Source organism: Burkholderia puraquae (assembly GCF_002099195.1).
In the GTDB taxonomy this organism is placed as follows: domain Bacteria; phylum Pseudomonadota; class Gammaproteobacteria; order Burkholderiales; family Burkholderiaceae; genus Burkholderia; species Burkholderia puraquae.
Map to the genome: position 1 here is coordinate 1 of NZ_NBYX01000001.1, position 57,671 is coordinate 57,671.

General features: G+C 66.2%; 45 protein-coding genes and 2 pseudogenes (1 of these 47 running past the window's edge). 32 read left to right on the forward strand and 15 right to left on the reverse strand.

What is annotated here, in order from left to right; genetic code table 11:
* Together B7G54_RS00005 and B7G54_RS00010 are read left to right on the forward strand one after the other, a co-directional pair.
* On the forward strand, positions 1-205 hold a 205-nt coding region (locus B7G54_RS00005), incomplete at its 5' end, for an integrase core domain-containing protein (RefSeq protein ID WP_244289223.1).
* Positions 206-277: 72 nt separating this feature from the next.
* On the forward strand, positions 278-1,363 hold the full coding sequence (locus tag B7G54_RS00010; protein ID WP_244289224.1) for a hypothetical protein: 1,086 nt from the start codon (positions 278-280) through the stop codon (positions 1,361-1,363).
* Here the strand turns inward: B7G54_RS00010 and B7G54_RS00015 are convergent.
* Positions 1,360-2,268 (reverse strand): UvrD-helicase domain-containing protein, encoded by a 909-nt coding sequence (locus B7G54_RS00015; RefSeq protein ID WP_085037183.1) that lies wholly within the window; start codon positions 2,266-2,268, stop codon positions 1,360-1,362. The two genes, B7G54_RS00010 and B7G54_RS00015, sit on opposite strands and share 4 nt — an antisense overlap.
* Before the next feature lie 204 nt (positions 2,269-2,472).
* On the opposite strand from B7G54_RS00015, the gene B7G54_RS00020 reads away from it, so the two are divergent.
* Positions 2,473-4,746 carry a LamG-like jellyroll fold domain-containing protein gene (locus tag B7G54_RS00020; protein WP_085037184.1) on the forward strand — a complete coding sequence of 758 codons (2,274 nt, stop codon included), beginning with the start codon at positions 2,473-2,475 and terminating at the stop codon, positions 4,744-4,746.
* Positions 4,703-7,141, forward strand: coding sequence for a beta propeller repeat protein (locus B7G54_RS00025; RefSeq protein WP_342356574.1), 2,439 nt, complete (start codon positions 4,703-4,705; stop codon positions 7,139-7,141). The genes B7G54_RS00020 and B7G54_RS00025 overlap by 44 nt, the downstream gene beginning before the upstream one ends.
* A 427-nt stretch (positions 7,142-7,568) precedes the next feature.
* Here B7G54_RS00025 and B7G54_RS39460 read toward each other — a convergent pair whose 3' ends face one another.
* A complete protein-coding gene (locus tag B7G54_RS39460) occupies positions 7,569-7,868 on the reverse strand; it encodes a phospholipase domain-containing protein (RefSeq protein WP_244289225.1) in 300 nt (99 codons plus the stop codon).
* A gap of 15 nt (positions 7,869-7,883) precedes the next feature.
* A pseudogene (locus B7G54_RS39465) lies at positions 7,884-7,970 on the reverse strand (hypothetical protein); the annotation flags it as partial.
* An 883-nt stretch (positions 7,971-8,853) separates the two neighbouring features.
* On the opposite strand from B7G54_RS39465, the gene B7G54_RS00035 reads away from it, so the two are divergent.
* The 10 genes from B7G54_RS00035 to B7G54_RS00080 all read left to right on the forward strand — a co-directional run bounded on the left by B7G54_RS00035 (position 8,854) and on the right by B7G54_RS00080 (position 20,819).
* Positions 8,854-9,945 carry a triacylglycerol lipase gene (locus B7G54_RS00035; RefSeq protein WP_085037907.1) on the forward strand — a complete coding sequence of 364 codons (1,092 nt, stop codon included), beginning with the start codon at positions 8,854-8,856 and terminating at the stop codon, positions 9,943-9,945.
* Between the two features lie 3 nt (positions 9,946-9,948).
* Positions 9,949-10,992 (forward strand): lipase secretion chaperone, encoded by a 1,044-nt coding sequence (locus B7G54_RS00040; protein WP_085037186.1) that lies wholly within the window; start codon positions 9,949-9,951, stop codon positions 10,990-10,992.
* Positions 10,993-11,581: 589 nt separating this feature from the next.
* Positions 11,582-13,084: an MFS transporter gene (locus B7G54_RS00045; RefSeq protein ID WP_085037187.1), complete on the forward strand. Its 1,503-nt coding sequence runs from the start codon at positions 11,582-11,584 to the stop codon at positions 13,082-13,084.
* A 9-nt stretch (positions 13,085-13,093) separates the two neighbouring features.
* Positions 13,094-13,681 carry a hydrolase gene (locus B7G54_RS00050; protein WP_085037188.1) on the forward strand — a complete coding sequence of 196 codons (588 nt, stop codon included), beginning with the start codon at positions 13,094-13,096 and terminating at the stop codon, positions 13,679-13,681.
* Positions 13,682-13,739: 58 nt separating this feature from the next.
* Positions 13,740-14,903, forward strand: a complete 1,164-nt coding sequence (locus tag B7G54_RS00055; protein ID WP_106408929.1) for a quinone oxidoreductase family protein — start codon at positions 13,740-13,742, stop codon at positions 14,901-14,903.
* Positions 14,904-15,005: 102 nt separating this feature from the next.
* Entirely contained in the window at positions 15,006-16,244 is a 1,239-nt protein-coding gene (locus tag B7G54_RS00060) for a CaiB/BaiF CoA transferase family protein (RefSeq protein ID WP_085037190.1), read from the forward strand.
* Positions 16,241-17,113, forward strand: a complete 873-nt coding sequence (locus B7G54_RS00065; protein ID WP_085037191.1) for an HpcH/HpaI aldolase/citrate lyase family protein — start codon at positions 16,241-16,243, stop codon at positions 17,111-17,113. The genes B7G54_RS00060 and B7G54_RS00065 overlap by 4 nt, the downstream gene beginning before the upstream one ends.
* Positions 17,110-18,591 (forward strand): MmgE/PrpD family protein, encoded by a 1,482-nt coding sequence (locus B7G54_RS00070; RefSeq protein WP_085037192.1) that lies wholly within the window; start codon positions 17,110-17,112, stop codon positions 18,589-18,591. Before B7G54_RS00065 ends, B7G54_RS00070 begins: the two co-directional genes overlap by 4 nt.
* Positions 18,588-19,607, forward strand: a complete 1,020-nt coding sequence (locus tag B7G54_RS00075; protein WP_085037193.1) for a cyclase family protein — start codon at positions 18,588-18,590, stop codon at positions 19,605-19,607. Before B7G54_RS00070 ends, B7G54_RS00075 begins: the two co-directional genes overlap by 4 nt.
* A gap of 282 nt (positions 19,608-19,889) precedes the next feature.
* Entirely contained in the window at positions 19,890-20,819 is a 930-nt protein-coding gene (locus B7G54_RS00080) for a LysR family transcriptional regulator (protein WP_085037908.1), read from the forward strand.
* Between the two features lie 8 nt (positions 20,820-20,827).
* On the opposite strand, the gene B7G54_RS00085 is transcribed toward B7G54_RS00080, so the two are convergent.
* The 3 genes from B7G54_RS00085 to B7G54_RS00095 all read right to left on the reverse strand — a co-directional run bounded on the left by B7G54_RS00085 (position 20,828) and on the right by B7G54_RS00095 (position 24,518).
* A complete protein-coding gene (locus tag B7G54_RS00085) occupies positions 20,828-22,285 on the reverse strand; it encodes an MmgE/PrpD family protein (RefSeq protein ID WP_085037194.1) in 1,458 nt (485 codons plus the stop codon).
* A 45-nt stretch (positions 22,286-22,330) separates the two neighbouring features.
* A complete protein-coding gene (locus B7G54_RS00090; protein WP_085037195.1) occupies positions 22,331-23,413 on the reverse strand; it encodes a porin in 1,083 nt (360 codons plus the stop codon).
* A gap of 202 nt (positions 23,414-23,615) precedes the next feature.
* Positions 23,616-24,518 carry an HpcH/HpaI aldolase/citrate lyase family protein gene (locus tag B7G54_RS00095; RefSeq protein ID WP_085037196.1) on the reverse strand — a complete coding sequence of 301 codons (903 nt, stop codon included), beginning with the start codon at positions 24,516-24,518 and terminating at the stop codon, positions 23,616-23,618.
* A gap of 231 nt (positions 24,519-24,749) precedes the next feature.
* On the opposite strand from B7G54_RS00095, the gene B7G54_RS00100 reads away from it, so the two are divergent.
* The 5 genes from B7G54_RS00100 (at position 24,750) to B7G54_RS00120 (ending at position 30,631) form a co-directional block, all read left to right on the forward strand.
* Positions 24,750-25,514: an IclR family transcriptional regulator gene (locus B7G54_RS00100; RefSeq protein ID WP_085037909.1), complete on the forward strand. Its 765-nt coding sequence runs from the start codon at positions 24,750-24,752 to the stop codon at positions 25,512-25,514.
* Between the two features lie 73 nt (positions 25,515-25,587).
* Positions 25,588-26,868, forward strand: a complete 1,281-nt coding sequence (locus B7G54_RS00105) for a CaiB/BaiF CoA transferase family protein (RefSeq protein ID WP_085037197.1) — start codon at positions 25,588-25,590, stop codon at positions 26,866-26,868.
* 86 nt (positions 26,869-26,954) lie between these two features.
* Positions 26,955-27,974, forward strand: a complete 1,020-nt coding sequence (locus B7G54_RS00110) for a cyclase family protein (protein ID WP_085037198.1) — start codon at positions 26,955-26,957, stop codon at positions 27,972-27,974.
* Between the two features lie 83 nt (positions 27,975-28,057).
* Positions 28,058-29,545, forward strand: coding sequence for an MFS transporter (locus B7G54_RS00115; RefSeq protein WP_085037199.1), 1,488 nt, complete (start codon positions 28,058-28,060; stop codon positions 29,543-29,545).
* Positions 29,546-29,950: 405 nt separating this feature from the next.
* Positions 29,951-30,631, forward strand: coding sequence for an HAD family hydrolase (locus B7G54_RS00120; RefSeq protein WP_085037910.1), 681 nt, complete (start codon positions 29,951-29,953; stop codon positions 30,629-30,631).
* Between the two features lie 267 nt (positions 30,632-30,898).
* On the opposite strand, the gene B7G54_RS00125 is transcribed toward B7G54_RS00120, so the two are convergent.
* On the reverse strand, positions 30,899-31,198 hold the full coding sequence (locus tag B7G54_RS00125) for a hypothetical protein (RefSeq protein ID WP_244289226.1): 300 nt from the start codon (positions 31,196-31,198) through the stop codon (positions 30,899-30,901).
* A gap of 330 nt (positions 31,199-31,528) precedes the next feature.
* Between B7G54_RS00125 and B7G54_RS00130 the strand changes: the two genes are divergently transcribed.
* Positions 31,529-32,698, forward strand: coding sequence for a hypothetical protein (locus B7G54_RS00130; RefSeq protein WP_085037200.1), 1,170 nt, complete (start codon positions 31,529-31,531; stop codon positions 32,696-32,698).
* 127 nt (positions 32,699-32,825) lie between these two features.
* Positions 32,826-33,791: pseudogene (locus B7G54_RS00135) on the forward strand (D-2-hydroxyacid dehydrogenase family protein); the annotation flags it as partial.
* 277 nt (positions 33,792-34,068) lie between these two features.
* On the opposite strand, the gene B7G54_RS00140 reads toward B7G54_RS00135, so the two are convergent.
* The 3 genes from B7G54_RS00140 to B7G54_RS00155 all read right to left on the reverse strand — a co-directional run bounded on the left by B7G54_RS00140 (position 34,069) and on the right by B7G54_RS00155 (position 36,916).
* Positions 34,069-35,208 (reverse strand): patatin-like phospholipase family protein, encoded by a 1,140-nt coding sequence (locus B7G54_RS00140; protein WP_085037202.1) that lies wholly within the window; start codon positions 35,206-35,208, stop codon positions 34,069-34,071.
* Between the two features lie 408 nt (positions 35,209-35,616).
* The gene (locus tag B7G54_RS00150) at positions 35,617-35,946 is read right to left on the reverse strand and encodes a cupredoxin domain-containing protein (protein ID WP_085037912.1); all 330 of its coding nucleotides are present in this window, start codon (positions 35,944-35,946) and stop codon (positions 35,617-35,619) included.
* A 25-nt stretch (positions 35,947-35,971) separates the two neighbouring features.
* Positions 35,972-36,916, reverse strand: a complete 945-nt coding sequence (locus B7G54_RS00155) for a metallophosphoesterase family protein (protein WP_085037203.1) — start codon at positions 36,914-36,916, stop codon at positions 35,972-35,974.
* Between the two features lie 256 nt (positions 36,917-37,172).
* Between B7G54_RS00155 and B7G54_RS00160 the strand changes: the two genes are divergently transcribed.
* The 5 genes from B7G54_RS00160 (at position 37,173) to B7G54_RS00180 (ending at position 43,654) form a co-directional block, all read left to right on the forward strand.
* A complete protein-coding gene (locus tag B7G54_RS00160) occupies positions 37,173-38,759 on the forward strand; it encodes an inorganic phosphate transporter (RefSeq protein ID WP_085037204.1) in 1,587 nt (528 codons plus the stop codon).
* A gap of 81 nt (positions 38,760-38,840) precedes the next feature.
* Positions 38,841-40,592, forward strand: a complete 1,752-nt coding sequence (locus B7G54_RS00165; RefSeq protein WP_085037205.1) for an ABC transporter permease — start codon at positions 38,841-38,843, stop codon at positions 40,590-40,592.
* A gap of 11 nt (positions 40,593-40,603) precedes the next feature.
* Positions 40,604-41,950: an ABC transporter ATP-binding protein gene (locus B7G54_RS00170; RefSeq protein ID WP_085037206.1), complete on the forward strand. Its 1,347-nt coding sequence runs from the start codon at positions 40,604-40,606 to the stop codon at positions 41,948-41,950.
* A 526-nt stretch (positions 41,951-42,476) separates the two neighbouring features.
* Positions 42,477-42,668, forward strand: coding sequence for a hypothetical protein (locus tag B7G54_RS00175; RefSeq protein WP_085037207.1), 192 nt, complete (start codon positions 42,477-42,479; stop codon positions 42,666-42,668).
* Between the two features lie 221 nt (positions 42,669-42,889).
* The gene (locus B7G54_RS00180; RefSeq protein ID WP_133059126.1) at positions 42,890-43,654 is read left to right on the forward strand and encodes a hypothetical protein; all 765 of its coding nucleotides are present in this window, start codon (positions 42,890-42,892) and stop codon (positions 43,652-43,654) included.
* Between the two features lie 67 nt (positions 43,655-43,721).
* Here B7G54_RS00180 and B7G54_RS00185 read toward each other — a convergent pair whose 3' ends face one another.
* Entirely contained in the window at positions 43,722-44,600 is an 879-nt protein-coding gene (locus B7G54_RS00185) for a MurR/RpiR family transcriptional regulator (RefSeq protein ID WP_085037209.1), read from the reverse strand.
* A gap of 364 nt (positions 44,601-44,964) precedes the next feature.
* On the opposite strand from B7G54_RS00185, the gene ggt reads away from it, so the two are divergent.
* Entirely contained in the window at positions 44,965-46,716 is a 1,752-nt protein-coding gene (ggt, locus tag B7G54_RS00190; protein WP_085037210.1) for a gamma-glutamyltransferase, read from the forward strand.
* Positions 46,717-46,944: 228 nt separating this feature from the next.
* Entirely contained in the window at positions 46,945-48,273 is a 1,329-nt protein-coding gene (locus tag B7G54_RS00195) for a dicarboxylate/amino acid:cation symporter (protein WP_050781619.1), read from the forward strand.
* 41 nt (positions 48,274-48,314) lie between these two features.
* On the opposite strand, the gene B7G54_RS00200 is transcribed toward B7G54_RS00195, so the two are convergent.
* Positions 48,315-48,713, reverse strand: a complete 399-nt coding sequence (locus tag B7G54_RS00200) for a DUF3331 domain-containing protein (protein WP_085037211.1) — start codon at positions 48,711-48,713, stop codon at positions 48,315-48,317.
* A gap of 55 nt (positions 48,714-48,768) precedes the next feature.
* The gene (locus B7G54_RS00205) at positions 48,769-50,061 is read right to left on the reverse strand and encodes an NAD(P)/FAD-dependent oxidoreductase (protein WP_085037212.1); all 1,293 of its coding nucleotides are present in this window, start codon (positions 50,059-50,061) and stop codon (positions 48,769-48,771) included.
* Positions 50,062-50,210: 149 nt separating this feature from the next.
* Here B7G54_RS00205 and B7G54_RS00210 point away from each other — a divergent pair, with 149 nt between their 5' ends.
* Positions 50,211-50,864, forward strand: coding sequence for a TetR/AcrR family transcriptional regulator (locus B7G54_RS00210; protein ID WP_085037213.1), 654 nt, complete (start codon positions 50,211-50,213; stop codon positions 50,862-50,864).
* Positions 50,865-50,958: 94 nt separating this feature from the next.
* Here B7G54_RS00210 and soxR read toward each other — a convergent pair whose 3' ends face one another.
* Complete coding sequence (soxR, locus tag B7G54_RS00215) at positions 50,959-51,438, reverse strand: redox-sensitive transcriptional activator SoxR (protein WP_085037214.1); 480 nt, start codon at positions 51,436-51,438, stop codon at positions 50,959-50,961.
* Positions 51,439-51,518: 80 nt separating this feature from the next.
* On the opposite strand from soxR, the gene B7G54_RS00220 reads away from it, so the two are divergent.
* From B7G54_RS00220 to B7G54_RS00230, 3 genes are read left to right on the forward strand one after another with little or no spacing between them, the layout of a single operon-like run.
* Entirely contained in the window at positions 51,519-52,745 is a 1,227-nt protein-coding gene (locus B7G54_RS00220; protein ID WP_085037215.1) for an efflux RND transporter periplasmic adaptor subunit, read from the forward strand.
* Positions 52,746-52,758: 13 nt separating this feature from the next.
* Positions 52,759-55,932 carry an efflux RND transporter permease subunit gene (locus tag B7G54_RS00225; RefSeq protein WP_085037216.1) on the forward strand — a complete coding sequence of 1,058 codons (3,174 nt, stop codon included), beginning with the start codon at positions 52,759-52,761 and terminating at the stop codon, positions 55,930-55,932.
* Positions 55,929-57,452: an efflux transporter outer membrane subunit gene (locus tag B7G54_RS00230; protein WP_085037217.1), complete on the forward strand. Its 1,524-nt coding sequence runs from the start codon at positions 55,929-55,931 to the stop codon at positions 57,450-57,452. The genes B7G54_RS00225 and B7G54_RS00230 overlap by 4 nt, the downstream gene beginning before the upstream one ends.
* A gap of 56 nt (positions 57,453-57,508) precedes the next feature.
* Here the strand turns inward: B7G54_RS00230 and aceE are convergent, their stop codons facing one another.
* Positions 57,509-57,671 carry the end of a pyruvate dehydrogenase (acetyl-transferring), homodimeric type gene (aceE, locus tag B7G54_RS00235; RefSeq protein ID WP_085037218.1) on the reverse strand. 2,519 nt of this gene lie beyond the right edge of the window, so only the last 163 of its 2,682 coding nucleotides appear in the window; the start codon falls outside the window, past its right edge; its stop codon occupies positions 57,509-57,511.

Genomic DNA, 57,671 nt, shown 5'->3' on the forward strand with positions numbered 1-57,671 from the left:
GCAGGAATGTCTGAACGCGCATTGGTTCTTGTCATTGGCCGACGCGCAGAGCAAAATCGACGACTGGCGCACGTACTATAACGAGGTTCGTCCCCACTCCGCATTGCAGTGGATGACGCCTGCCGAATTCGCCCGTCAGGCAAGGGAATCCGCCTCGCCCGACAACTCAACCAAGCCGGAAATCTCCACTTCCGATCGGGACTAAATCCGGTTCAGGGTCATTGCTGGCGCCAGCTCCACAGCGCGTAGCGCAGTTTGGGGGGCAGGGTTACCCCTTATGCCGATTGGTGGCTCGCAAATTCGTGCAGCTGGCGAAATGGGGCTGTGTTTTTATACAGTACAATTGCGCAACCTGATAGCAGCGGGGGATTGTTTGATGATGGACGTATCGTTGATCGAAATCCGCACGTTTACTAGCCCTGAAGAGATTCGGGAGCTTCCGAACTTTATCGAAGAGAACCCAATTACCCAAGCCAGCTATAAACGGCTGATTGGGGACTACAATTTCGGAGAGGAAGTATGCTGTTGTGTCCAGAAAGACAATGGAAACCTTTGTGGAGAAGGACATAAGCGAGGATGGGTCGCCGAACTGCTAGATGGGTCAGCGACGATTATCGGCAACCACTGCGCTCAAGAGAAATTCGGCGCCGACTCTCGCCTCATCAAGGATCAGAGTCAATATGTAAATGAAAAGCGTCGCCGCGAGCGACTGGCCGGCGTAATTGTCCAGGTAGAGAAGAAGGCGCAGCGTCTGGAGCACCTTGAACAGCTCCGCATCAGTCTGAAGACTCTCGAAAAGCGGATCCACGATTTCACCGACGAGTTGAGTTCATCAACTCAGCGACGATTGCTTGACATGGCGAGGACGGGGCAATCCCGAGTGACCTTCACTGCTGTGAAATTCCGGGAATACATCGACGACAAAGGCCAGAGCAAGCGTGAGCGAAGCACATTTGAACAATCATTAGGCTCACTTGATGGGCTGGACGTGATCCAGCCATGGTCGTATTTCACAATCTATGATGCAATAAAGGATGTTGGGCGTGCTCAAGAAGAAGCGGAGAGGCTAGGTTCCAAGCCAAGGAGTGCAGTCGTCGACACCTTGGCGGCCCGCCTGAACGAGTACGATCGCATATTGAGGGAAGGGAATCGTCTGCTCAATCTTGAGTCGGTTTTTTTCGCCAACAGTTTTTTGCCGCTTTGTTTTCTTGAGACTGACAAGACCGAGCGCTATAAGGCTGCGAGGATAGCCATGCGCCGGTCTGGAATCGTCGGTGGCAAGGATGAGGCCAAAGCATGGCTCGCTGCACAAGAAAAGGCTATCAAGCAACAACTTGGCATCGATGTAATCGAAATACACTAGGAGTGCCACTCGCGCTTCGCGTACACCGCCGCCAGCGCATCAGCGATGGCAACACACCCAGGCGATTTCTTAAGCGCGGCCATGGATTGAACCTGCCGCATCACCTGTACCGCATCGGCAGGCGGCGCGGCGGGTCTGGAAAGATTCCAGCGCTTGAGCAGCGCTCCCAGGTGCACGCCGTCCTTGGGATTGGCGAGCACCCTCAGTGCCAGCTGGAACTCGTCAACCAAGTCGGACTCGTTCTCGTGCGTGACGCTCAGACGCTTGAAGTAGGGTAGGCCTCGATCTTTGAGCTGACGCTCGATACCGATCAACGTATAGCGCGTGCGTCCAAGGATGGCAAAACTCGTGGGCGTCACGGGCCCTTCGATGTCGGGATGTCCAGTGGACATCAAGCGGGTCATCTCGTCCACCACGCGCGTCGCCTCGTTGGCCTCGTCATCGCCGACGATTTTCCGGGCATAGCCCTCAACGGCGAGCTGACCAGCGACGGTGTATGTCGAGTCGAGGGACTGCGCGACGCGAACCACCGCGCGGGACGACCGGTAGTTCTCCTCGAGGCGGATTTGGGCAGCATTGAAGTCGGCCTTGAAATCATCCGTGAGGTACTTTGGGCTAGACGTGTTGAAGCCGTAGATCGACTGATTGGGATCACCGACCATCATGATGTTGCGCAGCGAGTCGCCTGCCATTGCCCGGATGACGGCGTACTGAGCCTCGTTAAGGTCCTGTGCTTCGTCGACGCAAACATAGACGTAGACGCGTCGATATAGGTCTGCGACCTGAGGGAACTCATAGAACAGCTGGTAGGTATAAAGCAGCAGGTCGTCGAAATCGCAGGCGCCGCAGGCTTGCAGGCCGGCGTTGTACCCTTCGTAGACGCGCTCAATGACGGGATCGTCGATGCCGCTGCCTCAATCCCTGCATCACCGATGTGACAAGTGCGTGTCATTAGTGAATATGTTTTTTTTCGCTTGATTGAATCCCTATCGAACTGGATAGAATGCTACGCGTTCCTGACGAATACGGAACAGTTCGTACATTTTTGTCGCTTCGACTATAGCTAAAAAACTGGGGATCCAGACATGCGAGACAACGGAGCATCGACGATGCTATCCGAGGAAATCGTCCCACTCGGCGACATCGAGAATATTGCACGACGCCATTTCGTGATGGGCCTCGGTGCAACGCTTCTGGCCGGATGCGGCGGCGACGGAAGCAACGCGGTTACAGGCGGTGAGCATACATCGGCAAACGGCACCGGCCAGGCGTCCGGAGTTGCTCCAGCCTCGGGCGGTATCGACGCAGGGGCGACGTCGGCAGGCATTGCCCAGACCCGCGCCTTCACGCATCCCGGCTTGCTGCATACCGAGGCGGATTTCGAACGCATGCGCGCTAAAGTCGGCGCCCAGGCTTCCCCGTGGATCGACAGCTGGAACGTGCTCGTCGCCAACGGTCACACGCGCCTGACGAACAAGCCGAACCCGCAGGTCGGCATCTATCGCGGCAATGATCCCACGCATGGTCAGAACTACGGCGCCCTCTACAACGACATCGCCGCCGCCTACGGCGACGCGCTGCGCTGGAAGGTGTCGGACGACAAACGTTATGCCGACAAAGCCGTGGAGTATCTGGACCAATGGGCCTCGACGCTGACGACGCTTGGCGGCAGCGACGTGGCGCTCGCCGCCGGCATCTACGGCTACGAATTCGCCAACGCAGCCGAAATCATGCGCGGCTACAGCGGCTGGAGTCCGGCCGGGCTCGCCGCGTTTCAGGCAATGATGCGCAATGTCTTCTACCCGGTCAGTCATGCTTTCCTGACCCGTATCGACACCGCGATGGACACGCACTACTGGGCCAACTGGGGCCTGGCCAACATCGCGTGCGTCCTGGCCATCGGCGTGCTGTGCGACGATGCCGAACTCGTCAACGAGGCCATCACTCATTTCAAGACCGGCGGCAGCAACGGCTGTATCCGGCAAGCCGTGTACTACCTGCACCCCGGCAACCTCGGGCAATGGCAGGAAGCCGGCCGGGACCAGGGCCACAGCACGCTCGGCATAGCATTGACGGGCGCCATTTGCGAGATGGCGTGGAATCAGGGCATCGACCTGTACGGCTATGACAACAACCGGTTTCTGGCGGGCGCGGAATACGTGGCCAAGGCCAACCTGAAGCAGGCAGGCGGCGCGTTCTACACGGTGCCTTTCGTCACGTACCAGAACAGCGCCGGCGTCATCCAGACGCAGTTCGCCGCCGGCGGGCAAGGCGGCGCCCTGGGGCGGCCTTGCTGGGCGCTGGTGGCCAACCATTACATCAACCGCAAAGGTCTGGCGGCGCCTTACACCAAGCGCGCTGCCGAGCTTGTGGCACCGGAAGGCGGCGGCGGCAACTACGGCCCCAACAGTGGCGGCTTCGACCAGCTTGGCTACGGCACGCTCACCTGCACGCTCGACCCCGGCACCCCAGCAGCAACGCCGACCGGCCTGACCGGCTACGCCAGCGCGGGCAAGGTGGTGCTGTCGTGGTGGGGCAGCAGCAACGCCGTCAGCTACAACGTCAAGCGCGCCACCATTGCCGGCGGACCGTACAGCACCATCCAGAGCGGTATCACCGATCTGCTGACCTATACCGATATGCCCGCCGGTGCCGGCACGTATTTTTATGTCGTGACCGCGCAAACGATTGCGGGCGAATCGGCGCTCTCCAACGAAGTGAAAGTGATCACGGTGCAGCAGCTGCTCGCGCACCTCACGTTTGATGAAGGCAGCGGCGTCACGGCCGCCGATAGCTCGGGCAACGGGCGCAATGGCACGCTCAACGGCGCAACGTGGGCAGCGGGGCACAGCGGCAACGCGGTCTCGCTCAACGGCTCGGGCGCGTATGTGGCGTTGCCCGACGATCTGCTGGCCGATGTGTCGGACTTCACCATCGCCAGCTGGGTGTTCTGGAACGGCGCGCAAACGTGGGCACGCCTGTTCGACTTCGGCACGGGCTTCCACCGCTACATGATGTTCACGCCGCGCGCACAGTTGCGCAACGGCTGGGCCGGCATGCGCTTCGCGATGACGGCCAACGGCCCCGGTGACGGCCCTCCGGAACAGATCATCGACGCCCCCACCGAGCTGCCGAGCAAGCGATGGGTGCATGTGGCCGTCACGCTATCGGGTTCGACCGGCACGATATACGTGGACGGCACGCCCGTCAGTACCAACACGGCGATGTTCCAGGCGCCGTTCCGCTTGGGCAGTACCACGCAGAACTGGCTGGGCAAATCGCAATACAGTGCCGACGCCACGTTCCACGGCCTGATCGACGATTTCCGCATCTATCGCGGTGCGCTCAGCGCTGCGCAGATTGCATCGCTCATGGCGAATTGATTGCACGGGGCCCGGTGGCGGGCCCTGCGACGAACCTCTTCCTTTCAGGATTTCTCCGATGACCGTGTTTTCTCGACGATGGATTGCCGCTGCAGCGATGGCGTGTGCGTTATGGGGCTGTGGTGACGGATCCGATAGCGCGACAGGCGTGACCAATGCGGGGGCCAATCTAGCCGCCAATCGCGGCCAGATCGGCGGCAATGGCAGCGGCAGCAACCTGCCGGCGGCCAGCTGGACCAGCGTCAAGTGGGGCGGCGGCGGCTACGTCACCGGCCTGATCTACCATCCAGCCAACGCGAGCCTGCTGTACGCACGCACCGACGTCGGCGGCGCGTACCGCTGGAACGCGACCAACTCGACGTGGACGCCCATCACCGACGGCATCGGTTTCGGCTCAGGCGAGGGCGATTTCCACGGCGTCGAAAGCCTCGCGCTCGACCCGAACAACGATCAGCTCGTCTACATGATGGCCGGCATTACCGTGACGCAGGGTCACAACGGGCGCATCTACATCTCGAGCAACCGCGGCGACACCTGGACGCACTACGATCTGCCGTTCCCGGTGGGCGGCAACGACAACGGCCGCGCCACGGGCGAGCGCCTGCAGGTCGACCCCAACAATCCGTCGACGCTGTTCTACGGATCGCGCACGGCTGGCCTGTGGAAGAGTGCCGATTCGGGCCGCACCTGGACGCAGGTCACGGGCCTGTCCTCCACCACGATCAGCGGCGGCAGTTCCCCGATCGGCGTCGAACAGGTGATCTTCGATGCGTCGGGCAAGGGTAGTGGCCAGCCGACCTGGATCATGTGGGCCACCGTCGCCCCGGACTACGCCAACGCGGCGGGCCTGACGTCGACCCTGTACAAGTCCACCAACGGCGGCTTCTCGTGGACGCCGGTGCCCGTCCCGCCGACGGTGTCCGGCTACTACATCCCGCACGTCGTGCGCACGTCCGACGGCAACTTCTACGTGGTGTTCAACGCGGGCGTCGGCCAGGGCATCGGCGGACCGAGCTATCTCTACAAGTTCGGCGGAAGCAACAACGGCAACTGGACGCTGCTCAACAGCTCCAACAGCAACGGCTTTGGCGGCCTGTCCGTCTCCGGTCTGGGCGCGTCCGCCCGCATCGCACTGGGCATGACGGGCTGGAGCGACACCAGCAAGACCATCCAGCTATCCGACGACGGCGGCAGTACGTGGCGCGAAATCGAGGCCGGCATGCCGCATACCGGCACCGCCTCGGGTGGCTGCGCCGGCTGGGTCGAGGGCGTCACCATCGACCCGGCCAATCGCGACCACATCATGCACATCCATGGCGGCGGCATCTGTGAAACCATGAACGCCTCGTCGCCCACGCCAACCTGGAGCGCCAAGGTCGACAACCTCGAGGAAACCGTGACGCTGGCCCTCGTCACGGCGCCGCCCGGTGCGTCGTACAACTTCATCAACAGCGCCGGCGACATCGGCACGTGGGTCAATACGGACCTCTCGACGAGGCCGACGAAAGGCCCGTTGAACACGTGGAGCAGCGGCAATTCGGCCGACATGTCGTGGTCCGATCCGGCGTACATCGCCGCCGCAGGCGTCGACAACGCCAACGGCCATGCGACCAAGGGCTTCTGGTCCGGCGACAGCGGCAACAGCTGGTCGACGTTCGCGTCGCTGCCCAACGGCGCAGCGGCAAGCCAGAGCAACGTGGGCAACCTGGTCGTCCCGTCCCGCAACAACGTGACCTGGGCACCGCCGGACTCGGTGCCGTCGTACACGACCAACAATGGCGCCAGCTGGACGGCGACCAACCTGCCGGCGTTCCGTGCCACATGGAACGGCTTCCCGCGTGCCTACCGCCTGGCCGCGGACCGCAAGAACCCGAACAAGGTCTATGCCTACGACTCCGGCGGCGCATCGTGGAGCTGGCAGCGCGGCAAGATCTACGTCTCGAACGACGGCGGCCACACGTTCGCGCTGAGCCAGGGCTCCGTGAACGCGAACCTGGCCTGGAATTCGTGGCGGGATACGTCGATGGCGGTCAATCCGAACGCCGAGGGTGACCTCTGGCTGGCCGACGGCACGGCCGTGTACCACTCGGTGGACTCGGGGGCAACCTGGACGAAGCTCAGCGCCTTTGCGTCGACCAACGACACACCGGGCGCCACCGTGATCGCGTTGGGCAGGGCACCGACCGGTTCGCCGTACTCGGCCGCGGTCTACGTGGAAGGCACATCGAACGGCGTCTGGGGCATTTACCATTCCGACGACGGTGGTGCAACGTGGGCGCGCTTCAACGATGACGCGCACCAATTCGGCGACTCCGGCGTGATGGCCGGCGACTGGAACACGTATGGCAGGATTTACGTCAACGGCGCCGCTCGCGGTCTGATCTATAGCAATTGAGGTTGATCGACCGTAAGGGGTCCATTCTCGACGTCTACGTCACGGCGCTCTGACCGAGGAGCATAGGTGTCCACCGATTGGGGAGGTGGGCACCTATCGCTGACAAACACTCTGAGTTGATCTGTTACCACTACGGTACGATCGCCTGCTCAAACTCTGGCTTCGTAAAACGCGCGACTAAGGTTGTTCCGGCTCGGTGCCGCGCACGACGACAATTGCGCGATCCATCGTGCGCACGTGCACGTGCGCGCGGACCGGCACCTTGCCTGACGATCGTAGTCCCGCCGGGGCTGTGCATCATCGTGATACCCAGCCGAGAGTAGATGTTCCCTCCGCCTGCTAGTACGCGGGCGACGTCAGTCGATGTGATTCAGGCCGTCGACTGATCGGTGACGCCCGGGGCACCGGTTTCGACATGTCCGGCAAACTACCGCGGAAAGCGGGCATCGGTATCGCACGTGATGCTGATGTCGTACCACCGCTCGCTTGCCGCGAGGGCCCACGGACCCTGTATCGTCCGGCCGGTCTGCGCGGTCATGGATTGAGTCGCGAGACCGTAACGATTGTCCGTGATCGAGAATGTCACGGTGGCTTTTCCGCTGTTGGTCAGGGTGATCTCTAGATCACCCTGGGTGACCTCATGGCAAACGGTCGCTTCTTGCGTACTCGCATTCGAGCCGGATGAGCTGAAGCGTCGTACGAAGCCGCTCGGGGCAACCACCGTCATGTCGTATGCGGCAGCACCAGATCCCGCGGCGGAAAAGCGCCAGTTGTCGGATAGCCTGGTTTGGGCATCGACCGTATAGCGTCTGACGGACGTCGGTGGAATATCGGACTAGACGGAAACCCCGGCCGCAACGCTTCGGCTGTTCACGAACGTTAGCGTGAGGTTTCCGGATCCGGGGTTTTCGGCAGCATTGACAAACAGTTCGTATGGCAGGGCGCGCGCGTTTCGGCTTCCGCGCTCCTGCTGTAAGTGTTCGGAATTAACGCTAGCCGTATTCAGTAACGTTGCTGGCACGTTTCGCGTTTTCTTTAATACTGCTAGCGCATGGGTCGCGTGGATGAGTAGGAATCCATATGGCTTCGATCGAAGAGCGGGCCGCTCGAGCGGCGAAGGTTGCGTCCGTGCTTCGACCGCTGGGCAACGGTGTGCTTTCCCGCAAGCAGGCCGAACGAGCAGCACTGCTATTAGGCGTTCACTGCACAACCGGCGCGTGCCGGGACACGTCGCCCAATTATTTTGCGGGGCGGGTGCGCAGTCTGGCACCGGAGGATATCCGGCCCGTGACACGCTGAAATCGGAGCGCAGCATCTTGCGCCGAATGGACCGACGGACAACAAATCGTTGTCGAAGCGGGGCATCACCGCCCCCGTCCGTGCAGCGGTCAGCCTATTGCGTCATTGCCAGCCAACAGGCGCGATGGGACTAGTGGTTGACGCGCCCGTTGTCAACTGACTGGAGGGCCCTGTCTAACCGTCAGCACAGTTTTGTTGAATGTGATTCACTCCGCTTGCTGGTGCGAAAACGTTCGTTTTTGTTCGTTTTTCTTCGTTTTCGGGCGGCGGTGTGGGCCGCGCCAACCCGTCGAGGCGGGTATGGCCGACACCGCGCGCGGGCGACGCTTCAGTTCCGGAAGCGCCGCTGCATCAGCGTTTTTCGCATCCTCATCCTCAAGCAATTGATATGCACTTAAAAAATGGAGAGCAAGATGAGCAGATCGATACGAGCGAAGGCAGTGGCGACGGTGGTCGCATTGGCAATGAATGCGGCCCCCGCCGCGAGTGTTGGAACCGTTCTGTCGCTGGCCGGCGCGCAAGCCGCCTCCGCCGCGACGACCGCTGTCGACGATTATGCGGCGACCAGGTACCCGATCATTCTCGTGCACGGGCTGACCGGCACCGACAAGTATGGCGGCCTCGTTGAGTACTGGTATCACATTCCGGAGGATCTGCAGGCGCACGGCGCGAAGGTGTACGTTGCCAATCTCTCCGGCTTCCAGAGCGACGATGGCCCGAACGGGCGCGGCGAGCAATTGCTTGCATACGTGAAGCAGGTGCTCGCGGCGACGGGCGCGCAGAAAGTGAATCTGATCGGCCACAGCCAGGGCGGCTTGTCATCGCGTTATGTTGCATCCGTAGCGCCGGAGCTGGTCGCCTCGGTGACGACGATCAGCACGCCGCACTGGGGCTCTCAATTCGCGGACTTCGTCCAGCAACTGTTGCAGACGGATCCGACCGGCCTGTCGTCGGCCATCTTCAGCGCGTTTGCGAATGCGCTCGGCACGTTGACGAGCAGCAACCTCAATACGAACCAGAATGCGATTCAGGCGTTGTCGGTGCTGACGACAGCCAAGGCCGCCGCATACAACCAGAAATTTCCGAGTGCCGGTCTCGGTGCGCCGGGCTCGTGTCAGACGGGCGCGTCAACCGAGACGATTAACGGAAATACGCACCTGCTTTATTCGTGGGGCGGCACGGCGATCCAGCCGACAACGACGGTGGCCGGCGTGACGGGTGCCGTCGATACGAGCGTGAGCGGGCCTGCCGATCCGGCGAACGTGCTCAATCCCGCAACGCTGGCGTTGCTCGGCAGCGGCACGGTGATGATCAATCGCGGCTCCGGTCCGAACGACGGCGTGGTGTCGCAATGCAGCGCGCAGTTTGGCCAGGTGCTTGGCACGTATCACTGGAATCACACCGATGCGATCAACCAGATTCTCGGCGTGCTTGGCGCAAATGTGGAGGATCCGGTTGCGGCGATCCGTACGCACGCGAACCGGCTGAAAAATCAAGGCGTGTAATTGATGACAGGGTATCAACGCGGCATCGCGCGACGCGTCGCGCTTTACGGGATAGCGGGCGTCGTTGCGGCTGGCGCAGTCTGGTACGGGATCGGTGTTCGGAAGACGCGCGACGCCGGCATGTCCGGCGTCGCGCCCGCCGGGGCCGTGTCGTTCGCGTCGGCGGGCGGGACGGCAGCGAGAACCGGGCCCGGCTTCGATGCAAGCGGGCTGCCCCCGGCAATCGCAGGCTCGACTGCGCCGCGCCTGCCGCTCGACACGCACGGCCATCTCGCAAAGGTCGAGGCGGTGCGTGGCTTCTTCGATTATTTCCTGACCGCGCAAAACCAATTGAGCCACGTGGAATTCGACGCACTCGTCGTGCGCGCGATTGCCGCGCAGCTCGACGGTACGGTTGCGCAACACGAAGCGCTCGACGTCTGGGAGCGCTATCGCGCGTATTTCGCCGAACTGGCGAAGCTGCCGGGCGGCGGCGCCGTGGACAACACGCTCGACCTCCCGGCACTGCAACTCGCGCTCGACCTGCGCGCGACGATCGCGAGCCGCACGCTTGGCGACTGGAGCGAGCCGTTTTTCGGCACGGAGCAGAAGCTGCAGCGTTACGATCTCGCGCGATTGAAGATCATCCGCGATCCGTCGCTCACCGCGGAACGGAAGGAGGCAGGTCTTGCCGCGCTCGAGCAGCAACTGCCGGCCGATCAGCGCGTCGAGCGGGAGCGCCAGAAGGAGCAGAACAATGCGATCGCGCAGATCGACAAAGTGCAGCAATCGAACGCGACGCCCGATGAAACGCGCGCGCAGCTCGCGCAAACGCTCGGGCCGGAGGCTGCCGAGCGGGTCGTGAAGATGCAGCAGGCGGACAACGCGTGGCATGCGAAGTACAACGAATATGCGGCACAGCGCGCGCAGATCGATGCGCAGAACTTGCCGACACGGGATCGCGATGCGCAGATCGCGCAATTGCGGCAGCGCTACTTTACGGAGCCGGGCGAGGCGCGGCGTGCGGCATCGCTCGATCATGGCAGTGCGTCGACGCGCTCGCCATAGATCCGGGCGCGGTCGCGCGGATCGTCGCGCATCGAATGATTTCCGCAACGCGTTGTCGATAGCGGTCAACAGGACAGGGTTGATCACTGCTTCGGCGCGGTCGATACGCGCCTTATTGTCGAACCGTTCCCGGCGTATATGCGGATTATCGTGACGGCAATCGGCCATACGGCCGCGCCCGTCGTGAACACGTTGGGGTTCCATCCTGCGAGCACAGGCTCGCACCGCCCTCGATTGCCAGGCACTCACGGGTGCGATGCCGGTCTAGAGCCATTGCTCTGAATCTCCGTTGCGCCGCCGCATAAAACAGTCGTCATTCGGTGGGCGAACGCGGGGCATATAACTCCATACGCACTCGGCAAGGTCCGTCGCGCTTCCACGATCGGCCCGTCCGGCAAGGGACACGGCCTGTTTGCCGATGTCATTCCCGGCCTGCCGGAACCGCGCTCGAACATCCGCTTCGCGATCTGCATTCAAGCGACGAATGTGTGCATCGCAACAATCCATTTCATTCACGGCAATCGTAACGGTAAGGTGAACGCACGTTCGAATTTGAACGTGCGATGCGAATCCACCATTCGACGATGCCATGAAAAAGACTCCCGATCGATCCGCGCAAGCGACCTCTTCGCCCCCCGGCGTCACGCCGGCAGGCGGCCGGCATGCGCGCGCAGAGGGCCTGCGCCTGCCGGCCAGGCTGGTCGGCCCGATCGTGCTCGGCACGCTGCTCAATGCGCTGAACTCGTCGATGATCGCGGTCGCGCTCGTCAGCATCCAGCAAGCGTTCAACCCGCAGCGGGTAGCGCATGAACGCGCTGACACGATGTGGCTCGTGTCGGGCCTCTATCTCGCGACGGCCGTCGGCCAGCCGACGATGGGGCGGCTCGCCGATCGGTTCGGCGCGAAGCGGATCTTCTGCATCGGCCTCGCGATCGTATTGATCGCGTCCGCGCTCGCGCCGTTCGCGCCGTCGCTCGGGTGGCTGATTGCGTCGCGCGTCGCGCTCGGCATCGGCACGTCCGCCGCCTATCCGGCCGGCATGGCGATGATCCGCACGTGGTCGCAGCGGCACGCGAACGGTGCGACGCCGACGGGCGGCCTCGGCGCGATCTCGGTCGCGGCGCAGGTGGCCGTCGCGTTCGGGCCGCCACTCGGCGGTGCGCTCGTGCAATTTGCCGGCTGGCGCGCGATCTTCTGGATCAATGTGCCGATCGTGGTGCTGGCCTTCGCGCTGGCGTGGCTGTGGATCCCGGCCGACGCCGTCCGGCGCGGCGCGCAGGAACGCCGCACGCTGCACGGCACGCTGAAGGAACTGGACTTGCCGGGCGTCGCGCTGTTCGTCCTGACGCTCGCGAGCCTGTTGCTGTTCCTGCAATCGGTGTCGCGCGAGCCCGACTGGCTGCTGCTCGTCGCGCTGCTGATCCTGTGCCCGCTGCTGATCCATCGCGAGCGGCAGGCCGCGACGCCGCTGATCGACGTCCGCATGCTGAGCGACAACCGTGCGCTCACGAGCACATACCTGCGCTGCGTCGGCACCTACGCGGTGTTCTACGCGATCTTCTATGCGCTGCCGATGTGGCTGCAGGAGGCGAAGCATCTGTCCGCCGCCGACGCCGGCCTCGTGATGCTGCCGATTGCCGCGGTCGGCACGGTGGCGACGATGCTCGCGACTCGCCTCGCGCACCGTCACGGCTCGCGGCCGGTGCTGATCATCGGCTCCGCAATGCTGTGCGTCGGCAGCGTCGTGATGAGTCTCCTCACCAGCGCGATGCCGGTCTGGTCGATCGTGCTGCTGTCGATCGTGTTCGGCGTGCCGAACGGCTTCAACAATCTCGGCAATCAGGCGGCGCTCTACCAGAGCGCGCCGCTCGACCGGATCGGCACGGCCGCGGGTCTGTACCGCACCGCGCAGTATGTCGGCGGCAGCCTGTCGTTTGCGCTCGTCGGGCTGGCGCTCGGCCACCCGGCGAGCGATCACGGCCTGCGCGAGCTGGCCATCGTCCTGGCGGTCATCAGCGTGCTGCTGCTGCTCAACGCGGCATCGAGCCGGCACCTGGATGCCGCCGCTTCTTCCATCCCTCAACAGAAGTGAGGCTCATACATGTCCATTCCGACGCTCAATCGCACTGTCGCCCTGGTCGCCATCGATCTGCAGAACGGTATCGTGTCGCTGCCGGTCGTGCCTTATACCGGCGCGCAGGTTGTTGCGAAGACGGTCGCGCTCGCGACCGCGTTCCGCGCGCTGCACCTCCCCGTCATCTACGTGCACACGAGCTACCAGCCGGACGGCGGCGTTGCGCTGAAGGTCAAGACGGATGCGCCGTCAGCGCCGCCGAATCTCGACCCGGAATGGAGCGCGTTCGCGCCGGCGCTTGGCGTGGGGCCGTCCGACATCATCGTGACGAAGCACCAGTGGGGCGCGTTCACCGGCACCGACCTTGACGTGCAACTGCGCCGGCGCGGCATCACGGACATCGTGCTGACCGGGATCGCGACCAACATCGGCGTCGAATCGACGGCGCGCCAGGCATACGAGAACAACTACAACGTCGTCGTCGTCAGCGACGCGGTCAGCACGTCGTCCACCGACGCGCAGGCCTTCGCGCTGACGCAGATCTTCCCGAAACTCGGGCAGGTCGCCGCGACGGCCGACGTGGAGGCGGCACTCGAGCAGGCGTATTCGCGGTGAACGGAGCAGCGTGTTCAGCGCGCACCATCCCTACGCAGTCCTTTACCGAGGCATGACGATGATCAAGACCGATGCATGGGTTCTCTACGCAGGACCGGAACCGAGCAGGAAGCAGGCGCCCGTGGCGGGCGAGCTGCGTCGCGAGACCTTCGAATTCTCCAATCTGGAAGCCGACGAGGTGCTGGTCGAACCGCTGTACGGCTCGTGGGAGGCGAACCTAGACCACGCGCTGTCGCGCAACCCGGTGGACATCTGCCGGCAGCGCCGCGAGGACAAGATCGTGCTCGGCAACGGCGCACTGGTGCGCATCGTCGAGCGCGGCAGCGGCGTGAAGACGCTGAAGGAAGGCGAGATCTGCATGGTGATGCCGTTCGGCAAGCGCGACGAAAACGGGTTCGCCGAACTCGTCTACGCGTACGACGCGCCGGGCACGATCGGCGTGATGGCGCAGCGAACCAAGATGCGCGCCGACAACCTGGTGGCGGTGCCGACGGACAGCCGGCATTCGCTGCTGCAATGGGCGACCTACGGCCGCTACTTCACCGCCTGGGACAACTGGAAGGTGGCGTCGGCGTGCTGGCGATCGCAGCTGCCGGACGTCGATCCGGCCGACTACCTGGTGTTCGGCTGGGGCGGCGGCACGACGCTCGCCGAGCTGCAGCTCGCGAAGCGCGAGGGCTTTCGCGTCGCGATGACGGCGAGCAACGACCGGCGCCTCGACGAGCTCGCGAAGCTCGGCATCACGCCGGTCGATCGCCGCAAGTTCCCGAACCTCGCGTATGACGACGAGCGCTACAAGGCCGATCCCGAGTACCAGGCGAGCTACCGGGAGTCGGAGCGCGTGTTCGCGGAAACGATCGCGGAACTGAGCGGCGGCCGTGGCGTCGCGATCTTCCTCGACAACCTTGGCGGCGCGCTGTACCGCGCGACGACGCGCGTGGTCGGCCGCACCGGCATCATCGCGACGGTCGGCTGGAAGACCGGGATGCGCCTGTGGAACCTGCGCGCGACGGAATGCATCAATCGCCGCCTGCACATTCACACGCATGCGTGGCGCTACGACGACAGCATCACGATCCGCGATTTCCAGGAAGCGAGCGGCTGGATCGGCCAGGAGCCGACCGAGATCTTCGATTTCGACGAGGTGCCGAAGCTCGCGTCCGACTATCTGAACGGGAAGATCCAGACATATTTCCCGATCTACCGGATCAACGCCGTCTGAGCGGCAAGTCGCGCGCCGCGCCCGCATCGCTGCATGATGGTTAGGCATGCAGATGATGTCGGTGCGCGGCGCGTCGTGCAATCCATCTGATGGGAGAACGGCATGGCCACTGTGGAAATCGGGGGCGTCGACGCCGGCGCGGCGTCGGGCGCCTCCAAACCGGCGCCGCTCGACGGCGTTCGCGTGATCGACGCCGCGACGTTGTTCGCGGGCCCGCTTGCGGCGACGATGCTCGCGGACTACGGCGCCGACGTGATCAAGGTCGAGCATCCGGACGGCGATCCGGCACGCAAGTACGGCGCGCGTCGCGACGACGTGCCTTTGTGGTGGAAGGTGCTCGCGCGCAACAAGCGGGCGGTCACGCTGAATCTCGGCACGGCCGATGGCCAGCGGATCTTCCGCGAACTGGCGGCGCAGGCGGACGTGGTCGTCGAGAATTTCCGGCCCGGCACGCTCGAACGCTGGGGCCTCGGCTACGACGTGCTGTCCGCGATCAACCCGCGGCTCGTGCTGGTGCGGGTGACGGGCTTCGGCCAGTTCGGCCCGTATGCGAGTCGCCCGGGCTTCGGTACGCTGGCCGAGGCGATGAGCGGGCTCGCATCGATCACCGGCGAGGCGGACGGGCCGCCGCTCCTGCCGTCGTTTCCGCTCGCCGACACGGTCGCGGGGCTGACCGCCGCGTTCGCGATCATGACCGCGCTGAAGGCGCGCGAGCACACCGGGCGCGGCCAGGTCGTCGATCTCGCGATCATCGAGACGATGCTCGCCGCGATGGGCGCGCAAGTCGCGAGCTACGACCAGACGGGCCGGGTGCCCGAGCGCACCGGCAATCGTTCGCCGAACAATTCGCCGCGCGGCGTTTACCGCACGTCGGACGGCAAGTGGGTCGCGCTGTCGACGTCGGCGCACAGCATCGCCGAGCGCGTGATGCGCCTCGTCGGCCGCGCGGACCTGATCGACGAACCATGGTTCGCGAACGGCGCCGAGCGCGCGAAGCATGCTGACGAACTGGATGCGGCGGTCGGCGGCTGGATCGGGCAGCGCACACGCGATGAGGTGATTGCCGAATTCGAGCGCGCGCAGGCGGCGGTCGCGCCGATCTACGACGTCGCCGACGTGCTGCGCGATCCGCAGTACGCGGCGCTCGGCTCGGTCGTGTCGGTGCCCGACGCGGAGCTCGGCGCGTTCCGCACGCACAACGTGCCGTTCAGGCTGTCCGACACGCCTGGCGCGATCCGCTGGGGGGGACCTGCGCGCGGCACGCACAACGACGAAGTATTCGGCGCATTGGGGCTGGAGCGGCGCGAGATCGCCGATTTGACCGAACGAGGCGTGTTATGAAAACCAGTGCAACTTACCGCAGTTACCTCTACGTGCCCGCGCACAAGGCCCAGGTGGTGGAGAAGGCGTACGCAAGCGAAGCCGATGCCATTGTGCTCGACCTCGAGGATGCCGTGCCGGCCAGCCACAAGGCCGAGGCGCGCCAGGCAGCCGCCGCGATTCTCGCGGAAGGTCCGCCGAAGCCGACGTACGTGCGGATCAACCCGATCGGCAGCCCGTGGTGCCGCGACGACGTCGACGCGATCGCTCAGCCGGCGCTGCTGGCGCTGCGCCTGCCCAAATGCGACCTGCCGCAGCAGGTCCAGGAGGTCGCGGGCTGGCTCGACGCGCTCGGCTGCGATGCGGGCATCCAGATCCTGATCGAGTCGGCGTACGGCGTCGAGACGGCTTACCAGCTCGCGACCGCGTCCCCGCGGCTCGAACGGATCGGGCTCGGCGAGAGCGACCTGCGCGCGGACCTGCAAATCGGCGTCGACAACTTCACGCTCGAGGTGTGCCGCGCGCGCTGCGTCGTCGCGTCGCGCGCGGCGGGGCTGAACGGGCCGATCCAGACCGTCTATCACACGCTGCCCGATCTCGACGGGCTGAAGGAATCGACGCTGCGCGCGAAATCGATGGGGTTCCTCGGCCGCTTCGCGATCCATCCGTCGCAGCTCCCGGTGATCAACGAGGTGTTCACGCCGTCGGACGACGAGATCCGCGCGGCCGAGCGCGTGCTCGAGGCGGTCGATGCGGCGGCGGGCAAGGCCTCGGCGTCGTCGGTGTTCGTGCTGCCGGACGGCCGTGTGGTCGCGCCGCCGCTGATCGCCAACGCGCGCGTGACACTCGCACTCGCGAACACGCTTCGACTCAGTGGAGCACTGGCATGAGCACACCCGAGACGCTTACCGCTCCGGCGACGGCCGCGACAAGCCGGCCTGCGCCACCCGACGGCATCATCGGTGCGCTCGGCCGCTTCGCGGCGGCGGTGCGCGCAGAAGGGCTGGATCGCAGGCTGCGTGTCGAGGCCGCCGCGCGCGTGCTCGACCTGGTCGGCAACAGCCTGATTGCGCACGACGAACCGGTCGCACAGTCGGTGCTGCAGGTCGTGCGGCGCTGGGCCGGCACCGGCCCGGCGAGCGTGCTCGGCGCGCCCGACCGGCTGCCGGCCGCGAGCGCCGCGCTCGTCAACGGCACGCTCGCGCATGCGATGGATTTCGACGATTCGCACATGCTGTCGGTGCTGCACCCGAGCGCGTCCGTGATCCCGGCCGCGCTCGCCGCCGCGCAGGCGAGCGGCGCGTCGGGCGCGGCGCTGCTCGATGCGATCACGGTCGGCACCGAGGTGTGCATCCGGCTCGGCGTTGCCGCTTACAACGAGCAGCTCGGCAATTCGGTGTTCTTCGAACGCGGCCAGCACGCGACGTCGATCTGCGGCACGGTCGGCGCGGCGGCGGCCGCGGCGATGCTATTCGGGCTCGATGCCGCGCAGATCGCGGCGGCGCTCGGCATTGCCGCAAGCATGGGCGCGGGCCTGCTCGAAGCAAACCGCACCGGCGGCTCGGTGAAGCGGATCCACTGCGGCTGGGCGGCGCACGCCGGCGTGAGCGCGGCGGAACTGGCGGGCGCGGGCGTGACCGCGCCGCCGACCGCGCTCGAAGGCCGCTTCGGCTTCTTCCACGCGTGGTGCGGCGACCTCGCCGACGTCGACGTGGTGCTGCGCGGCCTGGGCGACGCATGGGAGACGAGCCGGATCATCTTCAAGCCGTATCCGTGCAACCATTTCACGCATCCGGGCATCGACGCGGCGCTGCAACTGAAGGCACAAGGCGTGACGGCGGACGATGTGGTATCGGCCGAGCTGCGGGTCGCGACGTCGACGCTGCGCACGATCGGCGAGCCGGCGGAGCTGAAGGCGAATCCGCCGAACGGCTATGCGGCGGCATTCTCGGGGCCGTACACGGTCGCGGCGGCGCTGCTCGGCGGCGGCGGGCTCGGCGTCTGGTTCGACGATTTCGGCGATGCGCTTGCGCAGGACCCCGCACGGCGCGCACTGGCCGCGAAGGTGCGCTGCGTGGCCGATCCGTGGTGCGACGCGCGCTTCCCGAATTTCCTGCCGGCCGTGCTGCGCGTCGAGCTGCGCGACGGGCAGGTGCGCGAGGCACGGATCGAGTCGAGCAAGGGCACCCATTCGCGGCCGCTGACCGAACAGGAGCTCACTGCGAAATTCGTGCTGGCGGCGAGTTCGGCGCTCGGCATGACGCGTGCGCTCGCGCTGCGCGACGCGGTGCAGGCACTGGCCGACGGCGCGCCGCTCGACGCGCTCGCGGCGCTGACGTCAGGCACTGAAGGAGGCCCCGGATCTTGAATGCACCCCGCTGGAAAAAGCGGCCGCCCGGCTCGAACTGGGGCGATTTCGGCCCCGACGATCAGAAGGGGCGACTGAACTGGCTGACGCCGGACAAGGTACTGCAGGGCGTCGCCGAGGTCCGGGAAGGGCTGTCGTTTTCGCTGAGCCTGCCGCTCGACGTGCCGCGCGGCGGCGGGCTGAACGCGCGGCGCCGGCCGCCGGCCGTGATGCCGGCGCTCTTGGGCGGCAAGCCGTACTTCGGCTATCGCGCCGACGAACAGGTTGCGAATGCAACCGATGTGGTCTGCGACGATGCGTTCTGCATGCACTCGCAGTTCTCGACGCAATGGGACGGCTTGTCGCACGTGGGCGGCCTGTTCGACGCCGACGACGACGGCGTACCTGAAATCGTGTTCTACAACGGTTTCCGGATGGGCGAGCATCTGCGGGTGCCGCAGGAAGGCGACGCGGCGGGCGGCGCGCGCGCGCTCGGCATCGAGGTGATGGCGCAGACGGGCGTGCAGGGGCGCGGTGTGCTGATCGACCTGCGGCGTCATTTCGGCGACGCGCGCACGAAGGTCGGCTTCGCGCAACTGCTGCAGGTGATGGAGGCGGACGGCGTGCAGGTCGAGCACGGCGATATCGTCTGCATTCACACCGGCTTCGCGGATCTGCTGCTGAACGACGGCGGCGGATCGCCGGCGACGGTCGCGAGCGCGTGCGTGCTGGACAGCAGCGATGCGCGGCTGCTGCAATGGATCGACGAATCGGGGCTGGCCGCGCTCGTGGCCGACAACCATGCGATCGAGGAACGGCCGCAGCATGCGCAGCCGCTCGCGCAACCGGGCGCATTGATGCCGCTGCACGAACTTTGCCTGTTCAAGCTCGGCATTCACCTCGGCGAGCTGTGGCATCTGACGCCGCTCGCGAACTGGCTGCATGCGCACCGCAGGAACCGGTTTCTGCTGACCGCGCCGCCATTGCATATCCGCGGCCTGGTCGGCGCGCCGGCGAATCCTGTCGCAACCGTTTGAGCCTGCGGGCGGCTGCTGCGGCGGCCGCCCGCATTTTTTTTGCAATGCGATCGGCATGCACAAAGCGCAAACTCAATTGCCGATTGGCAAGATAATCGGAAGAATCGATGCAAAACGGCTGATTTAACTTAAAAATATCGCTCACTATCTAAAAAATATCGACGCGTCAAGATTGGACTATTCTTGTGCATTGCACTAAATATCAGGGGATTGCTCCGCTTGCGGAATATCGCAATGGTAATCGGAGGCGGTGATTAACCTGTTTAGTGGATGGTCGCAAACATGAATCTACGTTCGATCGATCTGAACCTGCTGGTCATACTCGATGCGCTGTTGACGGAGAAACAGGTCACACGGGCAGGCCTGAAGGTCGGGCTCACGCAGCCGGCCGTCAGCAATGCGCTGGCGCGGCTGCGGTTTGTGTTCAAGGACGAGATCCTGGCGCGCACTGCCGTCGGCATGGAATTGACGCCGCGCGCGCAGGCGCTGGCCATGCCGATTCGACAGATCATGCAACAAATCGAGGAATTATTTGAATCGGATTATCAATTCAATGCATTTACGTCCGAGCGCCATTTTACGGTGCGCATGTCGGATCTCACCGAGCTGCTTTTACTGCCGGCCCTGCTGCGCTGCATGCGATTGACCAGCCCGAATATCGGCATGGACGTCGTGCACATGAGCGCCGCCAAGACTGCCGACGCGCTCGAATCGGGGCTGCTCGACCTGGCGATCAGCGCGGGTCTCGAACATTCGGGCACGCTGTCGTCGCAAATCGTGTTTCATGACCGGATGGTCTGCGTGATGAGCCGCAGTCATCCGGACGCGGGCAAGCCGCTGACGATCGACCGGTTCCTCGCGCTCGATTTCCTCAACGTGACGATCAACCCGGTCGATCACAGCCTGATCGACAACCTGCTCGCGAACATGAACTGCACGCGGCGCATCGCGCTCAACGTGCCGCACTGGCTCGTCGTGCCGAACATGCTCGATGCGTTGCCGTACGCGGTGATCATGTCCGAGCGGCATGCGGTGAGTCTCGACGATGCGCGGCTCGTGATCCGCGAACTGCCGCTCGCGATGGAGCCCGTCGCGTGGTCGCTGTACTGGCACCGCCGCTACGACGGCAGCAACGCGCACGCGTGGCTGCGCGGCCGCATCGTCGAGGTCGCGGAAGCGCTCGAGCGGCACGGCGTCGCGGCGGAGGCTTAGCCCCCGGGTCAGCCGACGACGAGCAGCGGGGGCAGTGTCGCGACGTCGGGCTGTTCGTCGAGCCGCCACAGGTAATCGAGCGCCGCGCGGATCTGCGCCGGTTTCCAGTGCCGCCGGCAGTTCTTCGTGAACTTCGCGTCGTAGTCGTCGCGCCGCATTGGCCGCGTCGGCGAGCCGGGCAACTCGTCCACCTGCTTCGCGCAGATCGTGCCGTCTTCGCACACGGCCATCACCCGGTTCGGCGCCTGCGCCGGATAGCGCGCGGTCAGCGCCGGGTCCTCGCGCACCGTGATCCGCTCGATCAGCGCGAGCAGCGCCGGATCGTGCAGCGCGTCGTGCCGGTAGCTTTCGGTCGTGATGTCGCCGTCGAGCATCGCACGCGCAACGATGTACGGCAGGCTGTGATCGGCCGTCTCGTGGGTCGACGGTGCCCATTTTTCGCGGTCGCGGCCGGCCGTCACGTAGCCGACCCCGGTCGTGTGGATCTCGATGCGCCGGATGCGGCGCAGGTCGCCAACCTGCGCGGCGACGTCGATCGCGGCCGGAATCGCGGTTTGCGTGAGCCCTTGCGCGGGATAGAACTTCACGAAGCACTTGCCGATCCGGAATGCGCCGCCGCGCCCGCCGAATTCGCGCGTGTCGATGGCGAACGGCCCGGACACCTGCGGAAAGAACCCCGCCATGCCTTCGAAGATCGGTGCGGGGCCGGTCAGCCCGGCGCGCGCGAGCTGCGTCGAGAACACTGCGTTGCGCGCCGCGTCCGCATCGGCGAGCGCCTTCCAGTTCGACAACTGCTGGACGCGCGTCTGGTTCAGCGCGAGATGGCTGTTGATCGACAGGTTCACTGCCTGCACCAGTTGCGGCGCGGGCATGCGCATCAGCTTGCCGGCGGCAAGCGCGACGGCGGGCAGGCTGTAGCACGTGTGGTCCCAGCCGCGCGGGCTGATCGCGGCGGCGTCCATCAGCCGGCATGCGATCTCGTACGCGATCGCGATCGACAGGATCAGGTCGCGGCCGTTCGCGTGCTGCGCTTCGGCGACGGCGAGGCACGCGGACATGTTGTCGCTCGGATGGCCGGTCTCCTTGCCGGCGTACGCGTCGTTGAAATCGTAGTAGCGCAGCGCGGTGCCGGTCGCGAACGCGGCGAGATCGGGGCTCGTGCGCTGGTTCGTGCCGACGATCGTCGACACGCCGCCCGGCGACGCGAGCGCTGCGTCGCGCGCGATTCGCACCGGGCGTTCGTCGTGCGCGGCGATCGCGCAGCCGAGCGCATCGATCAGGTGGGCCTTAATCGTCTCGATCGTCGCGGCGTCGAGGTCACGATACTGCAGCCCGGCCGCGTAGTCGGCGAGCTGTTGCGCGAGATCCGGGCGGTCGGCGGCGAGCAGCGTGCCGGCGCGGGCCCGGGCGAGCGGCAGCGCGAGCGCCGCGCCGGTCAGGGTGGCAAGGAAGTAGCGGCGGTTCATGGTGCGATGACTCCGGAGGTTCCTGAAACGGGGGGGGAAGCGAGCTCAGAACAGCTTGCGCAGGCCAAGTGCTGCGCCTGCGCTGCTGGCGCGGTCGGCGGCCAGCGTGTAGTGGAGGAAGCTGTAGTTGTAGTTGTCGAAATCGAGCGCGGCGCGGCGCGCGTAGCCGCTCGCCAGGTAAAGCGTGACGGCTTTCGACAGGAAGTAGTTCAGCTGCAGCGTGACCTGCTGCGGGTTGGCGGGGTGCGGTGCGCTTGCGTGCGCGCTCGGCGGGTTCTGCGTGCGGATGTCCTCGTAATAGAACGCGCCGACCGCTTGCAGGAACGGGGTGATCGCGTAGCGCACGCCGGCCCACCAGAACGTGTAGCGCGTCACGACCGATGGCGTTGCGACGCCGCTTTGGCCGTGCGTGACGCCGGCCAGCAGTTGTGCGCGGTCGACGGACACGATCGCGGCGGCGGCGTAGCGGCGGAAATGCGCGAAGCCGCCCGGCTGCGGCGTGTTGACGTTGTCGAATGCGGCGGCGAACGAGAAGGTGCCGCCGGCATAGTCGAAGCCGGCGCCGTACGCGGCGTTCGACTGGAATGCGCCGGGCGTGCCGCCGAACGAATAGTGCGTTTCGAGCGTCAGCGAGCCGATCTTCGCCAGGTACTTGGCGACGTTGTTCTCGCGGAAATTGACGCCGACGATCGCGCCGGCCGGCTCGTACAGCGTCGAGTACGCACCCGTCGGCGAATAGGGCTCCATGACGTCGAACAGCGTCGAGTACTGGTGGCCGAGCCGCAACGCGCCCCAGTGCTCGTGCTGCAGCCCGACCCACGCAGAGCGGTCGAAGCCGCCCGCACCGGTGCCGGTGCCGTTGTTCAGGTTGATCCCGCTTTCGAGCCGGAACGCGGCCTGCCAGCCGCCACCGAGATCCTCGACGCCCTTCAGGCCCCAGCGCGAGCCGCTCTTGCCGCCCGACGCCATTCGCACGAGCGATGCCGACGACTTGTCGCCGGGCGCGGCCTGGTGGGTGAGGAATTCCGTATAGATGTCGGCCACGCCATACAGCGTGATCGTGCTTTGCGCGCAGGCGCTGGCCGAAACGAGGCCCAGTCCGCACAGTGCGGACACTCGCTTGCCCATGGCTTGTCTCCTTCGTGGGTTTGTTATTTATTTGATTGCCGCGCTGCGCCGGTCGAGCAGCGCGGCGGTGCTGCGGGGCGACGCTATCCGGGCCGGGCGGCGAACGGGCCGCGTCGTGGCGGAACGGGCGTGTGCGGCACGCGACCTGCGCATGCGCAGGTCACGCAGCTACGAAACGCAGCGATGAGGGCCTGCGCTCGCATCACCGGGACGTGCCGTCGGCACGCGCCTGCACGGCCGCGTGACGCGCGAGCACACGCTTCGCACGGGCGACGCCGGGTGCGTCGATCATCCGGCCGTCGACGCGCAGCGCGCCGCGTCCGTTCGCGCGGGCGTCGTCGTAGGCGGCCAGCAGCGCGTTCGCGTCGCGCACCGCGTCATCGTCGGGCCGGAACGCGCGGTTCAGCGCGCCGACCTGCAGCGGATGGATGCACGTTGCGCCTGCATAGCCCAGCTCCGCGGACGCGCGCGCGGTGCGTTCGAATGCGTCGAGATCGCGCAGCTCGTCGAGGCCGCCGATCAGGCCGAGCGGCAGGATGCCGGCGGCGCGCGCGGCGATGATCAGCAACTGCTTCGGCACGCGCAGCACGTCGGCGCCCGCGCCGCTTTCGCAGTTCAGCGCGAAATCGCCGCCACCCAGCATCATCGCGACGACGCGAGGCGACGCACGCGCGATCCGGTCCATTGCCTGGAATGCGCGCGGCGTTTCGACGATCGCGACGATCCGCGTGCCGCCGGGCGGCGCGCCGGCTTCCTCCTCGAGCGTAGCCAGCAGTTCGTCGATCGCCTCGACGTGCGAGCCGCCGCGCACCTTCGGCAGCACGACGCCGTCCACGCCGGCCCGGACGGCCGCACGCAGGTCGGGCACCAGCAGGTCGAGCGGGCCGTTGGCGCGCACCAGCACGTTGCGGCCGGGCGCGCGCAATGCCGGCACGGCGTCGGCCAGCCCGTCGCGGGCAGCCTCCTTGCACGCGGGCGGGACGCTGTCCTCGAGGTCGAGGATCAGCGCATCGGCGTCGCTCGCGGCGGCCGATGCGACGAAACGGGGGACGTGGGCGGGGACGTAAAGCAGCGAGCGCCAGACGGGCTGGGATGGCGAATTCATCAGTTCTCTCTAAAAATGAAAGTCACTTTCATTTTTGTGATGGATGACCCCATTCGTCAAGATTATCGTTAACGCCTAGTTTCAAAGGGGATTGCGCGACGATGAGCGCGCGAAGCTGCACGGATTCATGTTGATGTCATCGAGGATGTGCGTATAATGAAAGTGACTTTCATTTTTCGGGTGCCGGCCGCCGCCACGCGGCACGTATGCCCGGCATCGCACGAGGTGGACATGAGCAAGGTGGAGACAAACAATCCGGCCGAGGGCGGCGTGGCCGCGGTCAACCGCGCGCTGACCGCGCTGCTGGCGTTCGGCAATGCACCCGGCGGGCTGATGCTTGCGCAGGTCAGCGAGGAGACGGGGCTCAACATGAGCACGCTGTTGCGGATGTTCGAATCGCTCGAGCAGTTCCGCTTCATCAAGCGCCTGCCGGACGGGCGCTACGTGCTGGGGCCCGCCGTGTTCCAGCTCGGGATGATGTATCGCGAGTCGTTCCAGCTGCGGGCGTACGTGATGCCGATCCTGTCGAAGCTGTCGGTGGCAACCGGCGAGACGGCCGCGTTTTACGTGCGCGAAGGCGACCAGCGCGTGTGCCTGTTCCGCATCCAGGCCCAGCGCTCGGTGCGGACGCATCTGCGCGAGGGCGACCGCTTCCCGCTCGACGTCGGTGCGGCCGGGCGCGTGCTGCTTGCATTCAGCGGCACGCGCGGCGGCGACTACGAGAAGACGGCCGAGCAGGGCTACGCGGTGTCGATTGCCGAGCGCGACCCGGAAAGCGCGGCGATCGCGTGCCCGGCGTTCGGCGTCGGCCGCGTGCTGAGCGGCGCGATTTCGCTCGGCGTGCCGCGCTATCGCTTCAACAAGAAGGTGCAGGCCGACTACCTGCCGTACGTGCAGGCGGCCGCCGCCGAGCTGACGCATGCGCTGGGCGGCGATCTGCCCGCCGCGGGCGGGGCATTCCGGGCGGCCGACCAGCTCGGCGAGCTGCTCGAGTAACGCCGTGCGCGGCTGAGCGCGCGGCCTTGCCCGCATTCCACGTCGAACGACACACACCAACCAGGAGACAAGCATGTTCGTTCCCGATCCGCAGGCCGCTCACGCGGCCGGCGCGCGCCGTCGCGCGTCCACCGGCCCGATCCATCCGAAACCGTTCGACGCCGGCGCGCAGGGGCCGCTCGCGTGCGTGCGCGTCGTCGACCTGTCGCGCCTGATGGCGGGCAACATGCTGAGCGTGCAGCTCGCCGATTTCGGCGCGGACGTCGTGAAGGTCGAGAGCGAGCGCGGCGATACGCTGCGCGCGGTCGGCGCGGGCGGGATCAGCACGAACTGGAAGGTGTACGGGCGCAACAAGCGCAGCGTATGCGTCGACCTGCGCGCGCCGGAGGGGATCGACATCGTCCGCCGGCTGGTGCGCGACGCGGACGTGTTCGTCGAGAGCTTCAAGCCCGGCGTCGCCGAGAAGATGGGGCTCGGCCCGGACGACCTGCTCGCGATTCGTCCCGGGCTGGTGATCGCGCGGATCTCGGGCTGGGGGCAGACCGGGCCGTACCGCCACAAGCCTGGCTTCGGCACGCTCGCGGAAGGGTACGCGGGGTTCGCGGCGATCAACGGCTTCGCCGATCGTGAGCCGGTGCTGCCGCCGATGTTCCTCGGCGACATGACGGCCGGGCTGTCCGGGGCGATCGCCGTGCTGGTCGCGCTGCATGCGCGCGATGCGCACGGCGCGGCGGGGCAGGTGATCGACGTGTCGCTGTTCGAGCCGCTGCTGTCGATCCTCGGGCCGGCCGCCGCGAACTACGTCATGTCGGGCGAGATCAAGGCGCGCACCGGCAGCCGCTCGTCGAATACCGCGCCGCGCAACGCGTACCGCACCCGCGACGGCAAGTGGCTGTGCCTGTCGAGCTCGACGCAGGCGATGGCCGAGCGGCTGTTCCGCGCGATCGGCCGCGCGGACCTGATCGACGATCCGCGCTACGCGACCAACGTGCAGCGCGTGCAGCACGCGGAGGCGCTCGATGCGATCGTCGGCGAATTCATCGCCGCGCGCGATCTCGACGCCAATCTCGCGTTCTTCGAGCAAGCGGGCGTGACGGCCGGGCCGATCCACGATATCGCACAAATCGTTCAGGATCACTACGTGATTGAGCGCGAAGCGCTCGTCGAGCTGCCGGACGACGACGTCGGCAGCCTGCCGATGCACAACATCACGCCGCGCCTGTCCGCCACGCCCGGCACGTTTCGCCGGCCGGCGCCCGCGCTCGGCGAGAACAATCGCGAGATCCTGATGCCGCTGCTCGGCGAACACGAGTACGAGCGGCTCGCCGGGCTGGGCGTGATCCGCACGCGCTAGGCGAGAAACCTCGGGCGCGACGCGGCCGCGAAGGACGGTCCCGCGCGCCGGCCGCCGCACCCTGGACATTGCATGGAGGAGACACCATGAAGCCACGCTGGACCCATCGGCCGCCCGGCTCGAACTGGGGGGATTTCGGCCCGGACGATCAGAAAGGGCGCTTGAACTGGCTGACTGCCGACGCGGTGCTGCGCGGCGTCGCCGAGGTGCGCGAAGGCCGTGTGTTTTCGCTCAGCCTGCCGCTCGACGTGCCGCGCGGCGGCGGGCTGAACGCGCGGCGCCGGCCGCCGGCGATCATGCCGGCGTTGCTCGGCGACAAGCCGTACTTCGGCTATCGGGCGGACGAACAGGTTGCCAACGCAACCGATGTGGTTTGCGACGATTCGTTCTGCATGCACTCGCAGTTCTCGACGCAGTGGGATGCGCTGTCGCATGTCGGCTCGCTGTTCGATCCGGCGGGCGACGGCGAGCGAGCCCGCGTGTTCTACAACGGCTACCGGATGGACGAGCACATCCACGTGCCCGAAGCCGGTTCGACGCGCGGCGGCGCGCGTGCGCTCGGCATCGAGGTGATGGCGCAAACCGGCGTGCAGGGGCGCGGCGTGCTGGTCGACCTGCGCCGCCACTTCGGCGACGCGCGGCGCAAGATCGGCTATGCGGAATGGATGGCGGTGCTGCGCGCGGATGACGTCGTTGTCGAGCGTGGCGACATCGTGTGCGTGCATACGGGCTTCGCCGATCGCCTGCTCGACGCCGACGCGCGTGGCGAGCCCGGCGCGCCGGACGTGTGCTGCGTGCTCGACGGAAACGATCCGCGCCTGCTCGAATGGATCGACGCATCGGGGCTCGCCGCGCTCGCGGCCGACAACCACGCGGTCGAGGAGCGCCCGCGCCATGCGTCGGCGCGCGAGCGGCCCGCCGCGCTGATGCCGCTGCACGAGCTGTGCCTGTTCAAGCTTGGCATTCATCTCGGCGAGCTGTGGCACCTGACGCCGCTTGCCGACTGGTTGAGCGCGCACCGGCGCAACCGCTTCCTGCTGACCGCGCCGCCGCTGCACCTGCGCGGGCTCGTCGGGTCGCCGGTCAATCCGGTCGCCACCGTATGAACGCCGGCGCCGTGCGCACGCCGCGCCGGCGCCCAGTCCGCCGCTTCGCGCACGCCGCGCGGGCGGATCACCGAGGAGTCGCCATGTCCCATTCCCATGCGGCGTCGATCGCCGCGCGCATCGACCGCCTGCCCGCGACGGCCAGCATCTGGACGCTCGTGCTGTTCCTGAGCGTTGGCGGCTTTTTCGAGGTCTACGACCTGTTCCAGATGACCTACCTGCCGCCGGGGCTGATCCGCGACGGCATCTTTCACGCGGGCTCGCACGGCGTGCTCGGCATGTCCGACCAGGGCGCACTCGGCGCGGCGACGTTCGCCGGGCTGTTTGTCGGCGAGATGTTCGTGTCGCGCCTCGCGGATCGCTTCGGACGGCGTGCGCTGTTCACCGGCGCGCTGCTGCTCTACACGGCTGCGAGCCTTGCGATGTGCGTGCAGACGCATGCGCTCGGCATCCTCGTGTGCCGTTTCATCGCGGGCTGCGGCATCGGCGCGGAGCTGATCACGATCAGCGCGTTCCTGACCGAGCTGGTGCCGAAGGCGGTGCGCGGCCGCGCGTTCGCGCTGTGCTTCGCGGTCGGCTATCTCGCGATGCCCGTGCTCGCGCTGGTGTCGTGGCTATGGGTGCCGCGCGATCCGCTCGGGATGTCCGGGTGGCGCTGGGTCGTGCTGCTCGGCAGTAGCGGTGCGGTCGTCGTCTGGTGGCTGCAGTCTCGGTTGCCGGAGTCGCCGCGCTGGCTCGCCCGCACCGGCCGCGAAGCCGAGGCCGAAGCCGTGCTGCAGCGGCTCGAGCAGGCGGTCGAGCGGGAATCCGGCCGGCCGCTGCCCGCGGTCCGGCCGCCGGCCGCAGCTGCCCCGGCTGCGCAGCGCGCGCCGTCGATGTGGGACGCGCGGCATCGCGGCCGCACGGCGATGCTGATCACGTTCAATGCATTCCTGAGCATCGGCTTCTTCGGCTTCAGCCAGTGGCTGCCGACGCTGCTCGCCGCGCAGGGCGCAACCGTCACGAAGAGTCTCTGGTATGCGTTCGTGATCGCGTTTGCGTATCCGGTGTCGCCGCTCGTCGCCGGCTTGCTGGCCGACCGGATCGAGCGCAAGTGGCTGATCGTCGCGTCGGCGTTCGGCGTCGCGCTGTTCGGCACCGCGTTCGCGATGTCGGCGCAGGCGCCGTTCGTGATCGCGTTCGGCTTGCTCGTCACGCTGTCCAATACGGTGCTCGCGAGCAACGGCACCGCGTACCAGTCGGAAGTGTTTCCGACCGAGATCCGCGGGCGCGCGCTCGGCTTCGTACATTCGATCGGCCGCCTGACGGGCATCGCGAGCAGTTTCATCGTCGCGCTGTTGCTCGAACGCGCCGGGGTGTCCGCGGTTTTCGTGCTGATCGGCGGCAGTATGCTGATCGTGATGGTGGCGATCGGTGTGTTTGGGCCGTGCACCAACAACCGGGCGCTGGACGAGATCACGGGCCGCAGCGAGGATGGAGCCGAGCGCGCGGCGGTGGTGCGCGGGCTCGCCGCATTGCCGGATCGGCATGCCAACGGGCGGCGAAAAGGAGCCAGGGATGGGGCCGCGTAATGGCGCCGGCAGCAACGGGATTAGACTCGGGGATCAGCCTCCGTCGCCCCGGCCTCGCAGTTCATCGGGATCGGCGGCCCGTGGCCACCGTATCAGCGGGGAAATGCGTGCAGCTTGCGTTGCCCCGCCCGCAACGCCAATGCGCTCCTGTTGTTGCGTCGCGTGAATGTCCATGCTTGGCGTGCCAGGTGCGGACATTGAGTTACCGTATTGAGCATCGAGTCGGGCATCCAATAGAAGTGCGCGCTTTTCCCGGCCAACGTGAGCAACCCCGACGGGTTCGATGCGGCCGATCGCGAGCAGTCCGGTCAGGAACGCTGCTCGACCGACACGCGGGTGCGCGTCGCAACGTCACGCCGGTTCGCGCATCGTGCGCGAGCCAATTTCTGTTTGCGGAGTTCTTTCATGTCTGTTCGGGCCGTCATCTTCGATTTCGATCTGACGCTGGCGGATTCGTCCGCCGCGATCATCGAATGCACGGAATACGCATTGCATCAGCTGGATGCCGCCGGCGCGACGCCGGTGCAGATCGCTGCGGTGATCGGGCTGCCGCTGCACGAGATGTTCCGCTCGCTGACGGGTGACACCGAGCCGGCGCGGGCCGACGCGTTCGCGCGCCACTTCGTGGCGCGTGCCGACGAGATCATGGTGCACGGTACGCGCATCTATCCCGCGGTTCCGTCACTGCTCGCGCGTCTGCGCGAGCAGGGTCTCGCGGTCGCGATCGTTTCGTCGAAGTTTCGCTACCGGATCGAGGCGATCCTTGCGCTGAACGAATTGCAACCGCTCGTCGACGTGCTGATCGGCGGGGAAGATGTGCAGCGTCACAAGCCCGATCCGGAAGGGCTCGTGCTGGCGTTGGCGCGGCTTGGCGTGCCGGCCCGTGCGGCGATCTATGTGGGCGACCACGCGGTGGACGCGCAAGCGGCCGAGCGTGCCGGCATGGCGTTCGTCGGCGCGGTGAGCGGGACGACGTCGTTCGACGGATGGTCGCGCGCGGGCAAGCAGGCGGTGGCCACGCATATCGGCGAACTGGACGCGATCGTGCAACGGATGCAGCGCGATCCGTCCGACGCATCGGGCTGACGCGGCGCCGGTCTGTCGATCGCCGGGATGTCGATGATCGTGACGGTCTGCTTCCGGGCCGGTGCGATCGACCGGCCGGCGGCCGGCAGGTCCGGCGATGGATGCCGGGAATCGGTGCCCGCGAAATGGCGATTTCGCGGGCTTCATCCCGGCATCCCGGGTTCGTCAAGCCGACGAACCCCTGGCGGCTGCATTTCACTCAGAATTCAGGAAATCGTATTTTCATGAAATCCCGATTTTTGGCATGAATGCAGATTGGATAGATTATCAGCTGATCGAGCCGATAACGATAAAGTTGAAATTCCGGTCGCTGTATTTGCCATTTGAGTCGCCGGTTTGAATCGTGGCGCCGCTGCCGGAAAGCGCCGGAAAGATCACGTTGTCCAGCGTGTTTTGCCCGCCGCCATACCCCCATTGCGACCCGGTAATGGCCGGCGTCCTGGTGAAGGTGGTGCTGAACGAGAGCTGATACGTGCCCGTGCTTTCGCGTTTCACGGTGAATCCGCCCGAGCCGTCGACAACCGTACCGTTGCTCTGGACGCTACCCCATAGTGTTACTTGAGCCATGATCGCTTCTCCTTATCTATTGTTGAAACAATATCGATAATTGAAACGGAGGGCCGATCCAGTGTTTCCTTAATCATCCGGATCGGCGGTTGTATTGTATGTGATGGGTTTTTAAAATTCGATATGGGATAAATAATTTATTCTGGTTTTTATTTTAAATATGCAGAATTTGTTATTGAAAGAGCGCACTGTTGCGTAACATTGCCATTCGGCCGTTGGCCGGGTAATCAAGCACCGGGCGACTGAGCCGCTTCCCGCAACAGTCCGGCAGCGCGCGACGGATTCTGCGACCATCGCCGTTAAAGTCATACCGCCACTCGATCCGTCGCCATGTCACTCATTTCCATCGCTTTCGCCCGTATCCGGTTCTCGCGCGCGCTGCCGGCCGCCCGGACGCTGTCATGTGCCGTTGCGCTCGCGGCAGCCGGTGCCGTGCTTGGCGTGCCGGGCGGTGCGCGTCCGGCCGAAGCCGCCACGCCCGCGCAGCGCGCACGCCTCGAGGCGCCGGTCAAGGCCGTCGCCGGCCAGCGGGTGGCCGTCGATACGCCGCAGGGCAGCGCGGTGCTGCCCGTCTACGCCGATCGCCCGCTCGACCAGGCCGCGCCCGATGTCACACGCGTCTTCGTCGTGATTCACGGCACGCTTCGCAATGCCGACGCGTATTACGCATCGGGGCGCGAGGTCGTCGAGAAGGCCGGCGAGGTCGGCAAGGGCACGATGGTCGTCGCGCCGCAGTTTCTGACGCGAGCCGATACACGTGCATTTTCGTTGCCCGCGCAGACGCTGGCGTGGACGCAGGAGGGATGGAAGGGCGGCGACGCGGCTCGTCAGCCGGGGCCGATCAGTTCGTTCACCGCGCTCGACGCATTGCTGGCGCATTTCGCCGACCGCAGCCTGTATCCCGCGTTGTCGAGCGTGGTCGTGATCGGCCATTCCGCCGGCGCGCAGTTGCTGCAGCGCTATGCGGTGGCCGGGCACGAAGGCGATGCGCTGGCGCGGGCCGGCATCTCGGTGCGCTATGTGGTCGCGAACCCGTCGAGCTATCTGTATTTCGACGACGAGCGGCCGGACGGCCGGGCGATCGCAGGCGGAACCTGCCCGCGCGCGACCGAGTGGAAATACGGGCTGAACGCGGCGCCGCCTTATGTCGCGTCGCAGGACGTGCACGCTCTCGAAGCGCGCTATGTCGCGCGTCATGTCGTGTACCTGCTCGGCCAGGCCGACACGAACCCGTACACGCACGTCATCGACCGCTCGTGCGCGGCCATGGCGCAAGGCCCGTACCGGCTCGCGCGCGGGCTGGCGTATTTCGATTACCTGAAGAAGCGGCATCCTGACGATCTTGCACAGCAGGTCGTCGAAGTGCCGGGCGTCGGGCATGACGGCCTCGGCATGTTCACGTCCGCTTGCGGGCTGGCCGTGCTGTTCGGACAGGCATTGCCGCAATCGTGTCCGGTCGTTGCCGGGACGGCACCGGATATGCGCGCGGCGGGCCAGTGAGCGTGTGTGCGAGGCCCGCGCACGGCGAAAATCGATCGATCAGAAAAATGCAGGAATCGGCAAGATAAATTCATTTCCCTGCGAGACGCTCCCGGTTCAGGATGACGGCGTTGCCAGGAGCGCCCCCATGAACATCACGATCCTCGACGATTATTTCGACACGCTGCGCGCACTGCCGTGCTTTCGCAAGCTGGGCGGGCATGCGGTCACGATCTGGAACGATCACGTGCAGGACGTCGACGCGCTGGCCGAGCGCCTGCGTGACACGGAAGTGCTGGTGCTGATCCGCGAACGCACGCAGATTCGCGCGCCGCTGATCGCGCGGCTGCCGAAGCTGCGGCTGATCAGCCAGCGCAGCGTCTATCCGCACATCGACATCGACGCGTGCACCGCGCACGGCGTGATCGTGTCGTCGAACCAGCATGCGGGCACGCCTTCCTATGCGGCCGCCGAGCTCACGTGGGGCCTCGTGCTCGCCGCGATGCGCCGGATTCCGCAGCAGATGCGCGCGCTGCAGGCCGGCAACTGGCAGATCGGTGTCGGGCGGACGCTGCGCGGGCGCACGCTGGGGATTTACGGCTATGGCCGGATCGGTGCGGAGGTCGCCCGGTACGGTGCCGCGTTCGGGATGAACGTGCTGGTCTGGGCGCGCGAAGCGTCGCTGCAACGTGCGCGCGACGACGGGTGGGACACGGCGCCGGACAAGCGTGCTTTCTTCGAAACCTGCGACGTGCTTTCGCTGCACATGCGGCTCGTGCCGGCCACGCGCGGCATCGTGACGGCCGAGGATCTGGGTTGGATGAAACCGGGCGCGCTGCTGGTGAACACGAGCCGCGCGGGCCTCGTCGCGCCGGGCGCGCTCGAAGCGGCGTTGCGGGCCGGCCGGCCCGGGATGGCGGCGGTGGATGTCTACGAGACGGAGCCGTTGCGCGATCCGCGGCATCCGCTGCTGCGTTTGCCGAATGTCGTGTGCACGCCGCATATCGGCTACGTGACCGAGGACGAATACGAGACGCAGTTCTCGGATGTGTTCGACCAGATCGTGTCCTATGCGGCCGGGCAACCGATCCACGTGGTCAACCCGGACGTGCTCGTGCGCGAAACGGCGTCGATCGAGCCGCTGATCCTCGACCTGCTCGAATGGATCGGGCCGGCCGGGCGGCCTTATGACGAGGTGATCGATGCGTGGCGCACGTCGTGCCCGCGCCTGCCGGTATGGGAGGAAGCCTGCGCGCGCGGCTACGTGGTCCGGCACCCCGCGCGCGACGGCGTGGCGATGGTCGAGGTGAATGCGGCCGGCCGCGCCCGGCTTCAGGCCGATCGCGCGTGATCGTGCCGATGCTGTCGGCGCGCGGTTGCGGTGCCGCGTGTCATGCCGGTTGTTCCGGGATTGGCGGCGCGCTGGCGTCGAATACCGTCAGGCCTTCCGTCGGGTCCGTCGGCGTGTCCCACGGACGTGCCGCGATGGCCCGTTGCGCGGCCTCGTAGCCGGCCTGCCGGCGGACGGCGATGCCGTTCGGCGTGAAATCGATGTCCTTCAGCTGATTGTCGTCGGCGAGTCGCGGTGCCGCGAGCTTGACCAGGTGCATCGTGGTTTCGCATCCCCACGCGGCGAGCCGGCGCACGGCCGGCGACGCGCGTTCGGCTTCCGGCACGTGCCGGGCCAGTTCTCGGATCACGTGGCGCAGCCGGTGGATCTGCTGCTGGCGCGCGATGTGGCTGTCGGTGCGGCTCGCATACTGGATATCCTTCTGCCGCTCCGACACCTGCCAGATGCTCTCGGGCTCGGGGCCGGCCGGATTCCACATCTGGACGGAGAAGATGACCGAGCTGCGGCGCGGGTTGTCGTCGAGCACGACTTCGACCGGCGTGTTCGAATACACGCCGCCATCCCAGTATGGTTCGCCTTCGATCCGTATGGCCGGGAACGCGGGCGGCAGCGCGCCCGAGCTCATGACGTGCTCGATCCCGAGCCGCGTGTCGCGCGAATCGAAATAGCGCATCGCGCCCGTGCACGCATTGACCGCGCTGACGGTCAGGCGCGGGTGGCCCGCGTTCAGCAGGTCGGGGTCGATCAGCGACGCGAGCGTGTCGCGCAGCGGCGCGATCCGGTAATACGAGGCGCGATCGACGCCGAGGCGAACCATCGGCCCGAGCCACGAGGCCGGATTGGGCTCGAAGAATCCCGCGATGCCGCCGCCGATGATCGTCAGTTCGGCCAGCGTCCTGTTCCAGCCGGGCAGCAGCGGCGCGGTGTCGAAGCGGGTTCGCTCGGTCACGCGGCGCCAGAATGCCGACAGTTTCTCGTAGCGCAGCGCCGGCGGGTTTCCGGCGATCAGCGCCGCGTTGATCGCGCCGATCGACGTCCCGACCACCCAGTCGGGCCGGATGCCGGCTTCGTCCATCGCCTGAAAGACGCCGAGCTGGAATGCGCCCAGTGCGCCGCCGCCCTGGAGCACGAGCACGACTTGCCCGGGGAGATCCATGCGTACCGGCTGGCTCGCGGTCATGGCTTGCCTCGCTGCGTGTGATGGTGGGTCGGATCCGAACAGATCGATTCAGTTTAGGCGATCGGCGGCGGGAGACCGCCGCCCGTGCATCAGGCGGCTGCGTTTGCTTCGGCGGTCGCTTCCGACCCTCCGGCGTGGCGCCGGCGGTCGCGGGCTCCGTAGAGCCGGCGTCGATGGCCGGGCAAGCCATCGCCAGGTGCGCCACCCGGCCGGCGTCGCCGACGCGCTGGCGGATGCGCTGCGCGCACCGCGCGTCGAACGGCCGCGGATAGCCGCTGCCGCGGCGTTCGGGCACGGCGCTGAGGTCGATCCTGGGCATGGGCGGCTCCGTCGGCCGCGCGGGCGAATGGGATCGGGGCACTGTAGGCGCCGCCCGCCATTCGTCCGCGCGTGCCGTGATGCGCCGCGTCATTCGACCGTGATGGTTTCCTTCATGTACGGGTGAATCCCGCAGAACACCTTGTAGACGCCCGGCTTGTCGAAGCGGAACGAGTACGTCTCGTCCTGGTCGAGCGCCTTCGAATGAAAGATGCCGGCGTCGTTGACGACAGTGTGCGGCTCCCCGTCGAGGTTCTTCCACGTGATCGTCGTGCCGGCCTTGATCGTGGTCGACATCGGCGAAAACATGAAATTGCGGATCGTCACGAGCGAGCCGTCCGGGCCCTGCGCGAACGCGGCGAGCGGGGCGGCGCACAGGATCAGCGCCGCGATCAGGCTGGATTGCTTGAAGCGGGTCATGTCGGTCTCCTTGCGGTTCGGTGCGTCAGGCCAGCGTCGCATCGTGCAGCGACGACGCGACGGGATGGCCCGCGAATTCGACGGTCGTCACGCCGAGCATCGACGGCAGCCGGTCGCGCGGCACGGTGAGCGGCACGGGGCCCGGCCCGTTGCCGGCCGTCGGCTGCGGAAACGCGGTGGAGCGCGCGGTGTGGAACGTCACGTTGCCCTCGACCTTCGACACGATCTGGTGGATGTGCCCGTTCAGCACGGTGACCGAGCCGAAGCGGCGCAGCAGCGCCATCGTCTGCGGCGCATCGCCGGTGCCCCAGCCCCACGGCTCGTAGATGGTCCACATCGGCATGTGCGAGAACACGACGATCGGCGTGCTCGACGAGCGCCCCTTGAGATCCTGCGCGAGCCATGCGAGCTGGTCGTCGCCGAAGCTGCCGAGCCCGTTCGGCTTGAAGTGCATCACGTTGACGAGGCCGATGAAGTGCACGCCCGCGTGATCGAAGCTGTAATACCCGCGGTTGTCCGACGCCTTGCCGAACCGGCTGAAATATTCGGCGCCCGAACCGTCGGTGACGTCGTGCTCGCCGGGCACCGTATGCAGTTCCGGCACGCGCAGCGCGGACAGCAACTGCGACGCGTGGTCGAACTCCTCGGGCTTGGACAGGTGCGTGATGTCGCCCGTATGGATGGCCAGCGCCGGCGTCGCGGGCATCCCGTTGACGAGCTCGATCGTCTGCTTCAGCGTGGCCGACACGTCGGGATTCGCGTCCTTGTTGAAGCCGATGTGCGTGTCGCTGATCTGCACGAACAGCGGGCGGCCTGCGGTGGCCGTGAGTGCGTCGCCGGCCTGCGCGAGCGCGAGGTCGAATGGCGTCAGGATGCCGCCCGACAGCGTAAACAGCGTGCCGAGGCCGCCGAAGGCCATGCACTGCAAGGCCTTGCGGCGCGACGGGTTGGTGGGGGTCGATGAAGACATGTGAAGCCTCGCATTCGTGTGACGAAACCGGACGGCCGGATCGTCCTGGAATAAACCGGCGCCTTCGCGTGCCATACCGGCGCAGCGGCAGATTTATTCCCGTGCGTTACAAGGTCGAACGCCCGTGATTGCGGCTTGCGCGGCGATTCGGGGCGCCTGTCAGATGACCTGTCAATGACTTGTAAGTGACACGTCACATTTGCGTCACGACCGATCGATAGCCTGCCACTCCGAGTCACCTCTCCGGAGCCCCTTCATGCCGAATCTCGCGGCAACGGAAACCAGCGGCGCAGTCACCCGCACCCGCACCATCAGCCTCGCGCTGTTTTTCCTGATCATTGCCTGCGGCATCGTCTACGTCGGTATCCATCTCAGCGCCGACCTCAGTCCCGTCAAGGAAAGTTCGGTTCTCCCGTTCCTGCTGCTGATCGTCGCGCTGCTGATCGCGCTCGGCTTCGAATTCGTCAACGGCTTCCACGACACCGCGAACGCGGTCGCGACCGTCATCTATACGCATTCGCTCGACCCGCACCTCGCCGTCGTCTGGTCGGGCCTCTGGAACCTGTTCGGCGTGCTCGTGTCGAGCGGCGCCGTCGCGTTCGGCATCCTGCAGTTGCTGCCGGTCGAGCTGATCCTGCAGGTCGGCAGCGGCTCGGGTTTCGCGATGGTGTTCTCGCTGCTGATCGCGGCCGTCACGTGGAACCTCGCGACCTGGTATTTCGGGCTGCCGTCGTCGAGTTCGCACACGCTCGTCGGCTCGATCATCGGCGTCGGCCTGATGAACCAGATCGTCAGCGGCCCGTCGGGCACGAGCGGCGTCGACTGGAACCAGGCGCTCGGCGTCGGCAAGGCGCTGCTGTTCTCGCCGCTGATCGGCTTCGTGCTGTCCGCGCTCGTGCTGCTGCTGCTGAAGGCGCTCGTACGCGTGCCGGCGCTGTACCAGGAGCCGAAGGGCAACAAGCCGCCGCCGTTCTGGATCCGCCTGCTGCTGATCCTGACCTGCACGGGCGTGTCGTTTGCGCACGGCTCGAACGACGGGCAGAAGGGCATGGGGCTGATCATGCTGATCCTGATCGGCGTGATGCCGACCGCATACGCGTTGAACAAGGCCGTGACGCCCGACCAGACGAGCACGTTCGTCGCCGTGGCGCGCCATGCGTCGACGACGCTCGTCAAATACGCGGACCCGGCCGCACAGTCGGCCGACCCGCGCGCCGACGTCGAGGCCTACGTGCGTACGCGCAAGCTGACGCCCGCGACGATTCCCGCGCTGGGCAAGCTCACCGACACGATCGCCGACCAGGTCGCGCAGGCCGGCGGCATCTCGAGCGTGCCGCAGAACCTCGTCGACAACGTGCGCAACAACATGTATGTCGCGTCCGAGGCGATCCGGCTGATGGAGAAGGCGAAGGCGCCGGCGTTCTCGGTCGAGGACGCGAGCGCGCTCGACGCGTTCAAGAAGCAGATGGACCGCGCGACCAAATTCATCCCGACCTGGGTGAAGGTCGCGGTTGCGATCGCGCTGGGCCTCGGCACGATGGTCGGGTGGAAGCGGATCGTCGTGACGGTCGGCGAGAAGATCGGCAAGTCGCACCTGACGTACGGGCAGGGCGCATCGGCCGAGGCCGTCGCGATGCTGACGATCGGGATGGCCGACGCATACGGGCTGCCGGTATCGACGACGCATGTGCTCGCGTCGGGCGTGGCCGGCACGATGACGGCGAGCGGCGCGGGCCTGCGCTGGGATACGGTGCGCAACCTCGTGCTTGCGTGGGTGCTGACGCTGCCCGCATCCATCGCGCTGTCGGCCGCGCTGTACTGGGCGCTGCACGGGTTGTTCTGACCGGCGCCGGCCCAGGCGACACCCGGCCGCGCGGCACGCGGCCGGTCCCATCGAATTTCAATTCAACACAAGACGCTACCGATGGATATCAGTTTCGATCCGAACCGCACCGCGAACGCTTCGGCGTGGCGCGTGCTGCCCAACCGCTGGGATGCCGTCGCGTTTCCGCTGATCATCTGCCTGCTCGCGATGGCGATCGTCGGCTTCCATCAGACGATGGCGCCGATCGGCGTGCTGCAGACGCAGAAGATTTCGCTCGACCCGTCGAACCTGCCCGAATACGCGTTGCGCACCACGTTGCGGATGCTCGCCGCGATGGTCGCGTCGCTCGCGTTCACGCTCGTCTACGGCACGCTCGCGGCCAAGAGCCGCCGCGCGGGCATGGTGCTGATTCCGATTCTCGACATCCTGCAGTCGGTACCCGTGCTCGGCTATATCTCGTTCACCGTCACGTTCTTCCTCGCGCTGTTTCCGGGCCGCGTGCTCGGTGCGGAGCTGGCCGCGATATTCGCGATCTTCACGAGCCAGGCATGGAACATGACGTTCAGCTTCTACCAGTCGCTGCGCACGGTGCCGCGCGACCTGAGCGAAGTGTCACGCGGTTTTCACCTGACGCCGTGGCAACGCTTCTGGAAGCTCGAGGTGCCGTTCTCGATGCCGGGGCTGATCTGGAACATGATGATGTCGATGTCGGGCGGCTGGTTCTTCGTCGTCGCATCGGAAGCGATCACCGTCGGCAACCAGACCATCACGCTGCCGGGCATCGGCGCGTATCTCGCGCAGGCGATCTCGGACAAGAACCTCGGCGCGGTCGGCTGGGTGATCGTCGCGATGTCGGTCGTGATCCTGGCTTATGACCAGTTCCTGTTCCGCCCGCTCGTCGCGTGGGCCGACAAGTTCCGGATGGAAAACACCGCATCGGGCGATGCGCCGCAATCCTGGCTGCTCGACATGATGCGCCGCACGCACCTGATCCATCAGTTGCTCGTGCCGGCCGGCTGGCTGCTGTCGCAGGCCGCGCGGATTCCGCTGCGCCTGCCGTCGCTGAAGGGCACGCGCTCGCGTGGYGCGCCGTTGCGCCGTTCGTCGCGCATCGGCGACATCGTGTGGGGCGCGTTCGTGCTCCTGCTGACGGTGTACGTCGTGTGGCGCGTCGTCAGCTTCGTCGCGACGGGCGTGACGATGGGCGAGGTCGGGCACGTGCTCGTGCTCGGGCTCATCACGCTGCTGCGCGTGCTGGTGCTGATCGCGATCGCGTCGGTGATCTGGGTGCCGCTCGGTGTGCTGATCGGGTTGCGCCCGGCGCTGGCCGAGAAGATCCAGCCGCTCGCGCAGTTCCTCGCCGCGTTCCCGGCCAACCTGCTGTTCCCGGTGTTCGTGATCGTGATCGTCCACTTCCACCTGAATGCGGACATCTGGCTGTCGCCGCTGATCGTGCTCGGCACGCAGTGGTACATCCTGTTCAACGTGATCGCCGGCGCGATGTCCTATCCGAACGACTACAAGGAAGCGACGAAGAATTTCCGCATCCGCGGCTGGCAGTGGTGGCGGCAGGCGATCTTGCCCGGCATCTTCCCGTACTACGTGACCGGTGCCATTACTGCATCGGGCGGCGCGTGGAACGCGAGCATCGTGTCCGAGTTCGTGCAGTGGGGCGACACGAAGGTTGTCGCGCACGGCCTGGGTTCGTATATCGCGCAGACCACCGCCGCCGGCGATTTCCCGAAGATCATCCTGGGCATCGCCGTGATGTCCCTGTTCGTTACCTTGTTCAACCGTCTGCTGTGGCGTCCGATGTACGCCTATGCGGAATCCCGGCTCCGTCTCGATTGAGAGTAAGCGCGATGCAAAATTCGACCGTTATCAACGCCCCCGTCAAGACGTCCCAGCCGCTGCAGCCGCCGCGCCTCGGCGACGAAATCCTGCGCGTCGATCACGTCTGCCGCGGCTTCAACAAGTCGCAGGGCGAACTGCTCGTGCTCGACGACGCGAACCTGGCGCTGCGCGAAGGCGAGATCGTCGGGCTGCTCGGCCGCTCAGGCTCGGGCAAGTCGACGCTGCTGCGCATCATCGCCGGGCTGATCGAGCCGACCGGCGGCGAAGTGACCTACCTCGGCCAGCCGCTGCGCGGCCCGGCTGAAGGCGTCGCGATGGTGTTCCAGACCTTCGCGCTGTTCCCGTGGCTTACCGTGTTGCAGAACGTGGAAGCCGGCCTCGAGGCGCTCGGCGTCGGCGCGCGCGAGCGGCGCGAGCGTGCGCTCGCCGCGATCGACCTGATCGGTCTCGACGGCTTCGAAAACGCGTATCCGCGCGAGCTGTCGGGCGGCATGCGCCAGCGCGTCGGCTTTGCGCGCGCGCTCGTCGTCGATCCGACGATCCTGCTGATGGATGAGCCGTTCTCCGCGCTCGACGTGCTGACAGCCGAGACGCTGCGTACCGACCTGCTCGACCTGTGGACGCAGGGCCGCATGCCGATCAAGTCGGTGCTGATCGTCACGCACAACATCGAGGAAGCCGTGTTCATGTGCGACCGGATCCTCGTGCTGTCGTCGAACCCGGGCCGCGTGATCGCCGAGATCAAGGTGCCGTTCAAGCATCCGCGCAACCGGCTCGACACCGATTTCCGCAAGCTCGTCGACGACATCTACGCGAAGATGACCGCGCGTCAGACCAACGAGGCGACGAAGAAGGGGCTCGAACTCGGCAGTTGGATGCCGCGCGTGTCGACCAACCTGATGGCCGGCCTGATCGAGACGCTCGCGATGGCGCCGTACCACGGCCGCGCGGACATGCCGGAAATCGCGCGCTCGCTGCATCTCGAGGTCGATGAACTGTTCCCGATCGCCGAAGTGTTGCAGCACCTCGGTTTTGCGGACGTGCGGGAAGGCGACGTGTTCCTCACGCCACCCGCCCGCGTGTTCGCTGAATTCGGCACGCAGGAACGCAAGCTGATGTTCGCCGATCATCTGCTGAAGCACGTGCCGCTGGCCGCACGGATCCGGAAGGTACTGAACGAGCGCCCGGGCCATCGCGCGCCGCGCGTGCGCTTCGAGCAGGAGCTGGAGGATTTCCTGTCGGACGAAGCGGCCGAGGAAACGCTCGACGCGGTGATCGACTGGGGGCGTTACGGGGAGGTGTTCTCGTATAACGACAAGACGGAAGTGTTCAGTCTGGAGGATGTCGAGAGCTGAAATCCTGCGGACGATCGACCGAACAGCCATTGCAAAACGAGCCCCTTGCCGAGTGTTCAAACCCGAGCAAGGGGTAAGCAGGCGAGCAAGGCGAAGCAGGAAGACGAACCCGGCAGCGGTAGCGCGGCACCAGTCAGTCCGAAACCGGTGGGATAGTCGAGACTGCGCGCCGATGCGGCGCGTCTGAGGATGGTGCGCGGCCTACTTCAGAAGGCGTGCGCGTACGGTCTGGAAGGCTCGACGTGACGTACGCCTGCATCGGATGCAATCGTCGCCACTGACCGGTTGGACTGTCATGGGAAATGCCGGGAATCGGCATGGCCGATCCTCGGCCGAATAAATTCCTGCCGTCGATACCGAATTGGTTGTCGGTGCGGTGTGGTGAAAAAGGCCATCGACACTGCCTTCGCGCTATCGATTTTCTTCTTGACGCATCCAGCGTTGGCTGCCTCCATTTACGACAAGAAAATAATATCGGGTCGCTCGTATACCCGTCATTCTGGAAAATAGGGAGCAGTTGCGGTAGATGCTCGCGATCCACGGGACTTCGATGCCCATTGGCGGTATTCGCTATCTTGCCGTGGGCGGAAACTATTTCTATCAGACCGATGATGGAGCGTTGGCCATCGCGTCCAACCCGGAAATGACAGTGCGGACATATATGGGCGCGGAGGAGCGGAATAACGTTCGCTCCGAGGTGGCTGCTGGCAAAAGGTAAGATGGCGGTTTGTGGCCGGCAGTCGACAAGGCCTGTATGGACGGCTCCACGCCGGCATGCATGTGACGCATGATGGCGTCTTGGCGTGGCAGGCGCAGGTAGCGGTCTGGTGTTTCTCGTTGATCAATGACAAATCTGCTGCGGGAGCGGGGCATTCCGTGTAACCGGATAGCCGGCATTTTTTGCGTATCGGGAGTCGTGCATTGAAGAGCCGGAGAGTATTGTCGATTGGGCTGGTAGTGGCGACGTCGCTTTTCGGCGCGGCATCGACAAGCGCTGGCGAAGCCGTGACTTTCACCGTTGAAGCTCGCGCGTTGCGTTATCAGTACGCGAGTCCATTCGACAATCAGAATGCCCTTGCTGAAATGCTGCAGCACGCGAATATCGTCGGCCACTATTGGAAGCCCGCTACGGTCCTGAACATGTCGCGATGCATGACCGGTGTAGTGTGCTTCCCCTCCCCACACCTGGAGAGTGAAACGAAAGATCATCCTGTTACGGTGCAGCCCCGGGTCATACCCGGTCCGCCAGGGCAGGAGTCGATCCACCTGCAATTCGAACTGCCGGTCAGTCATCGAGGCGCGTCTCTGGACGGCGTGTCCCTGGTTTTGCCGCTCAAGTTCCTGTGGCAGCAACCGAGCGCGCAGCTTGTGCTCAAGAAAGCGGAAGCAGCGTTGGCAGACTATCAAAAGACCCGCCGTGCATTTGAGAGCGGGGCGTCGGTGACCATCAATCTGGAATTGCCGAAGGTGCTGGGAGAGCCTGGTCTCATGCTGGATCACTGTGCCGGGATTCCGAACCCGTTAAGCTGGAGCAGTTCCGGCGTAGTTGCCATCCGGACAGATGCGCAGCTCGGCGCGCAGCGAAACGTGCCGTGGTCACGGAGGCAGGTCAATGAGGATGCGAGCAGGCTTGGAACGGAAGAAAGCTGCGCAACCTGGCGGCCGGATGTGGAGAACACCTACCGGTGGCGCACGGAGCCTTGACCGTGTCGGCAATCGGGGTGCGGCGCGTCAGGCCCTGGTGAATGGCGTTGTTGCGTGCAGCGCCCCCTCACTCCGGCAAATCCCGCTGACCGATATCCGGCTCGCTCCCCCCGGAATTGAGATGCTCGATCTTCTCCATCCGCTCCCGCGCCAGTTCCGGCAACTGATTCGTCACGCCGATCACAAGCGCTTCGGCGAGCGCGAGCGCCGGCACGTTGGTCTGCAGCATCGCGAACGGCTGCCCCCGGACGCGCAGCACGATCTCGGCAAACTCACCGATCGGCGAGTGCCACTCGTCCGTGATCAGCAGCACACGCGTACCGAGCCGATGTGCGGCCTGCGCGAACCGGATACTGTCCCGCTGGTAACGGCGAAAATCGAAAATGACGAGCACGTCGCCGGGCCCCATGTCCGCCAGCGCGACCGACGCGAGGTTCACATTCGGTTCGACATGCTGAACATGTGGCCGCGCGTACGCGAGCGTGAACGAAAACAGCGAAGCGAGCGGCGCCGTGTAACGCCCGCCGCCGCAAAAGACACGAACATCGGGATTCGCCAGCAGCGACACCGCGGCGTCGAATGCCGCCGCATCCAGCCCTTCGATCGTGGTGGCCAGTGACTCGGACAGCCGCTGGAAAATGGCCGAATGACTGTCGCGCATGCCCGCGGCCGAGTGGAACGCATCCATCCGGGCGAGCGGCGAATTCATCGCCGTGTCGATTTCGCCGTACAGCGCCTGCTGGAACGACGAGTAATTCGGAAAGCCGATCCGGACGACAAAGCGAAACACGGTCGGATCGCTGACCTCAGCCTGTTTGGCAAAGCTCGCAATCGGTCCGAGCCCCAGGCTGGGGTAGCGATCCAGTAACGCCTGCGCGACCTTCTGTTCCGACGGCGTGAAGCTATCCATCTGGGATAACAGCAACGCCCTGATGCTCGTCCCCATCGGGCACTCCAGCTCTCTTATCTGAATGACAAAACGGCAGACGGGTGTCTGCCGGCGAATCCACGCATGTTAGCCGATCGACGTGCGGCAGGCCGCCTGCGGCCCGGAATTAGAGGGACGCATCGCTCGGCCGCTTGGTGCGCCAATTCGTGTAATAAAACAAACATACAACGAAAAGCGGCCCTGGCCGTGGTCGCCATAAATTCAGTGATAACCCTAGGTTTTAGCGCAAAAAAGCGAGTGCTATGATCGCGGCCTTGCTGGAATGTACGGTTTATTACATGTCGGATTGGCAGCGCCCGTACGCAATGACGCGGTGGCGCATCCCGGCCTGGCCTGGTTTATTTGTCTGGAGGATCCCGTCATGAGGCGGCTCGTAGTACTCACCCTGTTGTCGGCCATGAGCGTGTGCGCATTCGCCGCGTCGGACCCCGCGGTTGAAGCGAAGAACGGCATGGTCGTTTCGTCGCAGCATTTCGCGTCGCAAATCGGCGTCGACATCCTGAAGGAAGGCGGCAACGCTGTGGACGCGGCGGTGGCGGTCGGCTATGCGCAAGCGGTGACCAATCCGTGCTGCGGCAACATCGGCGGCGGCGGCTTCATGACCGTGCACCTGGCCGACGGCCGCGACCGCTTCATCAATTTCCGCGAAACCGCGCCGGCTGCGGCTTCCGCGAACATGTATCTCGATGCAAAGGGCAACGTGATTCCGGACGACAGCCTGTACGGCTATCGCGCGGTGGGCGTGCCGGGCACGGTCGCGGGTCTCGACCTCGCGCAGCGCAAGTACGGGAAGCTGACGCGCAAGCAGGTGATGGCGCCGGCGATCCGGCTCGCGCGCGATGGCTTCGTGCTGACGCGCGGCGATACGGACATCCTCGACACGACGATCGACCGTTTCAAGAAGGACCCGGAAGCGGCCCGCATCTTCCTGCGGCCGGACGGCACGCCGCTGCAGCCGGGCGATCGCCTGGTGCAGAAGGACCTGGCCCGCACGCTCGAGCGCATCGCGGAGCAGGGGCCTGACGCGTTCTATCACGGCGAGATCCCGAAGCTCGTCGAGGCCGCGGCGAAGCGCGGCGGCGGCCTGATCACGGCCGCTGATTTCGCGTCGTACCGCGCGCAGGACATGGCGCCGCTGACGTGTTCGTATCGCGGCTACGAGTTCGTGTCGGCTCCGCCGCCGAGCTCGGGGGGCGTGACGATGTGCGAGACGCTGAACATCCTCGAAGGGTACGACATGCGCAAGCTTGGCTACCATTCGGCCGCGGCGGTTCACTACATGACCGAAGCGATGCGCCACGCGTACGAGGATCGCAACACGCTGCTCGGCGACCCGAACTTCATCGACAACCCGGTCGCGAAGCTGACGAGCAAGGAATACGCGGTGCAGATCCGCAAGAGCATCCATTCGGATACGGCGACGCCGTCGGTCGACGTGCAGCCGGGCGTCGGCGTGCACGAGAAGCCGGAGACGACCCACTACTCGATCATCGACAAGGACGGCAACGCGGTATCGACGACCTACACGGTCAACGGCCGATTCGGCGCCGTGGTCATCGCGCCGGGTACGGGCTTCTTCCTGAACGACGAGATGGACGACTTCACCGTGAAGGTCGGCGCGCAGAACCTGTTCGGTCTCGTGCAGGGCACGCGCAACTCGATTGCACCAGGCAAGCGTCCGCTGTCGTCGATGGCGCCGACCATCGTGAAGAAGGACGGCAAGGTGTTCATGGTCGTCGGTTCGCCGGGCGGCTCGCGCATCATCACGATCACGCTGCAGACGGTGCTGAACGTGATCGACTACGGGATGACGCCGCAGGACGCGGTCACCGCGCCCCGCATCCATCACCAGTGGCTGCCCGACGAGGTCTATTACGAAACCTACGGCCTGTCGCCCGATACGCTCGCGATCCTGCGCAACATGGGCTACAAGATGGTCGAGCAGACGCCGTGGGGCGCCGCCGAGCTGATCATGGTCGGCCTGCCGGGTACCGAAGCGGCGAGCCGCCAGAGTTCCGGGAACGATTCGTCCGTGTCCGGCAACGTGCGGGTCGGCTTCATCTACGGCTACAACGACCCGCGCCGTCCGGCCGGATCGGCAATCGGTTACTGACCCGCCTGATCTGATTGCATCATGCTGAATCGCTGCCGCCGGCCTTCGCCCTCGCGCGACTGCCGTTGCGGCGGCAGTACGTCGGTTCGCGGACATCCGCGAGCCTGACCGGCGCCGGCGCCCGTGCCCGACACACCGGGCACGACCGGCTTGCCACGCGCGCTCCCGGCACGGCACGGGATGCACGCCTTTCATCCTTCAACTTCTTCCCGTGCGTCGAATTCCGTTATGAACAAACGAATGTCTGCGGCAGGCTGGATCCTGCTCGCGATGGCGGCCGGCATCCTGATCGGCTACATGATCTATACGCAGCTGCCGGACAAGCAGTCCGCGGTGGAAATTGCCGGCTACATCTCGCTGGTGTCCGACGTGTTCCTGCGGCTGATCAAGATGGTGATCGGCCCGCTGGTGTTCTCGACGCTGGTCGTCGGCATCGCGCACATGGGTGACGCGTCGTCGGTGGGTCGCGTGTTCGTGAAGGCACTTGGCTGGTTCGTCACCGCGTCGCTGATCTCGCTGCTGCTCGGCCTGCTGATGGCGAACCTGCTGCGCCCCGGCGAGAACCTCGGGCTGCCGCTGCCGGATATCGGCGCGTCCGCGCATCTGGCGACGTCGAAGTTCACGCTGAAGGATTTCGTCGGCCACATGGTGCCGAAGTCGATCGCCGAGGCGATGGCGAACAACGAGATCCTGCAGATCGTCGTGTTCTCGATGTTCTTCGGCGTGGCGCTTGCATCGCTCGGCGAACGCGGCAAGATTCTCGTCGCGGCGATCGACCAGCTCGCACACGTGATGCTGAAGATCACCGGCTACGTGATGAAGCTCGCGCCGCTCGCGGTGCTGGCCGCGATGGCATCGACCGTCGCGATCAACGGCCTGTCGATCCTGCTGAAGTTCGCGGTGTTCATGGGCGACTTCTACCTGAGCCTGTTCCTGCTGTGGGGCACGCTCGTCGCAGCCGGGCTGCTGTTCCTCGGCCGTCGCGTGTTCAAGCTGCTGGTGCTGATCAAGGAAGCGTTCATGCTGTCGTTCGCGACCGCGAGCTCGGAAGCCGCGTATCCGAAGATCCTCGATGCGCTCGACCGTTTCGGCGTGCGGCGCAAGATCTCGAGCTTCGTGATGCCGATGGGCTATTCGTTCAACCTCGACGGCTCGATGATGTACTGCACGTTCGCATCGCTGTTCATCGCGCAGGCATACGGCATTCACCTGTCGCTCGGCACACAGGTGACGATGCTGCTGATCCTGATGCTGACGTCGAAAGGCATGGCCGGGGTGCCGCGCGCGTCGCTCGTCGTGATTGCTGCGACGCTGCACCAGTTCAACATCCCGGAAGCCGGGCTGCTGCTGATTCTCGGCGTCGATACGTTCCTCGACATGGGCCGTTCGGCTACGAACGCCGTGGGCAACTCGATCGCCAGCGCGGTGGTCGCGAAGTGGGAAGGCGAACTGATGCCGGAAGCGGAAGCCGAAGCGAATGCGGCGCGGCTGGATGCGGAAGCCGAAGCGCGCATGAACGAAGCGGTGCGCGATACGGATCGCGTCACCACGGCCTGACGCGGAATCCCGGGCCGAATGTTGGGCCGAATGTCGGGCCCTCAGGCCGCCTCGGCGGGGCGGGCCGCGTCGAGGCACGCGGCCAGCACCATCGCGGCGGCGTTGCCCGGCGTCGAACCGAGCAATTGCGGCGCAAAGACGCTGTCGCCGATCTCGATCGGCTGCCCCGACAGCGCGCACACGCCGCGCTTGCGCGTGGTGAACAGCCGCCACTTCTGATAACCGTAGTGCCCGGTGCATGCGTCGCGCCATGAAATCATCACGGTGTCGGCCGTGGGCCGCTCGAGCACGCTGATGGACGGCTTGCTCGTCGCGTCCCACGACGGCAGCCGGTCGCGCGTGACGCTGCGCCGCCGCGATATGCCCCACGAAACGGACGGCATGTCGAAGCTGCCGATCGCGGCGACGGTCATGAGCCAGGGCGCTAGACGGTTGTTCATGTCAGTTTTCCTCGAAACGTTGCGAAACGTTACGCGACACCGCGCACGCGCGGTATCACGACAGGCGGATGCGCGGCTGCACGCAGCCGTTGATCCGTTCGGCGATCCACAGCAGGGTCGCCTTGGAGAAACCGTGCAGCGCCTGCTGGTGCCGCCGGTAGAGCATCAGGTGGCTGAACTGCGCGAAACGCCCCTGGATGAAGCCGCCGCGAAAGAACCCGAACTGCCCGAGCGTGCCGAACGCGTCGTAGTCGCTGATCGACACGAGTGCGCCGAAATCGTGGAACGCGAACGGCGGAATCGGCTGGCCGTCGAGCCACGCGGGCAGGTGCTTCGCGAGATGCTCGGCCTGCTGCGTCGCGACTTGCGCGGTGGGCGGCAGCGGCCGTTCCTGGCCGTCGGGCAGCAGGCTCGCGCAATCGCCGATCGCGAACACGTGCTCGTCGCTCGTTGCCTGCAGCGTCGGCCCGACGACGATCTGGTTCGCGCGATTCGTGTCGAGCCCGTCGAGCGCCTGCATGAAATCGGGTGCCTTCACGCCCGCCGCCCAGACCATCAGGTCCGCTTCCGCGAACGAACCGTCGCCGTAGTGAAAGCCGTTCGCGTCGGCCGACGTGACGCGCGTCGACGTCAGCACGTGAAAGCCGATCTGTTCGAGCCGGCGCTGCGCCGACGCGGAAATCCTCGGCGGAAACGCGGCGAGGATGCGCGGGCCGCTTTCGAGCAGCGTGAGCTGCAGCCGCTCGCGCACCGTCGCGTCGCCATACGCCTGCGCCACTTCCAGCAAGCGGCTCAGCTCCGCCGCGAGCTCCACGCCGGTCGCGCCCGCGCCGACGATCGCGACGCGAAACGGCTCGTCGCGCGCGATGCTGCGAAAGACGCGCATCCGCAACGCTTCGTTGAAGGTCTCGGCCTGCTGCTGGCTGTCGATGAAATAGCAGTGCTCGCGCACGCCGGGCACGCCGAAATCGTTGGCCTGGCTGCCGAGCGCGAGGATCAGCACGTCATATTCGAGTTCGCGTGCGTCGAGCACGAGCTCGCCGTCCTGCGAGCGGATTTCGCCGAGCTGCACGCGGCGGCGTGCGCGATCGAGCCCCTTCAGTTCGCCGGGCTGGTACGAATAGCCGTGGTCGCGTGCATGGGCGAGGAAGATCACCTGCTGCTGCTGCACGTCGCGCGTGCCGGCCGCGATCGTGTGCAGCATCGGCTTCCAGATGTGGGTCGGGCTGCGGTCGACGACGGTGACCTGAGCGCGCCCGGACCGGCCGAGGCGCTCACCCAGGCGGGTTGCGAGCTGCAGTCCGGCGATCCCGCCGCCGACGATGACGATACGTGTAGGGGTTGTCATGGATAAATCATCACGTGATGAATAAGGTATGATCCTAGCGCTTCCCGGCTTCGCGTGTCAACGAAGTGGGGCAGGTCACCCGGTTTCGGCGCGCGCTAAAGCGGGGCCGGAACCGGCGCATTCGATTCATTCAAGGAGAGCAGGAAAACGTGGCTGAAGTCACTGAGCGCGCGCCGGTCAAGCGGCGTATGCGAGGGCGGCCGCTGGCCGGGGCGTCCGTGGGGCCGGACGTGATATTGCGAGCCGCGCGCCGCACGTTCGCGAAGCGCGGCTACGACGCGACGAGCGTGCGCGAAGTCGCGCGCGAGCTGGGGGTCGATGCGGCGCTGATCGCGCACCATTTCGGTACGAAGGAAACGTTGTGGCTGGCTGTCGTCGAGCAGATCGCCGAGCTGGCCGAGCCGATGTTCGATGCGCTGCGCGCGTTGCGCGCGTCGCCGCTGCCGCATCGCGACCGCGTACGGCGCGCGATCGAGCTGTGTGTCGACCATGAGTTCGACGAGCCCGACATGGGCATGTTCTTCTCGACGGCGGCGACTGAAGTGGGCCGGCGGCTCGACCGGCTGCAGGAGCGGATCGTGCGCCCGTACTACGACGTGATGGTCCCGCTGCTGTCGGAGGCGGTGGAGGCCGGCGTGATCCGCCCGGTCGATCCGACGGTGCTGTTCTTCATGATCGTGAGCGCGATCAGCACGACGGTGTCGTACAGCCACATGATGCTGGAGTTCACGTCGCTGCCCACGCGGCAAGACGCGTTCCGGCAGGCCGTGGTCGACGTCGCGCTCAACGTCGTCGGCGGCTGAGCGTCGCACGCGACGCGCGCGGTGAACGGCGGCTGGCGCGTCGGGTGACGCAATCTATCCAGTCGACCGGGCGCGGCATCGCGCACCACGCCCGTCATTCGACGTCCGTGGGCGGCGCATCGCCGAGCCAGCGCCGCGCGCCGGGCCCGTTGCGGCCCGCGCGGTCCTCCGGGTTCGTCAGCTTGCAGCGCTTCAGCGACAGGCAGCCGCAGCCGATGCATTCGTCGAGGTTGATGTAGAGCCGCTGCAGCTCCTCGATCCGGCTCGCGACGCGCTGCTTCCAGCCGCGCGACAGCCGCTGCCAGTCCTTGTTGCTCGGCGCGGTGTCCTCGGGCAGGCTGACGAGCTGCTCGGCGATCTCGTCGAGCGTATAGCCGATCTTCTGCGCGAACACGATGAACGCGATCAGCCGCAGCACCGCGCGCGAATAGTGACGATGGCTCGAGCCGTTGCGGTGCGACTTGATGAGCCCGCGCGTCTCGTAGAACCGCAGCGTCGACGCCGGCACGCCACTGCGTGCGGCTACTTCGCGAATCGACATCAACGGCCATTGCGGGACTTCCTGGATACCCATGACGCTCCTCCGGGAAAGCTTGACTTGAAGTTAACTTCAACTTTTAAGCTACGCGGCAGTTTAACCCGTCGCGAGGCATCATGCTCTCCTTATCCCTACGCAGGACGTCGCCTTTGGGCGCGGCCTGCGCACTGTTGCTGGCGTTGTCGGGCTGTCACGACGGCAAAGGCGCATCGTCGGCCCAATCCCTTCCCGAAGTCGACGTCGCCACCATCGCGCCGCGCACGATCCGCCTCGCGGACGAATTCAATGGACGCGTCGAAGCGGTCGATGCAGTCGAACTGCGGCCGCGCGTGAGCGGCTATCTGCAGCGTGTCGCCTACAAGGAGGGCGACCTGGTTGCGCAGGGCGCGCTGCTGTTCGAGATCGACCCGCGCCCGTACCGGATCGCACTCGACCGCGCGAACGCGCAGCTGCAGCGGGCCCGCGCGGCCGCGAGCCTCGCGAACGTGCAGCTCAAGCGCGTGCAGACGCTGATCGATGCGCACGCGACGTCACAGGAGGAACTCGACAACGCGCGCGCCACGGCCGAGCAGGCGCGTGCCGACCTGCAGGCGGCCGATGCGGCCGTCGCCGACGCGAAGCTCAATCTCGGTTTCACCGAAGTGCGCGCGCCGATCGCGGGCCGCGTTGGCCGCGCGGTCGCCACCGTCGGCAACCTGGCGCGCGCCGACGATACGCTGCTGACGACCGTCGTGTCCCAGAACCCCGTCTATGTGTATTTCGACTGCGACGAACAGAGCTACCTGCGCTACAACGCGCGGCGCGCCGACCCGAAGCATCGCGCGATCGGCGCCGACCCGGTGCGCGTGGGCCTCGCGAACGAGACGGGCTTCCCGCATGCGGGCACCGTCGATTTCCTCGACAACCGGCTCGACCCGCAAACGGGCACGATCCGCGCGCGCGTGCGGCTGCCGAATGCGGACCATACGTTTACGCCGGGACTGTATGCACGCGTGCAGCTCGTCAGCGGCCGCGAGCAGGATGCGCTGCTCGTCGACGACAAGGCCGTGCTCACCGACCAGGACCGCAAGTACGTGTATGTGATCGGACCCGGCGACAAGGCACTGCGCCGCGACGTGACGATCGGCCGCGGGCTGGACGGCGAACGGATCATCGAGAAGGGGATCCAGGCGGGCGACCGCGTGGTCGTCGACGGCATGCAGCGGATCTACTATCCGGGCGCGCAGGTGAAGCCGAAGGCGCTGCCCGCACGCGCCGGCACCGGCACCGGCAACGGCGTGGGCAATGGTTCGGGTGGCGGCACGCAGGCCGTCGCCGATGCCGGCGCGCCGGCCGTGCAGTGACGGGAGACACGTGATGGATTTCTCCCGATTCTTCATCGACCGGCCGATCTTCGCGGTCGTGCTGTCGATCGTCATCTTCGCGATCGGCCTGATCTCGATTCCGATGCTGCCCGCCGGCGAATACCCGGAAGTCGTGCCGCCGAGCGTCGTCGTGCGCGCGACGTACCCGGGTGCGAACCCGAAGGAAATCGCCGAATCGGTCGCCGAACCGCTGGAAGAGGCGATCAACGGCGTCGAAGGCATCATGTACATGAAGTCGGTCGCCGGTTCGGACGGCAGCCTGCAGGTCGTCGTCACGTTCCTGCAGGGCGTCGATCCCGACACGGCCGCCGTGCGCGTGCAGAACCGCGTGAGCCAGGCGCTGTCGCGCCTGCCCGACGAGGTGCGCCAGTACGGCGTGACCACGCAGAAGCAGTCGCCCACGCCGCTGATGTACGTGAGCCTCTATTCGCCGGACAACAGCCGCGATTCGCTGTACCTGCGCAACTACCTGACGTTGCACGTGAAGGACGAACTGTCGCGGCTCACCGGTGTCGGCGACGTCGGCCTGTCCGGCGCCGGCGACTATGCGATGCGGCTGTGGCTCGACCCGAACCGGCTCGCGTCGCGCGGGCTGACCGCGAGCGACGTGATCGCCGCCGTGCGCGAGCAGAACGTACAGGTGTCGGCCGGCCAGCTCGGCGCGGAGCCGTCGCCGAAGAAAAACGACTTCCTGCTGTCGATCAACGTGCGCGGCCGGCTGCGCACGGTGCAGGAATTCGGCGACATCGTGCTGCGCAACGGCGACGATGGTCAGGTCGTGAAACTGTCCGACGTCGCGCGCATCGAGCTCGGCGCAGGCGACTACACGCTGCGCTCGTATTTCAACGACAAGCAATCGGCCGTGGTCGGCATCTTCCTGTCGCCGGGCGCGAACGCGCTCGAGGTCGCGAAGGCCGTGTATGCGAAGTTCGACGAACTGTCGAAGCGCTTCCCGCCCGGCGTCGCGTACCGACCCGTGTGGGACCCGACGGTGTTCGTGCGCGAATCGATCCGCGCGGTGCAGCACACGCTGATCGAGGCGGTCGTGCTGGTCGTGCTCGTCGTGATCCTGTTCCTGCAGACGTGGCGCGCGTCGATCATTCCGCTCGTCGCAGTGCCCGTCTCGGTGGTCGGCACGTTCGCGTGGCTTTATCTGCTCGGCTATTCGATCAACACGCTGACGCTGTTCGGGCTCGTGCTCGCGATCGGGATCGTCGTCGACGATGCGATCGTGGTCGTCGAGAACGTCGAGCGCAACATCGCGCAAGGCCTGAGCCCGCGCGACGCTGCGCACCAGGCGATGCGCGAAGTGTCGGGGCCGATCGTCGCGATCGCGCTCGTGCTGTGCGCGGTGTTCGTGCCGATGGCATTCATGTCCGGCGTCACGGGCCAGTTCTACCGGCAGTTCGCGGTGACGATCGCGATTTCGACGGTGATCTCCGCGATCAACTCGCTGACGCTGTCGCCCGCGCTCGCCGCGAAGCTGCTGCGCCCGCACGGTGCGCCGAAGGATGTGCTCACGCGCGGGCTCGACCGTGCATTCGGCTGGCTGTTCCATCCGTTCAACCGCTTCTTCGACCGCAGTTCCGATCGCTATCACGGCTTCGTGTCGCGCACGCTGAAGCGGCGCGGGGTGGTGTTTGCGGTCTACGCGGCGCTGCTCGCGGCGACCACGCTGCTGCTCAACGCGGTGCCGGGCGGCTTCATCCCCGTGCAGGACAAGCTGTACCTGTTTGCGGGTGCGAAGCTGCCGGAAGGCGCGTCGCTCGGGCGTACCAGCGAGGTAACCGAGCAGATGACGAAGATCGCGCTCGGCACCGACGGTGTCGAGATGGTGCCGGCGTTTGCCGGGCTGAACGCGCTGCAGGGCGTGAACACGCCGAACATCACGAACTCGTACGTGATCCTGAAGCCGTTCGACCAGCGCCACCGCAGCGCCGCGGAGATCAACGCGGACCTGAACGCGCGCTTCTCGGCCATCGGTGGCGGCATGACCTATGCGCTGATGCCGCCGCCGATCCAGGGCCTCGGCAACGGCTCGGGCTATTCGCTGTACCTGGAGGATCGCGGCGGGCTCGGCTACGGCGCATTGCAGAACGCGCTCACCGCATTCCAGGGCGCGGTCGCGAAGACACCGGGGATGAGCTACCCGGTCAGCTCGTACCAGGCGAACATCCCGCAGCTCGAGGTGAAGGTCGACCGGTTGAAGGCGAAGGCGCAGGGCGTCGCGCTGACCGACCTGTTCAGCACGCTGCAGGTCTATCTCGGCTCGATGTACGTGAACGACTTCAACCTGTTCGGCCGCGTGTACCGCGTGATGGCGCAGGCGGATGCCGGCCACCGGCAGACGGCCGCCGACATCGCGAACCTGCGCACGCGCAACGCGAAGGGCGAGATGGTGCCGATTGGCTCGATGGTGACGGTGGCGCCCGCGTACGGGCCCGACCCGGTGGTTCGCTACAACGGCTATCCGGCCGCGAACCTGATCGGCGACGCCGATCCGAAGGTGATGTCGTCGTCGCAGGCGATCGAGAAGCTGCAGCAGATCGCGAAGGAAGTGCTGCCGCCGGGCATCACGCTCGAATGGACCGACCTCAGCTACCAGCAGGTCACGCAGAGCAACGCGGCGATCGTCGTGTTCCCGCTCGCGGTGATGCTCGTGTTCCTCGTGCTCGCATCGCTGTACGAGAGCTGGACGCTGCCGCTCGCGGTGATCCTGATCGTGCCCGTGTGCATCTGCGCCGCGCTGTTCGGCGTGTGGCTGTCGGGGGGCGACAACAACGTGTTCGTGCAGGTCGGTCTCGTCGTGCTGATGGGATTGGCATGCAAGAACGCGATCCTGATCGTCGAGTTCGCGCGCGAGCTCGAAATCCAGGGCAAGGGCGTGATCGAAGCCGCGCTCGAAGCGTGCAAGCTGCGGCTGCGCCCGATCGTGATGACGTCGGTCGCGTTCATCGCGGGCTCGGTGCCGCTCCTGATCGGCGGCGGCGCGGGCAGCGAAGTGCGGGCGGCCACCGGCATTACCGTGTTCGCGGGGATGCTGGGCGTCACGCTGTTCGGGCTGTGCCTGACACCCGTGTTCTATGTGGCGATCCGCAAGCTCGCGGGCGGCACGCCGGCCGTGTGGAGCGAACACCACGGCACCCTCGAAGGAGAAAACCGATGAGCGCCGTTTTCCGTCTCTCCGCGCTCGCGATGTCGGTGACGCTCGCCGCGTGCGCGGTCGGCCCCGATTTCAAGCGGCCCGACACGGCCACGGCCGCGCGGTTCGCGCGCGACGCGCATTCGGTGGCGCCGCGCGATGCGTCGACGTCCGATACGACGCCGGATGTGCCGCCCGACGCATCGGCCGATGCCGATGCCGCGTTCTGGCGCGGCTTCGGCGATCCGGCGCTGACGCAGCTGATCGACACGGCGCTCGCGGCGAACCAGGACCTGCAGGTCGCCGTGTCGCGCTACGACGCATCGAATGCGCTGCTGTCGCAGGCCACCTTCGACCGCTATCCGACCATTACCGCGAGCGGGCAGATCGGCCATCGGCTGATGAGCAAGGACCAGGCGTTCGGTGCACCGCGCAGCCAGCGCGATACGCCGACGTCCAGCGTCGGGATCAATGCGGCGTGGGAGCTCGACCTGTTCGGCCGCGTGCGCCGTTCGATCGAGTCGCAGCGTGCGGAAACGGCCGCCAGCGCGGCGGACGTGCGCGCGGTGCGCGTCGCGATCGCCGGCGAGGTGGCGAGTACGTACGTCGATCTGCGCGGCTCGCAGGAGCGGCTGCGGATCGCGCGCGAGAATGCCGACAACCAGAAGCAGACGCTCGCGCTGATCAATGCGCGCGTCGGCGCGGGGAGAGGGTCCGAACTCGATGCGGCGCGGGCGCGCGCGCAGTACGAATCGACGACGTCGCGGATCGCCGTGTACGAAGCGGCGATCGGCGTCGACGAGCACCGGCTCGCGGTGCTGACCGGGCAGACGCCGGACGCGCTGATCGGTCGCTTCGATCTGCCGCCGGCAACCGTATCGGCGGGTACGCCCGTGCCGCTGCCGGCGCTGGCCGCCGACATCGATCCCGGCACACCGGGCGACCTGCTGCGGCGGCGGCCCGACGTCGCGGCCGCCGAGGCGCGGCTGCACGCGGCGACCGCGCGCGTCGGTGTCGCAACGGCCGACCTGTTCCCGCGCTTCACGCTGTCGGGGCTGCTCGGCAGCGCGACGAGCAGCTACGGGTTCTTCCGCGCGGGCAGCGACACGAACCTGATCGCGCTCGGCATCGACTGGTCGTTCCTCGATGTCGGCCGCGTGCGGGCGCGAATCGCCGCGAGCGACGCGGAAGCGGCCGGGCAGCTCGCGCAGTACCGGCAGACCGTGCTCGGGGCGCTGGAGGAAACGGAGAACGCGCTGCTGCGCGCCGCCCGTACGCGTGACGAGACGAACCATCTCGTGCGGGCCGCGACCGACAGCGCGCGCGCCGCGCAACTGGCGCAGGCGCGTTTTTCGGCGGGCGCGATCGACTACTACGAAGTGCTCGACGCGCAACGCACGCTGCTGCAGGCGCAGGATGCGGCGGCCGACGGGCAGATGCGCAGCGCGGCGTCGACGGTGGCGCTGTACAAGGCGCTTGCGGGCGGCTGGCGATCGGGAACGGGGCGGGACCCGCAAGGCCCGCTCGCGCAGTCAGGGCAGTAGCGCGGGCAGGGTGGCGCGGCAGGCCGGAGCGATCCTGCCTGCCGCGCGCCGCGTGACTACACGCTGGCCGGATCGACCTTGTCGATGTCGATGCCGTAGCGCCGGATGGCCTCGCCTGCCGCGGCACGCGGTATCGCGCCGTCGTCGGCGAGCGCCTTCAGCGCCGCGATCACGATGAAGTGCCGGTCGACCTCGAAGAACGTGCGCAGCGCGTCGCGC

Coding starts and splice junctions, on each gene's coding strand:
- B7G54_RS00010 (WP_244289224.1), top strand. CDS start 278: ATGCCGATTGGTGGCTCGCAAATTCGTGCAGCTGGCGAAATGGGGCTG.
- B7G54_RS00020 (WP_085037184.1), top strand. CDS start 2,473: ATGCTATCCGAGGAAATCGTCCCACTCGGCGACATCGAGAATATTGCA.
- B7G54_RS39460 (WP_244289225.1), bottom strand. CDS start 7,868: ATGACGGTGGTTGCCCCGAGCGGCTTCGTACGACGCTTCAGCTCATCC.
- B7G54_RS00035 (WP_085037907.1), top strand. CDS start 8,854: ATGAGCAGATCGATACGAGCGAAGGCAGTGGCGACGGTGGTCGCATTG.
- B7G54_RS00040 (WP_085037186.1), top strand. CDS start 9,949: ATGACAGGGTATCAACGCGGCATCGCGCGACGCGTCGCGCTTTACGGG.
- B7G54_RS00045 (WP_085037187.1), top strand. CDS start 11,582: ATGAAAAAGACTCCCGATCGATCCGCGCAAGCGACCTCTTCGCCCCCC.
- B7G54_RS00050 (WP_085037188.1), top strand. CDS start 13,094: ATGTCCATTCCGACGCTCAATCGCACTGTCGCCCTGGTCGCCATCGAT.
- B7G54_RS00055 (WP_106408929.1), top strand. CDS start 13,740: ATGATCAAGACCGATGCATGGGTTCTCTACGCAGGACCGGAACCGAGC.
- B7G54_RS00060 (WP_085037190.1), top strand. CDS start 15,006: ATGGCCACTGTGGAAATCGGGGGCGTCGACGCCGGCGCGGCGTCGGGC.
- B7G54_RS00065 (WP_085037191.1), top strand. CDS start 16,241: ATGAAAACCAGTGCAACTTACCGCAGTTACCTCTACGTGCCCGCGCAC.
- B7G54_RS00070 (WP_085037192.1), top strand. CDS start 17,110: ATGAGCACACCCGAGACGCTTACCGCTCCGGCGACGGCCGCGACAAGC.
- B7G54_RS00080 (WP_085037908.1), top strand. CDS start 19,890: ATGAATCTACGTTCGATCGATCTGAACCTGCTGGTCATACTCGATGCG.
- B7G54_RS00085 (WP_085037194.1), bottom strand. CDS start 22,285: ATGAACCGCCGCTACTTCCTTGCCACCCTGACCGGCGCGGCGCTCGCG.
- B7G54_RS00090 (WP_085037195.1), bottom strand. CDS start 23,413: ATGGGCAAGCGAGTGTCCGCACTGTGCGGACTGGGCCTCGTTTCGGCC.
- B7G54_RS00095 (WP_085037196.1), bottom strand. CDS start 24,518: ATGAATTCGCCATCCCAGCCCGTCTGGCGCTCGCTGCTTTACGTCCCC.
- B7G54_RS00100 (WP_085037909.1), top strand. CDS start 24,750: ATGAGCAAGGTGGAGACAAACAATCCGGCCGAGGGCGGCGTGGCCGCG.
- B7G54_RS00105 (WP_085037197.1), top strand. CDS start 25,588: ATGTTCGTTCCCGATCCGCAGGCCGCTCACGCGGCCGGCGCGCGCCGT.
- B7G54_RS00110 (WP_085037198.1), top strand. CDS start 26,955: ATGAAGCCACGCTGGACCCATCGGCCGCCCGGCTCGAACTGGGGGGAT.
- B7G54_RS00115 (WP_085037199.1), top strand. CDS start 28,058: ATGTCCCATTCCCATGCGGCGTCGATCGCCGCGCGCATCGACCGCCTG.
- B7G54_RS00120 (WP_085037910.1), top strand. CDS start 29,951: ATGTCTGTTCGGGCCGTCATCTTCGATTTCGATCTGACGCTGGCGGAT.
- B7G54_RS00125 (WP_244289226.1), bottom strand. CDS start 31,198: ATGGCTCAAGTAACACTATGGGGTAGCGTCCAGAGCAACGGTACGGTT.
- B7G54_RS00130 (WP_085037200.1), top strand. CDS start 31,529: ATGTCACTCATTTCCATCGCTTTCGCCCGTATCCGGTTCTCGCGCGCG.
- B7G54_RS00140 (WP_085037202.1), bottom strand. CDS start 35,208: ATGACCGCGAGCCAGCCGGTACGCATGGATCTCCCCGGGCAAGTCGTG.
- B7G54_RS00150 (WP_085037912.1), bottom strand. CDS start 35,946: ATGACCCGCTTCAAGCAATCCAGCCTGATCGCGGCGCTGATCCTGTGC.
- B7G54_RS00155 (WP_085037203.1), bottom strand. CDS start 36,916: ATGTCTTCATCGACCCCCACCAACCCGTCGCGCCGCAAGGCCTTGCAG.
- B7G54_RS00160 (WP_085037204.1), top strand. CDS start 37,173: ATGCCGAATCTCGCGGCAACGGAAACCAGCGGCGCAGTCACCCGCACC.
- B7G54_RS00170 (WP_085037206.1), top strand. CDS start 40,604: ATGCAAAATTCGACCGTTATCAACGCCCCCGTCAAGACGTCCCAGCCG.
- B7G54_RS00175 (WP_085037207.1), top strand. CDS start 42,477: ATGCTCGCGATCCACGGGACTTCGATGCCCATTGGCGGTATTCGCTAT.
- B7G54_RS00185 (WP_085037209.1), bottom strand. CDS start 44,600: ATGGGGACGAGCATCAGGGCGTTGCTGTTATCCCAGATGGATAGCTTC.
- ggt (WP_085037210.1), top strand. CDS start 44,965: ATGAGGCGGCTCGTAGTACTCACCCTGTTGTCGGCCATGAGCGTGTGC.
- B7G54_RS00195 (WP_050781619.1), top strand. CDS start 46,945: ATGAACAAACGAATGTCTGCGGCAGGCTGGATCCTGCTCGCGATGGCG.
- B7G54_RS00200 (WP_085037211.1), bottom strand. CDS start 48,713: ATGAACAACCGTCTAGCGCCCTGGCTCATGACCGTCGCCGCGATCGGC.
- B7G54_RS00205 (WP_085037212.1), bottom strand. CDS start 50,061: ATGACAACCCCTACACGTATCGTCATCGTCGGCGGCGGGATCGCCGGA.
- soxR (WP_085037214.1), bottom strand. CDS start 51,438: ATGGGTATCCAGGAAGTCCCGCAATGGCCGTTGATGTCGATTCGCGAA.
- B7G54_RS00220 (WP_085037215.1), top strand. CDS start 51,519: ATGCTCTCCTTATCCCTACGCAGGACGTCGCCTTTGGGCGCGGCCTGC.
- B7G54_RS00225 (WP_085037216.1), top strand. CDS start 52,759: ATGGATTTCTCCCGATTCTTCATCGACCGGCCGATCTTCGCGGTCGTG.
- B7G54_RS00230 (WP_085037217.1), top strand. CDS start 55,929: ATGAGCGCCGTTTTCCGTCTCTCCGCGCTCGCGATGTCGGTGACGCTC.